Source organism: Pelagimonas varians, from assembly GCF_003208435.1.
Lineage (GTDB): Bacteria > Pseudomonadota > Alphaproteobacteria > Rhodobacterales > Rhodobacteraceae > Pelagimonas > Pelagimonas varians.
Map to the genome: position 1 here is coordinate 1 of NZ_QKMF01000024.1, position 47,874 is coordinate 47,874.

Below are 47,874 nucleotides of genomic sequence, written 5' to 3' on the forward strand. Positions count from 1 at the left end.
CACCGCTTTGGGCATACCAGTCACTGAGCCTGTAGGCTAAATCCGGATGGGGAAAGGGGAAGCTCGCCTTTCATCCGATTTGTGCAACAAAGCCGTTTTTTAGCCGTCAATTCGGGGTGCGTTGACATACTGACGCTCTTCGGTCGCTCCATCATTGGCGCGGGGGTCCGGTAAGCGGGAACAAACGTGAGCTGTATTTCTTCTGTGGTGTGTCGCCTGTGTGCGACTGGAGGCAAAGGAAGCGGAAGGCATGGCTGTTGACGACACGAAATTCATTCTGCCGCAGCTTGGTATAATCGGCTGCAAACGCATTAAACGCACCATTCACACTTGCGCCCAAGCTAACGATGCGTAATCTGGCCGCCGAGCAGCATCATATCGCATTTCTGCCTAACAAGGCCAGTCAAGCAATACCCATTGCTGCGTGAACCAATGATGCCGAGCGTAACATAATGACACCGCAAGAAATTGATAACTTTGAAGTTCAAAGACAAGAGATAATCGAAAAAAGAGGCTCTTCTAAGGGAATAGTTCAGAAAAATTCAAAATTGTGCTTTGATTCCTTCCCAAGAAGCGGAAACAGTTATCTTACGCGCGCCATCTTTCTTAATGTTGATGTTCCCCAAAATTTGATTTCTCACCACACACACAATCGCTTCAACATTTCCTTGGCTCAATCCTCTGGAATCCCATGCATATCTATCATCAGGGATCCAATTGATTGCCTTTCATCTTATGTCGTTTACATGGGAATTCAGGAAAATATAAAACGAATAGAATTTTTCTGCCAACAATACTTGCGATTTTATCAAGTAGTAGAAAAAGAGTCAGTAAAAGTTTTTGACTTTAATACTGTTATCAAGAACCCGTCCAAGTTTACTTCTAGAGTATCCGAGTTCTTGGGCGTGGGTCACAACGGACTTTCGAATGAGCAGCTTGATGTGAAGATAAAGGATAGCGTTCGAGATGCGCCTTCTAAAACGAAGGGAGTGCCATCTTTGGAGCGCGCCAAAGACAATAACCGGGCGAAGGAAACTCTGAAAAAACTGGACCTTACTCAGCAATACGATTTATTCAATACGCTACTATTGAAAGCCGAAACGATATAACTCCTCGCACAAAGTGGAGTTTCACTTTCTTTCACGAATGGCAGCGGTGTCGGTACACCTGATGAGTCTGCTTTGTAGCTTTGCTGCGTGAAGACCAGCAGGCTTCTTGAATATTGCAAACACAGTGCGTAGCGTTCGAAGGTGGCCAGATGTTTCTGTTGGGAGAAACCGCCGATTTCGTCAACCGCCTGCGGCTACACTTGGGTGCGGGCGTCGACTTCGGGCCAAATCCTAACATCTTTATCCTCGCCCCTTCTAAAGATCCGGAAGCTCCGGCCTAGTGTTCTTTTTGCGTTAGCTATCCAGCCTTTGGGCAGCCCTTTGGTCGCATGCCAAAAGGCTCTACCGTCCACAAATAAATGCCGTCGGTGCGGGTCGTAGAAATTTGCCTGCCGCTTATTGAACGGTTCCGCCGTGCATGAAACCCCCGTTATGCGTACTGCAACACAGGGAAACTCATCAAAGTATCTCGTTGGCATTCTCAATCTGCTTCGTAGCAAACATTGACCTTGAGAGACCGAAACTAAATCGCCACATGCGCACACAAGGTATGCCCCTATGTCCCCTCTCGGTCCGCCCAGCCCGCAAAAACCCGCTCCAAAAAGACCACAGCGTAATACAAAACGATGCCCAAAAACGCGAGCGCAATGAGGACTGCGAACATCAAGGGGTAATCGCCGTTGGTTTCGCCCGACTTGAACAAAGCGCCAAGGCCGCGCCCGTGCGGACTGACGATTTCAACCAGATTGGTTCCGATAAAGGCCAGTGTTGCTGAAACTTTCAGGGCCCCAAAAAACTCCGGCAAGGTTTTGGGCAAGGCGATCTTGCGAAAAATCGTGAACCGCGTGGCCCCAAGCGCTCGAAGGATGTCGCGGTATTCGGGCTCCAGTGTGGATAGCCCGATCCCCACAGAGACCGCGATTGGAAAGAACGAAATCATAAAGGCCATCAAAACCGTGTTGAAATCATGCTGCCCGATAAAGATCAGCGAAATCACTGGCACCAACGTGGCCTTTGGGATCGCGTTAAAGCCGATCAAAAGCGGGTAAAGCGCATCGCGGGCGATCTTGGAAAAACCAATGACCATGCCAATCAGGGTGCCAAAGACCACTGCCAACATCAGCCCGGCAACCGTGCGCCACAGGGTCTGCCATCCCATTGTGAAAAACAGCTCTTTGTATTTCCAGAATGCGGGGGGCAAATCGGACGGAGAGGCCATTTTGTAATTCGGCCAGTCATTTACCCAAACCAGCAATTCCCACAAACCAAGGAACACAAGAACAGCAAGGAGCGGTGTGGCGATTTTACCTATCATGAGTGAGCCTCCACATCACGACCCTGAGCGATTTTGATCTGGTCGCGCAACCTGTGCAGCATGTCGGCGGCTTTCGGGGTGAACAGAACGTCCAATGTCCGGTCTTCGGGCAAATCAACATTCATCACATATTGGCTGCGCGCTGGACGTCCGGACAATACAATCACCTGATCGCCCAAGAAGACGCTTTCACGCAGATCATGAGTTATCAAAACAGCGGTAAACGGTTCGGCGCGGCGCAAATCGCGCATGGTTTGCCACAGATCTTCGCGTGTGAATGCATCCAACGCCCCAAAAGGTTCGTCCATGATCAAAACGTCAGGTTTGTGGACCAAAGACCGGCACAAGGACGCACGCTGGCGCATACCACCAGATAGCTCTGACGGACGCTTGTGTTCAAACCCGACGAGCCCGACCATGTCGAGCAGCTCCATGGCGCGGGCGACGCATTTGGCCTTTGACATCTTGGGGGCAACAATCTCAAGCGGCAAGATCACGTTGTCCAAGATCGTGCGCCACTCCAGCAGCACGGGATTCTGAAAGGCCATGCCAACAGTTTTGCGCGGGCCTTTTACTAGTTCCCCATGCAACCATACTTCGCCGGAATCGGGTTTCATCAAGCCCGCGACCAGTTTGGTCAGGGTCGACTTTCCGCATCCAGAGGGGCCAACAACGGCCGCAAATGTCCCTTCTGGAACCGAAACATTCAGCCCGTCCAGCACTGGCAACGGCCCGCTTGCAGTTTTGTAGGCGTGGGTCACACCCTTAATTTCTATGAGGTTTTCGGTCATTTTGCCTCTGAGCGATATAGGCCGCTACGAAACTGAGTAGCGGCCCAATTAAAGTCGTTACTTCAACATCAAGCTGCCGTCTGTCGGCAAATAGCTTGGGTCAAAATACAAGGCCATATCTGGCTCGTTCTGGAACTCGTAGACCGATTTGGTTTGCTCGATCGCGTTCATCATTCGATCGGTGTCGATAGATCCGATCCCGTTGGCAGCCACAAAATCAGTCAGGACATTGGCATCAATCGCCATCTGCAACCGCTCAGTTTCCAGATCGGCATCTGCCGCCGGATTGCGCGCCATCAAAGCCGCAATAGCCGCATCAGGGGTGGCAATCGCATCTTTCCAGCCATGCGCAACCGCACCCAGAAATCCGGTTACAAGTGCAGGATTTTCCGCAGCGAAGTCCGTGTTTACGATAATCGCGTTGCCATATAGATCAACGCCATAGTCGGCCATCAACAAGACCGATATGTCGTCGGCAGGAACACCGAGGCGTTTCAAATTCAAAGTCGACGAGAAAGAAAAACCAGTGATCGCAGCCACGTTCCCTTCGGCTAGCATTGGCTCGCGCGTTGGAAAGCCAACCGGCTCAACCGTCACAGCCGATACATCAATGCCGGTCTCGGCGGCAAAGATCGGGAACTGCGCCCATGCACCGTCAGGGGGCGGGGCGCCAAGGACCTTGCCCTCCAAATCGGCGGGCGCTTCAACCCCAAGCGAACGGCGGCCAACCACTGCAAAAGGCGGTTTGTCATAGACCATCATAACTGCCGTCACAGGCGCGCCCGGGTTTTGATCCAAAAACCGCATGAGCGAGTTAATGTCGGCAAAACCAATCGGAAACGCCCCCGTCGCGACCTTTGGAATAGCGTCGAGCGACCCTGCTCCTTCGCTGATCGTCACCGTCAGTCCTTCATCCGCGAAGTATCCTGCATCCAAAGCATGAAAATACGGAGCCGATGGACCCTCAAATTTCCAATCCAAGGCAAACGGCATGTCTGTCTCGGCAAGAACCGGCGTGGTGATGAGCGCAACAGCGGCAGCCAGTATCGATTTATCAAACATCATGTTTAATCCCCTTCGGCGTCATGTCTTGATATCAGAAGAGACGAGGCCAAAGCTGCGGTCGGATTCCCAGAGCCGCGCATCTTTCTCAAGAAAGATCCGCAACATCCGCACAACAAGAGGGCACTTGCCCGACCTATGCACATTTTTATAGCAGGTCAAAAAACAAGCCGGACGGACAGGCAAAAGCCCTTTGTGTTTTGTGAGCCCCTGACCTGTCACAAACGGCAGTGAAGCATTGAAGGCTGACATCTTGGCACAGCAGTCATCAGCGCGAAAACCCTGATCTTCGCCCCTTGCATCCCGACCCCTGCAAATATGCAAGGCGCATGCCAAAGCCCTAAAAACAAAAGTCGCAGATCAGGCCAATGCGAATGTTGCAGAAGATACCTTTTGCACCTTACCTTTGATCGACGGAATTATTCATTCCTAACGTTTAACTCAAAATTCGCTTTATTCAGGACTTTATCATGAAACGCACAGTCGCCATATTTTCACTGCTATGCCTTAGCGGAACGGCCATAAGCGCAGAAACATTCGCTGCTGATGTTTGGGCCGACAACTGGTTTGAAATGCGGGTCAACGGCACGCTTGTCGCACAAGACAGTGTGCCGATCACCACCGAACGATCCTTCAATGCCGAAAGCTTTGACTTCGAGGCCGAGCGGCCCTTTGTAATCGGGGTTATCGCCAAGGATTTCAAAGAAAACGATACCGGTTTGGAATACATCGGCACCCGTCGGCAGCAAATGGGTGACGGCGGCCTGATCGTCCAGATCCGGGATGCTGCGGGCCGCACGGCGGTTGTCAGCAATGCCGATTGGCAATGCCAAGTCATTCATGCGGCTCCCTTGGACAAATCTTGCGAAAAAGACGCAAACCCCCAGGCCGGCAAAGGAGCCTGTACCTTCGAGGCTATGGCGGAGCCGGAAGGCTGGGATCTGGCCAGCTTTGATGCCTCGGAGTGGCCACAGGCAAACATATTTTCCGAAAGTGAGGTCAGCCCCAAAGACGGGTACGACAAGATCGACTGGGCGAAAGATGCCGAGCTGATCTGGGGACCGGACCTGGAACAAAGCAACACCATTTTATGCCGTTTCACCGTCGAGTAAAATACATGGAAAACACGCCCAACCAACGAATTCGCCCGGCTTTTGTGGCCACAGCCCTTTTGACGGCCTTTTCTGCCACTGCCAGTGCCGCCCATGAAGATCATTGCGCCGCAGTCCAAGCTTCAGTCACCGATGCGGGATTTGATCAGCGCGTCACAGTGACCTGTACCGAGACCCATGCGATCCTCCAATCCGATACCTATCCGGACCATGACAAGATGACAGGGATCGTTGGTACAAACGAACAGGTGCCCGTTCCCGCCGGTTATGCCGCGCCGATCATTTTGACGCCGACACTTGGGACAACGCCGCTGACCCGCGACGCGGCCTTGGGTGTCGCCGTAAATGGCGTACCAATCTACGACTATACGGGCGGCGGCGAAATGACCGAAGCCGATTTGGCCCACCACCAAGCCAGACACGATACGCTTCAAACCCGGCAGCTGGATGTATGCGGCGGCCATGCAGGACGCGGGGACGACTATCACTACCATGTCAAACCCGCCTGCATGATCGACCAGATGGCCAATGCTGGCGATGAGGCGATCCTTGGATGGGCCTTTGACGGTTTTCCCATATACGGCGACAACAATCCCGACGGGTCCGAGATTTCGGAAGGTGTGCTGGATGTATGTAACGGACAGCACGACGAAACCTTTGGCTATCGCTATCACACCTCATCGGGTGCGCCCTACATTGTGCAATGCCTGATGGGCGAAGTCGCCGATTTTGAGCGCCTGCCCCGCGTCCCCCCGCTCACAATAGCCAACGGAGGCGGGGCCGCGCCCGGAAGGCCACCGCAGGGCGGTGTCCAAAATCTGGTCTTCACCGAAGACGAAACTGGCAGCCGCAGTATGGATTACAGTTTTGAGGGTGATGACTACTACATCCGCTACACGCCATCAGATCACCCCGGATGCTATGACTTCACAACTCGAACCGTCACAAATGACGGAGTGGTCAAAACCGGCGAATATTGCCGATAGAGCGCTCTCGCCCCTTGTGGGGGAATTGCTCTTCGCCTTGCAATCCAAAAAGGGGCCGCTTTGACACGCGGCCCCTATTGATCACAGCACGGTTAAAAAGGCGGGCTTCGATCAGACCGAGGCCTCCAAGAGCTGTCTTGAATATGGATGCTTAGCCTGCATTCCCTGCAAAGCTGCCACATCCATAATCTCAACTATCTCGCCATCTTTCATTACCGCCAATCGGTCACACATGTGCCCGACCACGGACAGGTCATGCGACACCATCAGGTAGGTTAATCCGTGCTCTGCCCTCAAATCTGCCAGAAGATTGAGAATTTCAGCCTGCACTGACACGTCTAATGCGGAGGTTGGTTCGTCCAGCAGCAAAAGCGTCGGTTCAGGGGCCAGCGCGCGCGCAATTGCAACCCTTTGACGCTGACCACCCGACAACTGGTGCGGATAGCGAAAACGGAACTTTTGCCCCAACCCGACATCATCAAGCAGTTTAACCACGCGGTTGTCGATGTCCTTGAACCCGTGCAAATGCAGTGTTTCACCTAGAACCTGATCCACCGAATGGCGCGGATGGAGCGAGGCATAGGGATCTTGAAACACCATCTGAACCGTCTTGAAAAAGCTTTTGTGGCGTTTGTGTTCAACCGTTTCACCCGCCACTTTGATGCTGCCAGACCATGTGGGAGCCAGACCGGTAATCGCGCGCAAAATCGTCGATTTTCCGGACCCACTTTCTCCAACCAAGCCAAAGCTTTGCCCCTTGGCCACATCAAATGTCGCCCCCTTTACCGCGTCGACCCGATCGCGCGCGGTGCCAAACCAGACGTTCAAACCGTTGATTTCGAGCATATTCATATTTGGCCACTCACACTTGGGGCTGTTGACCATGCAGGATCACGTTGCAACACCTCAAGGCGGTCACGCGGTGCATCCAAACGTGGCAAAGAATTTAGCAAACCGCGGGTATAGGGATGCTTGGCCTCATGCAGTTTGTCAGCTTCGCAGACTTCAACAATCCGGCCAGCATACATAATCAGAACCCGGTCGCAAAAATCGGCCACAAGGTTCAAGTCATGGCTGATAAAAATCAAACCCATGCCGCGTTCCTTGACCAGCTTATCCATGATATCAAGAACTTGCCTTTGAACAGACACATCCAGCGCTGACGTGGGTTCATCCGCGATCAAGATTTCGGGATTGGGGATCAGCATCATGGCGATCATAATCCGTTGCCCCATCCCACCTGACATTTCATGCGGATAGGCGCGCATCACCCGTTCCGGATCACGGATCGAAACGGCCTCAAGCATTTCTATGGATTTGGCGTATGCATCGGCTTTGGAGGCTTTGTTGTGCAAACGATAGGCTTCGATGATCTGATCCCCAATCGTTGTGACCGGATTCAACGAAAACTTCGGGTCTTGCATGACCATAGAAATTCGCTGACCGCGCACGGCACGCATCTCTTTTTCGGTTTTGGCCAGCAGGTTCACACCGTCCAGTTTGATGTGATCGGCCTCGACAATGCCCGGCGATCTGATCAGCCGCAAAATGGCGCGGCCAGTCATCGATTTACCCGACCCGCTTTCTCCGACGATGCCCAATCGTTCGCGGCCCAGTGAAAACGACACGCCGCGCACCGCATCAAACACCCCTTGGCGGGACGGGAATTTCACCCAAAGGTTCTCAACATCCAGAAGCTTTTCCATTATTCACCCGCCTTCGGATCAAGCACATCGCGCAGCCCGTCTCCGAGCAAGTTAAACGCCAAGGATACGGTAAAGATCGCCAAGCCCGGCACCGTCGCAACCCACCAGTGGTCAAGAATAAAACGCCGTCCTTCGGAAATCATCGCGCCCCATTCTGGGCTGGGTGGCTGTGCGCCAAGGCCCAAAAACCCAAGGCCCGCGGCGGCCAGAATAATGCCCGCCATGTCTAGCGTCACCCGTACAATGAGCGAAGAAATACACAGCGGCCAGATGTGTTTGGTGATGATACGAAGGGCTCCTGCACCCTGCAGTTGAATCGCACTGATGTAATCCGACGACCGGATTGTAAGCGTCTCAGCCCGCGCAATACGTGCGTAGGGTGGCCAAGCCGTCAACGAAATCGCCAATACCGCATTCTCGATACCAGCGCCCAGCGCAGCCACAAAGGCCAAAGCCAGAACCAACCGAGGGAAAGCCAAAAAGATATCGGTAATACGCATCAACACAACATCGACCCAGCCACCAACATAGCCCGACACAGTGCCAACCAGCAGTCCCAAAATCGGCGCGATCAGGGCCACCAATCCAACAATATACAACGTAATCCGTGCGCCATAGATCAGACGTGAAAGGATATCACGCCCCAGACTATCGGTTCCGAATACATGGCTATCGGACCAAAGCGGTGCCAACCGGTTGCCCAAATCCTGTGCAAACGGATCATGCGGTGCCAGTATCGGGGCTGCAGCAGCAACCAGAACCAGCAGAACCAAGATCCCAAGGCCGATCATCGCCATGGTGTTAGACCGAAAAGACAGCCAGCCTTGATAGATCGCTGACAGTTTTGCATGGCGGCGCGACGTGGGCGTATCGGTCAGCAACCACGCGCGCAAAGTTTGTGTCTGAGACATGGATGCCCCCTTATTTCGCACGTGGGTCAAAGACTTTGTACAACAAGTCCGAGAAAATATTGAGCAGGATAAAGATCAGCCCGACCACCACAGTCCCGCCCAAAACGGCGTTCATATCGGCGCTCAACAGCGCTGTGGTGATATAGCTGCCAATACCGGGCCAGCTAAAGATGATCTCGGTCAGGACAGATCCTTCGAGCAAGCCAGCATAGCTCAGCGCGATCACGGTGATCAGCTGTACGCGGATGTTCTTGAAGGCGTGTTTCCACACAACATTCCATTCGGACATGCCTTTGACCCGCGCGGTGGTGATGTATTCAGCGCTGAGTTGTTCCAGCATAAACGAGCGGGTCATGCGGCTGATATAGGCCAGCGAATAGTACCCAAGCAGCGAGGCAGGCAGGATGATGTGGCTAAAGGCGTCTTTGAACACCTCCCAATTGCGATCCAGCGCAGCGTCGATCAGGATCATGCCCGTCACAGGCGGCACGACATCCATATAAAAGATGCCAACGCGGCCCGGACCGCCGACCCAGCCAAGAATGCCATAAAACACGAGCAGCCCCATCAGGCCCATCCAGAAAATCGGCATGGAATAGCCGACAAGGGCCAGAACGCGGGCGAACTGATCGATCCACGATCCTTTGTTCACGGCGGCCAAAACGCCCAAGGGCACGCCCAGAACAACACCAAATATGATGCCCAGCGTTGCCAGTTCCATCGTAGCGGGGAACACACGGGCGATGTCTTCGGACACCGGACGTGCGTTTAGCAAGGAGGTGCCGAAATCGAGGTGCAGCACGTCCCAAAGATAATACAGAAATTGCACCAACAGCGGCTTGTCCAGCCCAAGCTGCAGGTAAACAGCGTCATAGGTTTCTTGCGACGCGCGTTCACCAACGATGGCAAGCACGGGGTCGATCGGCATGACGCGGCCGATGATAAAGGTGACGAAGAGCAGCCCCAGCAAAGTTACGGAAATCGACCCAAGCGTCAGCAAAGTGGTCTTAAGCCATTGCGGAAGAGGCACCCGAGGGTGCCTCTCCTTATTGTCTTCAGCAAGCGCCATTTACTTGGTGACCTGCCAATAAGCGGCGGCGGTGACAGCCTGACCCGTCGAGAAGTTCATGACATTGTCACGCATGGCAGATTGTTCGATCTGCTGGAACATCACCACAAACGGGGATTTTTCGCGGAATTCAGCCTGAATTTCCTGATACATCTTCACCCGCATATCGCGATCGCCTTCGGTGACAGCTGCGGCCACTTTGTCGGTCAGACCTTCCGGATCCCAACCTGTCCGCCATGCCAGCAAGCCGGTCGCATTGGCTGCGTCCGAGTTGTCAGGGTTATAGGCGAATGTACCTGCATTGGTCTGTGGATCAGGATAATCCGGTCCCCACGCGCCAAGATACACGTCAATATCGCGGGCACGGTAGCGCGCGAGGATCTGCTTGGCTGTACCAACGGTGATGTTCACCTTGATCCCGGCCTGCGCCGCTGCGTTTTGGAAGGACTGGCCGATTTCCATACGCTCTTGCGCTTCGCGAACACCGATTTCGATTTCTAGCCCTTCAACACCGGCTGCGGCCAGCAGTTCCTTGGCTTTTTCGATGTCATATGTGAAAGGCGCTTCGTCCGACGCGCCCAAATATGTGGCAGGCAAGAAGTTCTGATGGATCGTATACTGCCCCTTAAGGAAGCTGTCGCGCATACCTTCGTAGTCAATCAGGTATTTAAAGGCCTGACGAACCTCTGGCTTGGACAGCACGGGGTGCTTCTGGTTCAACGCAAGATACATCAGACGGCCCTTCAGCTCGTCCACCACTTTGACACCATCAGCGCCTGTGGCACCGGCGATATCTTCGGGGTTCAGGTTGCGGGCGATGTCAATGTCGCCGCGTTCCAGCAACAGACGTTGCGATGCACTTTCAAGCACGTGCTGCACGATCACCCGTTCCATAGCAGGCGCGCCGCCATAGTAGTCGGGGTTCGAAGTCAGCAGGACGCTTTCGTTTGGCTTCCAGCTCGACAAAACATAGGGGCCGGAACCGGCTGAATTGGTTTTCAGCCAAGTGTTGCCCATGTCGCCATCTACTTCGTTGGCCATCACAACTTCTTTGTCGACAATACCGCCGATGGTCGAGGTCAAGCAGTTGAGAACAAACGACGTTGCATACTTCTGATCGGTGGTGATGATCAGCTTGTTGCCGTCGGCTTTGATCGTTTCCATTGCATTGTCAGCAGTGAAACCGAACTGGGTCAGGATGAACGCTGGCGTCTTGTTCAAGATAACCGCACGTTGCAGCGAGTAAGCCGCATCTTCAGCGCGCACAGGGTTGCCCGAATGGAATTTCACACCTTCGCGCATGGTAAATGTGATGGTTTTGCCGTCCTCGGACACGTCCCAGCTTTCCGCGAGGTCTGGCTGATAGCCTGCCGCCAGATCATTCGGATCAAGGTTGACCAAACGACCATAAACGTTGCGGCTGATGTCAGACCCGGCGAACTCAAAGCTTTCGGCGGGGTCAACGGTTGTCACGTCATCAATACGGTGGGCGATTACCAGCATATTGGCAGGTGTTTCAGCATAGGCAGCCATCGACGTAACACTGAGTGCCAGCCCCATCGCAGCCCCTGAGAGCAGTTTATTAAATGCGTTCATGTTAGAACCTCTCCTATCGTTTTTCTTTATTTTAATCTGGCAGTTGGGGTTATTGTCCCCATGTCTTTTCCAAAACACGCAGCCAGTTTTCATGGCACAGTTTGGCAATTAGCGTTTCGCCATAGCCATGCTGCGCCATCGCGCGCCTCAGTTTGGGAAGACTGGCAACCGAGGTCAAATCCTCGGGCACAATCGCCCCGTCGTAATCAGAGCCAAGACCAACGCGGTCTTCGCCCAGATGTTCAATGAGATAGTCCAGATGCCTCAGCATCTGACTGATAGGAACATCAGCCAACATGCGGCCATCGTCGCGTAAAAATGCAACAGCAAAGTTGAGACCCACCATACCATCACTTTCACGAATCGCGGCCAACTGTTTATCGGTCAGATTGCGTGAGTGCGGACAAATGCCATGGGCGTTGGAATGCGTGGCAACCAGCGGTTTGGTGGAATGGCGCGCCACGTCCCAAAAACCGGCTTCGTTCAGGTGGGACAGATCAAGCATAATTCCCAGTTCGTCACAACGTTTGACCAGACGCAACCCGTAATCGGTTAGCCCGGGGCCAATGTTTCCGTCGCTGGGATAGCGGAACGGGACACCATGGCCAAAGATGGTCGAGCGGCTCCAAACCGGTCCAAGCGACCGCAAGCCCGCCTGATAAAGCACCTCAAGTGTATGGAAATCAGCATCAATTGCCTCGGCACCTTCGATATGAAACACCGCCGCGATCCTGTTGGCCGCCAGTGTTTCCCGAATATCAGAAGCGGTTCGGCAGACCGTCAACGCGCCGCGCTGCTCCAGATCAAACAAGATCGCCGCCTGCGCCATCACAACCGGAAACGCATCTTCCCACTCAATCGGATCAGGCAAGGGCAAGTCATAGCTTGGCTTGGCCATTTCCTCGAATTTGAATTCGAGATCCACGGGTGACGGCACATAGACAGCAAAGAACCCGCCACCAAATCCGCCTTGGGCCGATTTTTGCGCATCAATCGCACCCGTTCTTCCAGAGACAAATTGATCTGACGCTGTCAAACCCCCAGCCCGATAGAGCTGCAAAAGAACATCATTGTGTCCATCGAATATCAAAGGATGCGTTTGTTCAGGCAAAATCGGGCCACTCCGTGAGTCTAATTCCAAAACCATACGGCAGAAAATCTCATAGACCATCGGTATCAGTATGATAAAACATCATTGATACATGACATTTCTGCAAAGGACGCTATGGGAACCCGATCTTGGCACAGTTTGCCTGAATATCAGGCATTGCGCGCATTGATGGAAAGCGGAACCACCTCAAAGGCGGCGGTTCGGCTTGGCCTGTCGCAATCTGCCATCAGCCGGTCAATCGCCAGCCTCGAGTCGCGTACCGGCATGATGTTATTTGAACGTGACGGCGGGCGTTTGAAGCCAACATCCGAAGCCGCGCAGTTGAACCGGCGGCTCGATCCGCTGTTCGAAGCCTTGGACCGCATTGATGGCCCCCCTGCCCCTGCCCAAGAAACCCTTCGGCTGGTTGCCCCACCGACCTATGCGCACCGGTATCTGGTGCGCCATGTCGCCTCTTTCTTGCATGCAAATCCACATTATTTTGTCAGCCTCGAAGTCGCCTCTTCGGAAGAGGTCATTCGCGGCATCCAGGAATTGCGATTTGACCTCGGTCTGACAGGTGTCGAGCTGTCGCGCGAGCGGGTGAAACTGATCCCGTTCCGAATCTCCAAAGCAGTGTGCGCCATGCCCAAATCCCACCCCTTGGCGCAAAAAGACAGCATTGGGCCAGAGGATTTGCACGACCAGCCCATGATCGCCCTGACACATCGCCACGCGCGGCGGGCCCAATTGGACAGGGTGTTCACCAATAGCCGCAGCACTCCGCGCATTGTTGCCGAAGCCTCGACTTCGTTTGCAGCTGTGGATTTGGCCAAAGAGGGGCTGGGACTGACAGTGGTGAACCCTTTTCCCGTTGTTCAATATCGGTCGGACGATTTGATATTCCGCATCTTCACCCCGACGATCGAATACCGCAGTTATTTCGCCACGCAGGAAACCCAACACAGCCCCGCCATCGCCCGTGCCTTTATGCGCCATCTGCGGCTACATACTCTTAAGACACCGTTCACGTCGCTTGCCGACCACAGCAATTGACGCAACCTGCGGTCACAGGGCGGGGCCGCATGGATGACAAAGAGGGATCCGTCTATTCGGATGGATTGGGCGCAGGGCGCCTTGGTTTCTTCAACGCCTCGAACCCAATGATAACATCCAAAAGCTCTGTTGTGATCTCGCTTTGCCGCAGGTTGCGCATTTCGGATTTCAGGGCATCCAACCTGTCGTCAACCGACTGCTCGGCTTGTTGCATCAAAGCGAGCCGGGCGGCGTTTTCAGTGACCAAGGCCTCAGCTGCGGCGCGGAAAAGACTGGCAAACAGGTGTTTGCGGATTAGTGCCATAAACAGTTCACCGGGCGGCATCGAAAACGACGGCACACTGCGTGACGCCCAGGGTTTGGCCTGAAGTTCCGCAACCAAGGCCGGATTAAGCGGCAACAAAGGTGCGATTTTCGGGGCCCAGCCGCCCCCTGAAACCCGCGCGGAATAGGCAAGGGTCACTGCAATTTCATGCTTCGTGTTTTCCGCTCTGATTTGATCCAACCGTTGCGTCAAAAGGTTCGCCAACCGCCCGATTCCGTCAACAGAAGCCGGGGGCAAAAAGCATGCATCAATAGTCAGCCCCTTGTCGGTTAGCGCATCTACCATTTGTGCCCCGATACACAAAAGCGTTCCTTGGCCCGCCAAATCGGATTGGATGAACGGGGCGACATGGGCGGCAATCACCTCATTGTAGTTGCCGCAAAGCCCGTGGTCCGAACCAAAAACGACCACAACCTGCGCCGCTTCTTGAACCAAGCCCGTGTTGACCTTCGCAGACTGCGATAGAAACGCATGCATCCCATTGAGCACAGTCTCGTGGTAGGCTTCGATGGCCCGGGCGGCATGCTCGTATGGGGCCGCATTAATGACCGACAGAGTTTTCATCGTGTGAACGACGCTCCGGATGCCCTGCATGCTGGTAGTGCGGCGGGCCAGCGCCTCAAGCGATTGCGCCATCTTGCCCCCCAAGCGCCTGCCGCGCATCCTTGCCAAGCATAGCCAGACGGGCACGGTCCGCTTCGTCGAAAGGTGCGTTTTGGGCGATTTGTGCCGCCAAATCCATAAGGTCACGCGCTGCGGCGGATCTGATAGACGCCATCAGCGTAAAAACCTGTGCTTCGTCCAGACTGTCAAATTGACCGTCCATCGCGGCGACCAAAACCGCCAGCTGCTCGATTGCGGGAATTGGGTCACGTTCAGATTGACGCAAAGAGGCCCTAACGGCAGCGCCTCGGGTCAGCCGTCCCCGCGTTGCATCATCCAGACGCGTTCCAAAACGGGCAAACTCCTCCAGCTCTTCGAACTGCGATAGGGTGACGCGCAGATTTCCCGCCACCGACCGAAACGCTTTGCTTTGGGCTTTGCCACCTACGCGGCTAACGGATACGCCCAAATCAACCGCTGGAAACTGGTTTTTGCGCACCAAACGCGGCGACAGATAGATCTGGCCATCTGTAATAGAAATCAGGTTCGTCGGGATATAGGCTGACAGGTTTTCGGCCTGCGTTTCAACCACCGGCAGAACGGTAATTGACCCGCCGCCTGCCCCTTCGGTGAATTGTCCGGCCCGTTCCAACAATCGGGCATGGATATAAAAGATATCCCCTGGAAAAGCCTCGCGGCCCGGTGGACGGCGCAGCAAAAGCGACAATTCGCGGTACGATCGAGCATGATGGGTCAGATCGTCCAGAACAACCAAAACATCGCGGCCCTGCGCTGCGAAATGCTCTGCCATGGTCAGCGCCGCATAGGGCGCGATATAAGATAGGCCAGCCGCATCTTCATCGCCGGCCGACAGAACGATTGTGCGTTTGCTCATCCCCCCGTCATGAATCGCGCCAATGGCTTTTGCCACGGCATCCCCCCGCTGCCCAATGGCGCAATAGATGCAAATGAGATCGGTATTCTTTTGGTTCAAAATTGCATCCACAGCCAGTGACGTCTTGCCGGTTTGCCGATCTCCGATCACCAATTGGCGCTGCCCAAGCCCAACCGGCACAGCCGCATCAATCACCTTTATCCCCGTCGCCAAGGGGCGCGAAATTGCGTGTCGATCCAGAATTGGCGGGGCTTCTGCCTCAACCGGATGGGACGCGTCGGCCTCAATCCGGCCACCTCCGTCTTGCGAATCCCCCAGCGCGTCGACCACGCGCCCCAACAAAGCCGCGCCAACCTTGGTGCTCACGACTTTGTGGGTTCGAACAACACTTTCGCCAATGCGCATTTGCTCGGAACGCCCCAAAAGAACCACGCCCAACCGCCCCGGTTCGAGATCCAGAACAATCCCTTGAACCCCACACTCAAACTTCAGCAATTCGTCCGCCAAGGCACGCTCTAACCCCGTCACAATGGCAATCCCGTCGGCAACCTCGGCGACCTGCCCTATCTCGCTGAGCCGGGGACCGGGGGAAGGACATCCGAGCAGAGCGGCAAGCATCCCTTCTGGAGACAGCGCAGTGGACCCAGCGTCATGTGCCATTTGACTGCGCTCTCATTTCGGGGCCTTTGGCAAGTTGGTCCGCAATCATGGCCTCAAGCCCGTCGATATAAGTGTCAACGGTCCAAGCCACTTGGACCCCGTCCAAACGCAGCACCAAACCCGGTGCCTGCAAGGCTTCAGTGTTGAAGCGAACAGAGACCTTGGGGAACTCGGTTTGCAGTTCCGAACGGACAGCGTTTTGTACCGCGTCAGTCAAGGCCGCGTGGCTGGTTACGACCGCCGTTGCCGTTTGCACAGATGCGTTGTTCAGCTTCGGTGCCAAAGGTTTGATTTTCTGGATCAAGTGCCGGATCATTTGCGCCTCTAGCGTCTCATCTGCCAAATCGATCAGCGCCTTGCGCGTCAAAGACAACAGCGCCCCTGCCCCGGCACCGTGCATTTTGGCCGTGTATTTGCGGGTTTCACCGTCAAGATACGCTTGCCAATTTGCCTGTTCAACAGCCATCTGCGCATGTGCATCCGCCAGCAAAACATCGCGCTGTTGTTCGGCTTTTTGGCGGATCGTTTCCGTCATTTCCGCCTGCGCAACATGCAAGGCTTGCACCTTGTCGCGATAGGTCTCCTCAATCGCTTCGGCCTTGTCTCTGGCTGTCACAGCATCTTGCATCCGATTGGAAATTTCGGCTTCGCGGGCGTCAATTCCACCTAGGATTGGACGGTAGAGAAACCGTTTCAGCAGCCAGACAAGCACCAGAAAGTTGGCAATTTGGGCCGTAACAGTAATCCAGTCGATTGACATGTCTTAGCCGCCTGTTGCCTGCGCCGCTGCCACCGCAGCATTCCAAAAGGGGTTCGCAAAGATCAAGATCATCGCAACTACAAAACAATAGATTGCCGTGGATTCAATCATCGCCAGGCTAACAAACAAGGTGCGCGAGATCGCCGGAGACGCATCCGGTTGCTGGGCAATCGCACTCAGCGCCGTTGCCGCCGCGCGCCCTTCGCCCAAAGCAGGGCCAATCGCCCCGAATGACACCGTGAGACCCGCAGTAAAGATCGAGATGGCGGCGATGATGGCAAGATCTGTCATTGTTGGATGTCCTTTTCGGTCGAACTTTGGGGGGAAGGTGCCGTGGCTCCTGCAATGTAGACAGTGGCCAAAATGGCAAAGATATAGGCTTGGATCATACCAGTCAGCAGTCCAAGAACATCCATCACCACCGGAAAGAAAAACGGCGCAACGGTCAACAAGATGGCGGCAATCACCGCACCGCTCATGATGTTACCATAAAGGCGGATCGCCAACGAAATCCCCCGCGAGAATTCTGAGATGATGTTAAAGGGAAGCATGATGAACGTGGGTTCAAGATAGGTCTTGAGATACCCGCCCAGCCCGCGGCTGCTCACACCGAACATCGGCACTGCAATCAGGACGCAAATCGCCAAAGCCGTTGTGGTGGACAGCGAAGACGTCGGGGGCTCAAACCCCGGAACCACCAGCAACAGGTTCGAGACGGCAACAAACAAAAACAGCGTTCCGGCGAAATACAGCAGATGCCGCGACGGGCCATCGGCAATTTCCTCGATCTGCGCCTGAATGCCCTGCACGATGACTTCGAGCATGGTGCGCCACCGGTTTGGCGGCACGTCCGGGCGCAGATTGCGGGTGATCACCATCGATGCGGCCACCAATAATGCCATCACCACCCAAGTGAAAACGAGCGTCGCGTTGATTGGCAGTCCCCAGACTTCAAAAATGATGATCTGATCAGGAGTCAGGTTCATAACGCCCCCTTCGGGACAGCCCCGATCCGCGCAACGGTGGTGGCGACAAGGCGCGAGGCAAAAAACGCAACGGCGTAGCCCAGCGCGGCCCACGGCCCGGCTTGTTCGGCCACAATCCAGCCAACACCGATCAGTGCAAAAATCCGTACGGCTGCGCTAAGCGCCAAAAACCCAACGGGGTTTGTGCTGCGCAACGCAAAGCGCATCCCGACAGCCAATCCGGCAAAAAACAAGACGCTCATTGCCGTGCCAGCCCCGATACCCAGCAGGGCTGATGTCCAATCAAAAGGGATCATTTGTCGCCTCCTTCTTTGTTCATCCATGTTGCAGCAATAAATCCGCCGACCACGACACCCCCAAGAATGAGCGCGATGGTCCAGGAAAACGTTTGCGGTGCATTTCGGTCCAACCAGCGCCCCAGAAACGCGCCACCCACGGTTGGAACAACAATGGACCAGCCAATCATGCCAAAGGTGCCGATGCCGCGCAGCGGACTTGGCCCCGGATGATCACGTGTTGACTTCATCCGCCTCGCTTGGCGTGCGATGTCCTTGGTGGGTTTGTCTTTGGCGGGCTTTTCTGGGCCATCGATCATGGAATTGGCCTTTCCAGTTCCGCAAAGCGCCGCACCATATTTGCCTCAAGCCGGGACAAAGCAGATCTGGCTTGGCGCTCTTCTTCGTCCATTTGGATAAAACTGGCCTCGACCGTTTCTTGCAGGCTGTCCAACGCGTCCCCTTGCACGCCGCGCAGGGCGGCAATGGTTACGTTATGTCCCTTTTTGACCAACATCCCTTCGTCCAGACCAAAGAACGCTTCGGATCCATCCAGTAGGCGCAGGGTGACAACGGACGGCACGATGGCTGTGACAAAATCAATATGGTTCGGCAACATCCCGAAGGCCCCAGTTGGTGCCACAGCCGTCAACCCAGCCGCTTGCCCTTGGTACAAACTGCGGGTTGGCAATTGCAATATGACCGTCATTTCCGCAGCAAGGCTCATGGGGTTGCCTCCAGATCTGCGAGGCCGCCGATCATGTAATAGGCGCTTTCGGGTAAATCGAACTCGGTCTGGTTAAGGATCGTCGCACATCCTGCCAGCGTCTCCTCAATCGGCACCAGCTTGCCCTCCATCCCGCTGAACGATCCGGTGGTCGCGAAGGGTTGCGTCAAAAACCGTTCCAAACGGCGGGCACGGGCCACGGTGGCGCGGTCGGCGGATGACAATTCTTCAAGCCCGAGCATCGCGATTATGTCGCGCAGCTCTTCGTATTCGGCGAGCGTTTTGCGTACCGCGCGCGCGATATCGTAGTGACGTTGCCCAACCACCGACGGCGTCAACATCACCGATACCGATGCCAATGGATCAACCGCCGGATACAGGCCTTCGCTGGCACGTTTGCGCGACAGAACCACGGAGGCGGAGAGATGCGAAAAGATATGCGCCGCAGCCGGGTCGGTGAAATCATCCGCCGGAACATAGACCGCCTGAATAGATGTAATCGCTCCACGTTTGGTCGAGGTGATGCGCTCCTCTAGGCCGGCCAATTCAGTTGCCAATGTCGGCTGGTAACCAACGCGTGACGGCATCCGTCCCATCAATCCGGATACTTCTGACCCCGCTTGTACAAAGCGAAAAATGTTGTCGATCAACAGCAGCACATCTTGGCCTTTATCGTCGCGGAAATACTCAGCCATGGTCAAAGCCGATTTACCTACCAAGAACCGCACGCCCGGGGCTTCGTTCATCTGCCCAAAGAGCATCACGGTTTTTTCGCGCACACCAGCCTCGCCCATCTCGCGGTAGAGTTCTTCGGCTTCGCGGGACCGTTCGCCAATTCCGCAAAACAGGCTGACGCCCTTGTGGTGCTGCACGGTGTTGTTGATCAGTTCGGTGATCAGAACGGTTTTGCCAACGCCTGCCCCGCCAAAAAGTCCGGTTTTTCCGCCCCTCTCGATGGGGGACAACAGATCAATGGCTTTGATTCCAGTCTCAAGGATCTGCGAATGCAAAACGCGGTCGCTTAGTTTCGGCGGCGGACGATGGATTGAACGGCGCTCAGCTGCCTTCGGTTCGGGACGCCCATCAATCGGAGCGCCGAATACATCCAACATCCGGCCCAAGACCCCATCACCCACAGGAACCTTGATCGGACCACCAGTGGCGGTGACCGTCATGCCAAGGCCAAGCCCGCGCACCGGTGCCATAGCCATGGCGCGCACCATGCCCTGCCCAATCAACCCAGACACTTCTAGCGCGACATCCCCCGCAAAAAGCAGATCGTGAATGCGCGGCACAACACCAGCAAAGGCCACATCAACTACGCCGCCTCGGATGGCCACGATGTATCCGTCTGTCTCTGTATCCGTTTGCGGATCAGTCTGAGGGATCATAGCGCTGCCCCGATCATGTTAAGATCCTTTGTCCAATAGATCAGCGCGGCCTGCGCACCCGCCAAGGTTACCCCCACAGGTCACTCATTCGGTTGGATTAAACAAAATGGGGTTGGCGCGATGTGCGCGCTAAATCTGCGAAAACAGATATCACCGGCTCAGTGTGCGCGGATTGACCGAGATCAATCCACAACAATCAAAATTGATTATGTCTACGCGTAAAATTCTTTGATCTGCAAAGGGGCCTGCGATGGCACATGTCACGTCACTTCATTCCCGACAGCCCGATGCCAATCAGACCGCTTACGAGCCGACATACCAATCAAATCGGCCCGCCTACACAATTACCAGTATGGAACAAGCGCTGGACAAAGTGCTAAAGGCTGCCCAAGCTCGGTTTACTGGGGGATTGTCCCCCATTGCGCTGCAAGCGGCCTTTGCTGATTGGGCCTTGCACCTATCCTCGGCGCCGGGAAAACAGCTGGAACTGGTCGAAAAAGCCTTTGACAAAACGAAGCGTTTTGCCAGCTATACGGCCCAGTGTGCGGCCAACCCCAACACCTCCGAAACCTGTATCACGCCCCTCCCGCAGGACCGCCGGTTCACGGATGATGCGTGGAAGAAATATCCGTTCAACGCCATGTCACAAGCCTTTTTGTTGCACCAACAATGGTGGCACAACGCGACAACCGAAGTAGAAGGCATCACGCAACAACATGAGAACGTTGTTGAATTTGCGACCCGCCAGATATTGGATGTGTTTTCACCGTCAAACTACCCGATGACCAACCCACAGATTTTGGCACAGACACTTGGACAAGGCGGCATGAATTTGGTGCGCGGCTGGCAAAACTTTCTCGAGGACGCATCGCGTGCGCAAGCTGGCAAAAACCCTGTCGGGACGGAGGCTTTCGTGGTCGGGCGCAACACGGCCAACACTCCTGGCAAAGTCGTCTATCGCAACGCGTTGATCGAACTGATCCAATATGCGCCCACAACCGATAAAGTACGCCCTGAACCCATACTCATCGTTCCGGCTTGGATCATGAAGTACTATATTCTGGATCTTGGCGACGAAAACTCATTGGTGCGCTACCTGACCAGCCAAGGGTTCACCGTCTTTATGGTGTCATGGAAAAACCCCGACGCCAAAGATCGCGATTTGGGGCTAGAAGATTATCTGTCCCACGGGGTTATGGACGCGATCAACGCTGTGGAAGACATCACCAAAGCAACTGGAATTCACGCGATGGGGTATTGCTTGGGCGGAACGCTGCTGTCGATTGCTGCGGCGGCCATGGCCCGTGATGGCGACACCCGTCTGAAAACCCTGACATTGCTGGCTGCGCAGGTGGATTTTACCGAAGCGGGTGAATTGACGCTTTTTATCAATGAAAGCCAGCTGACGTATCTCGAAGATATGATGTGGGAAAAAGGCTATCTCGATACCAAACAGATGGCGGGTGCATTTCAGCTGTTGCGATCAAACGACCTGATTTGGTCCCGGATTATTCATACCTATCTGATGGGCGAAAGGACACAGATGACCGACCTGTCCGCTTGGAATGCGGATGCGACGCGAATGCCATACAAGATGCATTCAGAATACTTGCGGCAGCTGTTTTTGCACAATGATCTCGCCGAAGGACGCTATACTGTCGGCGGCCGGCCCGTCGCAATTTCGGATATTCGCACTCCGGTGTTTATGGTCGGCACAGAGCGCGATCACGTCGCGCCATGGCAGTCCGTCTATAAGTTCAAACTGCTGTCCGATACCGATGTGACATTCCTCTTGACCAGTGGCGGCCACAATGCCGGAATTGTTTCAGAACCGGGGCATCCGCGCCGTCATTACCGGATACAAACCAAATCCAAAGATGCCCGATATACTGACCCGGACCGCTGGATGGCCGAAGAGACCGAAATAGACGGCTCTTGGTGGCCAGCCTATACCGATTGGTTGGTACAGAAATCTGGCGATCCTATCGCCCCGCCCAAAATGGGCGCAAATGGCCACGAACCGCTGTGTGATGCGCCGGGAACCTATGTGTTTCAAGATTGATCGAAGCATCCTAAACGTCTTGTAGCTTTGCACATAACCAACCCTTGGATCGGGTTTCGGGCGTCTGGAAAATGGTCGCGGGCTGAATTGGCGATAACGTCGATTGCACGCGCCAAAAAGCCGGGCCGTGGTTGAACTTTGGCTGCCCCTTTTCCAGTTTGATGATTCATGCGCCCTGCCCTAGAATTGTGCATGAATTGTTGGCTTTTGTTAAAAAATGCCTGAAATCCCTTTTCCAATGTTGATCCGGCTCAAGTCGGACAGTCGCACGTCCTGTCAAAACCAATCGCGTGAGACCTTGGCCAAGCTTGAAAGAACAGCAATGACATCAGATCCCACCGATAAGACGCCCGGTCTTCCATTGGAGGACAACGGTATTCTTGCGAAAACCGCCGGACCGACATCCGGCCATCACCGTCTGAGGCCGCTGCTGCTCATCCCGTTGTTCATGCTGACACTCTTTACTGGCGGCGTACTCGGGATGTATTTCCAGCCCCCCGGTCTGCGCGCTTTCTTCAACACAACGGGCCTGCAACCAGGCGCTGGAACGCAGACCCCAATTGCGGTGGCCATGCAACAGGTTAGCACACAAGAAGAGATCGCTGTCATCAGCGAGGGCGATGTGGTGGCTTTGGGCCGGATCATCCCGCTTGGCGACATTGTCAGCGTCGCCACACCGTCAGGGGCCGGAGACGCACGGATTGCCGAACTCAAGGTGGCAATCGGGGATGTGGTTGAAAAAGAGGAGGTGCTGGCCGTTCTGGACAACCTACCGCAGCTGCAAAGTGCCGTTCTGTCTGCCAAAGCCAGCCTGCGTGTGCGCGACGCAACACTGGCGCAAACAATTGCTTCTAACCAAGCCAGCCTCGGCGAAGCGCAGGCCTTGTTGGAACGCAGCCAGGCGACCGCAACGGCCGCTCAAGCGGATCTTGTCCGCGTTACATCACTGTTGGAACGGGGCATCACACCTCGGGCGGAGTACGACAGATCGGTCGCCGCAGCGGACGAAGCCCAACGGGACGTGAACCGCGCCATCGCCACGTTGTCACGCTATGCTGCGGGGTCTGAGACCGTACAGGCAGATATTGCGGTGGCAGAAGCCAACCAAGAAGCCTCGCGCGCCGAAGTGGCCCGCGCCACCCAAGACCTTGAACGTGCTTATGTGCGGGCACCCGATGCGGGCACCGTTCTGGATATCCATGTCCGCGCCGGAGAACGCCCGCCAAGCGACGGGATCATCGATCTTGGCGACACATCGCAAATGACCGTCGAGGCTGAGGTCTATCAAACCATGATCGGGCGCGTGACAATTGGCGATCCTGTGACCGTCTCAGCCGAGGCGTTGAAGAAAGACCTGACCGGAACCGTTTCCGCCATCGGGTTGGAAATCGGGCGGCAATCCATCACCTCTGATGATCCAGCCAGCAACACAGATGCCCGCGTGGTTGATGTGATTGTGACGCTCGACGCCCCGTCTTCGGAATTGGCCCGCAACTTCACCAACCTTGAGGCCATCGTTCGCATCGACGCAGGCCGCGTCGAATGAGCAAGCTGCTGACTCTTTTGTTCGGGCGGTTGCCCATAGGTTGGTTGCAGCTGTCGCACAACAAAGGGCGCCTTTTGGCGGCTGTTGCAGGCGTGGCCTTTGCCAATCTGTTGGTCTTTATGCAGTTGGGGATCATGGGAGCATTGAATGGATCCACTCTTGCCCCCTATGATCTGCTGAACGCCGATATTATCCTATCGGCGCAAGAGGGAAATACCCTGACCGATAGCGAACATATCGCACGGATCCGGATGTTTCAGGCGCTTGGCACGCCCGGAGTGGCATCGGCAACATCGCTTTACATCGGCAACCTGCCGTTCACGTTGGACGACGGAACATCGGTGTCTTTGCTGACCTTCGGCGTGGACATCACCAAGCCTGAATTCGTCTCTGATGCCATTGCTAAATCTATGACCCAGCTTGTCATCGAAAACACCGCATTGCTTGACGAGGACACCCGTGGATTGCCCGCCGAGGTGGTTAAAACCCTGTCTGAAGGCGGCAAAATGTCGTTTGAAGCCAATGGTGCAACATTGACCGCCATCGGCACGATGAAAGTTGGCGGCGGTTTTTTGGCCGATGGGATGATGGTCACATCCGATCAAACGTTTTTGCGCTTCTTTGGCGCACGTGACAGCGGTGCGCCCGATCACATCTTGTTGCGGACCGATGATGGCGTTTCTGCTGATACCGTGGCCACCCGGTTGCGGGCCGTCCTGCCCCCCACCAGCGTTCGGGTGCAAACGTCATCCGAGGCGCAAGCAGCCGATCTTGCCTTTATGTCAACAGAGCGCCCGACCGGCATCATTTTTGGCTTTGGGGTGTTCATGGGTATCCTTGTCGGGCTGGTCATTGTCTACCAAGTGTTGTCCACCGATGTAGCCGATCACCTGCGCGAATACGCAACGTTCAAAGCAATGGGATACGGGCAGTCATTCTTTCTGGGGATCATTTTTGAAGAGGCGATCGTTCTTGCCATCTTTGGGTTTATCCCGGGTCTGATTGTTTCGATTGGGTTATATGCCGCTTTGGTCTCCGTCACCGGCCTACCTGTCACCATGGAAACCAGCAGGGCGATCTTTGTATTTATCGGCACCTTAGCGGCCTGCACCGTGTCAGGGGCAATCGCAACACGACGTCTGGCCAACGCGGATCCGGCGGATTTGTTTTGACCGGTGCGGCACCAATCGTAGTACGCGACCTGAACCATCACTTTGGTGAGGGCGAAGCGCGAAAGCAGGCAATCTTCGATGTTAGCTTTACAATAGCACGCGGCAGTCTGACCATTTTGATGGGGCCATCGGGCTCTGGCAAAACCACCCTTTTGACCCTGATCGGCGCACTGCGCGGGGTGCAGGACGGCAGCGTGACCGTTCTGGGACAAGAGCTTTGCCACGCACCCGAACCCAAGCTGGTCATTTTGCGCCGCCGGTTGGGGTTCATTTTTCAAGCGCACAACCTTCATGAAAGCCTGACAGCCACTCAAAACGTGATGATGGGTCTAGCCGTTCATGGCAAAGGCAACGCCGCCAAACAACGGGTTGCCGCCAGACACATGCTGGATCTGCTCGGCCTTGCCGACCGGCGGGATTACTTGCCCGGCAATCTATCCGGGGGCCAGAAACAGCGGGTTGCTGTGGCACGGGCACTTGTATCGAACCCCGACATTATTTTGGCGGACGAACCCACCGCCGCACTAGACAAGGACTCCGGCCACACGGTGGTTCGCATGTTGAAAGCTCTGGGCGAAACGCGAGGAACCACAACCATCATGGTCACCCACGATCCTCGCATTCTGGAAATGGCCGACAGGATCATCACTCTCGAAGACGGGCGCATCGTGAGGGATACAAACCCCTGAAAGGCTGTGCCATGTGACTTTTCCACTGTATACACCTAGTGTTCAATGACGCAAATTTCGACATACCGCAGCAAGACAATCCCGCCGGACGGAACCACATGACTCAGATCGAAACATCTTTCGAAACACTGGTTGAACGGGCACTGGCCGCCCCTCGAACAGGCCGCCGCCGCGTTATCGCAATGGCCGGAGCCCCTGCCAGCGGCAAATCTACCCTATCTGATAAACTGGCCAGTGCCTTGACCGACGCCGGCAGCCCAACGCAAGTCGTTCCAATGGACGGGTTTCATCTGGACAATCCAATTCTTGAGGCGCGCGGCTTGCTGGATCGCAAAGGCTCACCTGCGACTTTTGACGCAAACGGCATGGCCGCCCTTGTACCGCGGATCAAAAATGAAACTGAGGTTTTCTACCCGACTTTCGACCGCGCCCGTGACATCGCCATTGCCGGATCCGGGGTCGTAGACGCCTCGAGCGATACAGTGATTGTTGAGGGCAACTACCTACTCTACGACGCGCCCGTTTGGTGCGATTTGCTGACCCACTGGGATCTTTCTATACGCTTGGATGTACCTGTCTCCTTGATCCATGAGCGATTGATCGCGCGCTGGTTGGACCACGGCCTGTCGCGCGAAACCGCTGAAATCAGGGCCTCTCAAAACGATTTGCCAAACGCGCAACTGCTGTCAAACCACAGCTTACTGGCCGATATCGTTTATCGTTCAGTATGAGTCTTTGAAACCGTCACGACTGACCTAATAAGAGACGGGCGCCTTCTGTTTTTTTGCAGTCCGCGTCGTTTCGCACCAAGAGCACCTGCATCCATGGCGCGAAACCAAAGATCACATCCAAAACGCTGATATAACTGACAAATAAATGCTACAAAAGGGAAAGTCGAAGACCGACAGGCGCAGCACATCCCAGTGCTCCGAAAACACTAATATTTCTATAAAATTGGGGCATTTCAAATTCGCGTAATTCCCCTTCTTTTTGCCAGATTATAATCTACTCCGCGCCACCTAATTTCACGAATGTCTCCGCAAGCCTGTTTGTGGAGATCCCAATGCCAAAATTTGAAATTGAATATTCTTCATCAGAACACACTGGTTCCTTTGTTGTAGATGGGCAATTCGGGGCAAATGCGCTTCATAGCATCAACACAACTGATGCATCCGGAGGCTATAGCCCGACTGAAGGCTTCCAAGACGCAGTGAAATCTCAGTCGATATACAACCTCAGGTATCCCGGCGGGCATGTAGAAAACACAATAGATGTCACTGTCATGCCAAATGGGCAATTGCGTCCCGAGGTGCGGGCATTTCTGGATTGGTGCGTTGAAAACAGCACTTCTGAAGCGGCATACCAAGTCACGTTTACTCTCCCTACAAAATCTGACGTCCCACCGGCGCGAATGGAAGCCTTTGTTTACGAGCTTTTGAAAGAGTACGGCGATATTGTCACGGCCCTGGAGATCGGAAACGAGTATTCGATCGGCACCGAAGTCAAAAACCCGGACCGCTCGACGCATCCGGAGCATATTGAAGACAGCAACTTCATCGCTGCTATGAATGAAATTGAATATAGTTTGGCTGCAAACAGCGTTATCAATGCCGCCCAAAATGCAATTGATCGATTGGGAAACCAGTCTAGCAACGGAAATGGACCGGATCCCGACATCCTGCTTCAAATGGCGGAAACAAACGGATCCGCCAGCACCTATAATGGTGGTGAGCAATCTGGAAACTTTGATGCGGCAAATGAAGCGATCCTATCGCTCCTAAATGATCGCGCCTTGGGTGCAATCGACGGCGCAGTTGTGCACTATTACTATAACGTTGACCGTGAAGAAGGTGCAACTTTTGAAGCTGCGGAAGATTGGCGTGAGATTCGCCGGATTGATCAGAGATACGACAATTTCCAAGAGCACCTTGGGCGGAATGTGGAATTATCCGTAACAGAATGGAACGTCGTCGCAGGCAATATAACCCAACACGGCGCAGCAAGCGCTTCGATCATAATCGAAATGTTCGAATATATGGTGCGCATGGATGTGAATGATGCGTTTGTTTGGCCGCTTCAACACCGGACGCCAAATAACATTTTCGGAAACCGCAGCGTTGACAGTCTGGAAACCAGCATGAGCGGCGCGGCATTCACTTGGATGGCCGATGCCTTGAAGCCATCTGAAAGCGTGACCGGGCTAGTGTCCTCATACGAAAGCATGGAAACCGACTGGTTGGGAACATCCAGTGGAAACATCGAGATCAACCACTATTCCAGCAACTACCAAGACGTCCTGTTTGTCGCGCTAAGGTCTGACCAAAGGTCGACAATCGATTTGAACCTCGGCGATTTGATAGATCAAAATTCGCTTCTGACCATTGAGCAACTTACAATTGATCCGAACAGTTCGGACGGATTGAGTGATTTGGCCGACGACAATGGCCAGAATAGAATTGGCAGACGCACAATCACCGCCGAGGAACTGCGCCTGTTACAAACACTTGCCTTTTTTGACGATACAAACGTCAACCACGTTAGAATTCTTGGGGATGGCAAAATTTTAACCTATATTCCCCCCTATGAAACAATTCTACCAATGTCCGAAAATCCAACCAGCCTATCGGATTACTATTTCAGCTCTGAAACCGATGTGAGCCCATTAATCATATCGCTCCTGTCTTCCGAGAGTTCCGATGGCAAAGTATCGCTGGATCTTATGCCATATGATGTTGTGCGGGTCGTTATAGATCAAGTGAACCAAATTCAAGGTGACAACAACGCCAATGTTTTACGGGGGGGGATTGGGCGAGATTCACTTATCGGACGAAGTGGAAACGACTCTTTGATTGGTGGCGAAGGCGACGATACTCTTAAAGGAGGATGGGGGGACGACACTGCCGTTGCGGGGGCAGGAAATGACAGTTTGGTGTCCGGGTTTGGAGACGACATCCTAAATGGTGGTGCAGGAAATGACACGCTGGTTTCAAACGGCGGTGCGGACCTTTTGATAGGGGGAAGCGGAAACGATGTAATTATTCTGGAAAGCGATGACCAGTTTGATGCCGATTTCTATGCACTTCATGTCCAAACAGAAGGGTCTGCCTATACAGACTGGGCGATCTCTGTCGAAGGGTTCAATCGATATCATTCGGTCGTACTTGGCGGAATTGGAACCGACACTATTCAACTAGGGACCGGAAATGATGCGTTTTTTTTGGACGATATTTATAGCGAATCTCATTCGTCTTTGAACGGCGCGACACAAGCTGCCTTCTCTGAAATTGAGATTATCCGCGCTGGCAGTGGAAATGACATCATTGATTTGTCATCCAGTGTTTTCGAGATATCCAACGGCGTCGAATTGCATGGCCAGAACGGGAATGACACCCTTTGGGGATCAAATGGAAATGACCGTCTTTTTGGAGGATCTGGTAATGACGTTTTGGACGGCGGTTTGGGCGCTGATCAAATGACCGGTGGCGATGGTGCGGATACGTTCCACTTCGTCGGGGCCGGAAATGGGACAAGCCGAATAACCGATTTTTCGGTCGCAGAGGGGGACGGGATTGTCCTTCATTTGCCAACCTCAACCAACCATTCAAACTTTTCGTTTCACGCAAATGGAACCGTTCTACAGGTTCTGGATGCCGTGGGTAACATCGCGCTGTCGGTTGATATTGGGTCACAAGCCGGAACATTGGCCTCCCAAAACCTGACAGATGCTGACTGGTTTGACTTCGTATGACATTGTTAATTTTAACGACCTTCGGATGGGGGATAAGAGTATGCTATTTATAGTTGGACTGCTGGGTGTAGCGGGCGTCGCCATGGCGCTTGCATTGCCGACTGGAGATGAGGATGACACCTCGGATGAAATCGATTCCGGCGCGAATGCAGAAGAACAGCAGGCCGAGGTAGAAAGCAGCGATGATACCTCCCTTCTTGAAATGGCCGCGACAGTACTTGAGGCGGAAGACACCGGCGGCTCGATTGATGAAACACGCGCAGGCTCTGACGGGGACGAAACACTTGTCGGGGGAGACGGAGACGATAGGCTAGAAGGCTTTGAGGGTGACGACGAGTTGCTGGGCGGCGCAGGCGACGACACGATGGATGGCGGCGAAGGCGATGACATCATCGTTAGTGATGCCGGCGACGACGTTGTCTTGGGAGGCCTGGGGAATGACGCCATGCATGCCCGATCAGGAGACGATCTGGTATCCGGAGGTGATGGCGAAGACACCCTGTTCGGCGGAGACGGCAACGACACTCTTTTGGGCAACGATGAAGACGAAGATTATTTGATTGGTGGCGATGGAGATGATGCCATTGTCGTCGGTCAAGGCGATCATGCTTATGGTGGTCATGGGGCAGACACGTTCTTTTTGGACACGGCATTTTCAGATGAGGTCGCTGATCTAGCTGATTTCAACAATGACGAGGATACCATTGTCGTTCTGGTTGATAACCAACAAGAAGACGATGAGGTGAGTATTGTGCCGTCTCTGACGGACCCAAGTCAAAGTGAACTGATTTTAAACGGCGAGGTTCTCGCGAGAATGAGCACCGAAAATGCCCCTAGCCCCTTGGAAATCAAAATACTCGTGGCCGACGCGGCGGGGCTCTAAGCTAGAGTTTGCGGATTACGCCCCTCGTTACAATCTCTTAATCCTCCTCCCTCCCTACAGTAAGTGCTTTCAAAGGAGTGGCATCAAACCGCGACAGGCCAAGATGGCGTCCGTTCTGCTCATGTTATGGATTGCGCAGATTGCGGGATATATGCGAAGTACTTGGGTGAAAACCGAGCGTATAGTACCCTCCGCGTAATCCTGTCTTGCGGTAGCGCACCGTCTCTCACCGGTCTTGGCCACAGCCATTGGTGCGGCCCCACAGAAAGCTCTTGCTGTGCAAACACCCTATTATCTTGTCGATAAATCCCGCATGTTGCCCAACCTTAAAAAAATCGCGTGGTTGCGTGAGACGTCCGGGGTCAAATGCTTGTTGGCCCTCAAATGCTTTGCCACGTGGTCTGTTTTTGATTTCATGTCTGAATATATGGACGGATCAACATCGTCATCTTTGTACGAAGTTCGCTTGGGTCACGAAAAATTCTCTGGCGAAACCCATGCTTATTCAGTGGCTTATGCGGATCATGAGATCGATCAGGTGCTGGAGTGCTCTGACAAAATCATCTTTAACTCCATCGGCCAGTTGACCAAATTTTCCCATGCCTCACGCGGGCATATTCGTGGATTGCGGGTTAATCCCGGTGTTTCCACGTCTGATTTCGATCTTGCAGATCCCGCGCGCCCCTTTAGCCGGCTGGGCGAGCATGACCCCATTGCTATTGATGGCGTTGCGGATCAAATCAGCGGCTTGATGTTCCACAACAATTGCGAAAACGAGAGCTTTGAGCGTTTCGACGAAATGCTGACTTTGATTGAAGATCGTTTTGGCGCGGTGATCCTCAAAATGGATTGGGTCAGCTTGGGCGGCGGCATCCACTTTACAGGTCCGGACTACCCGCTTGACCACCTGGCGACCCGGCTCAAAACGTTTGCGGAAACCTTTGGCATTCAGGTGTATCTTGAGCCGGGGGAAGCTGCGATCACCGGCGCTGCGACCCTAGAGGTCACCGTTTTGGACACGATGTACAACGGAAAAAACCTTGCGATCGTCGACAGTTCGATCGAGGCACATATGCTGGATTTGCTGATCTACAGAGAGCCTGCAAAAATATCGCCAAATACCGGTGAAGAGGAATGGATGATCTGCGGAAAGTCCTGCCTTGCTGGCGATATATTTGGGGAGTTCCGATTTAGCGCACCGCTGAAGGCCGGAGACCGGCTTTCGTTTCAGGATGCTGCCGGTTATACAATGGTCAAGAAAAACTGGTTCAACGGGGTCAAGATGCCCGGCATCGCAATCCGTGAACTCGATGGCAGCACACGCATGGTGCGTGATTTCGATTACACCGATTTTGCTGCGGCATTGTCATAATCTACGATCAAAAGAGGTCTCTTGGATACATGAAACGGAATGTTCTCATCATTGGCGCCGGTGGTGTCGCTCAGGTCGTTGCGCATAAATGCGCCCAAAACAACGATGTTCTGGGCGACCTTCATATAGCCAGTCGTACGGTCGCCAAATGCGAAGCGATCATCGAATCTGTGCATGACAAAAGCGCGATGAAACAGGACGGGGTATTCAAGGCACATGCTGTTGATGGGATGGACACGGCAGCGGTGGCAGATTTGATCACCGCTACCGGCGTGCAGATCGTGATTAACGTTGGCTCGCCTTTTGTGAACATGACGGTACTTGAGGCCTGCATCCAAACAGGTGTGGCTTACATCGACACTGCAATCCATGAAGATCCGACCAAAATTTGCGAAACGCCCCCTTGGTATGGAAATTACGAGTGGAAACGCAAGGATGCCTGTTCAGCCGCTGGCGTCACTGCAATTTTGGGTGCGGGTTTTGATCCTGGTATGGTCAATGCATTTGCCCGCTTTGCGGTGGATGAATTCATGGACGAAGTCACTTCGATTGATATCGTCGACATCAATGCGGGAAGCCACGGCAAATACTTCTCAACCAATTTTGACCCTGAAATCAATTTCCGTGAGTTCACCGGCACCGTCTATAGCTGGCAACAAGGGGCATGGCAGGAAAACAAGATGTTCGAGGTCGGCCGCGAATGGGATCTTCCCGTTGTTGGCAAACAAAAAGCCTATATGTCGGGCCATGACGAAGTGCATTCGCTTGCGGCGAACTATCCTGAGGCCGACATTCGGTTCTGGATGGGTTTTGGCGATCATTACATCAATGTATTTACAGTCCTGCAAAACCTTGGTCTCTTGTCAGAGCAGCCGGTGGTCACTGCGGAGGGGCTGGAAGTTGTGCCGCTCAAACTGGTTAAAGCCGTTTTGCCCGATCCCTCCAGTCTTGCCCCCAACTACACCGGTAAAACCTGTATTGGTGATCTGGTCAAAGGCACCAAGGACGGCGAAGACGTCGAAGTTTTCGTCTATAATGTGGCCGATCACAAAGACGCCTACAACGAGGTTGGCAGCCAGGGCATTTCCTATACAGCGGGCGTTCCGCCTGTGGCTATGGCTATGCTGGTCGCCGACGGCACCTATGACAAGGGTGTCATGTTAAACGTGGAGGAGTTGGACCCTAAGCCATTGTTCACACTACTCGATACCATCGGGCTACCCACGCGGGTCAAAGACGCGAATGGTGACCGTGAATGGAATCGCGCCTAAGAGGGGCTCTTAGGCGGTTTTCGACTGCGTTCCCGGCCAGCAGACCCACCGGCCTGCTGGCACCAAGACAGTTCCTTTTTTGATCAGGGCGGTTTCGAGCGCGGGCAATCTGCGCAGAGCCGCAGCTTGGGCCCTTTTATTGACTCCTTGGTGTTTTTGACCGCCCCCGCAATAGCATTAGGGCTATGGCAAGAATGGCTCCGCAAATCAGAAGAAGCGACACGGGGCGTTGGATAAATATCAGTAAATCCCCGTGCGACATGATCAAAGACCGCCTAAGGTTTTGTTCGGAAAGTGTGCCCAGAACGACGCCCAAAAGCATGGGGGACAAGGGAATGCGCGTTTTCTCAAAGAGAAACCCGATGCACCCGAACAACAACGCCACAAACATGTCGAACACGCTGTATCGAACCGAATAGGACCCGATCATGCACAAAAACATGATGACGGGGATCATCACCCGCTGGTCGATGCGGATCAGTCGCGCAAATACTCCCGTCAGGCTTAGCCCTACGATCAACAACGCCAATTGGGCCAAAATCACGCCGGCAAAAAGCGCGTAGATCAAATCCAGATTGGTTGTAAAAAACACCGGCCCGGGTTCGAACCCGTGGATGGTCAGGGCCCCTAAAAGAACGGCCGTCACCGCATCTCCCGGCACACCAAGCGATAACATCGGAATGAGCGCGCCAGAGGTTGCTGCGTTGTTTGCCGCCTCAGGTGCGACGATCCCCTTTGGGTTTCCTTGCCCAAGATCGGACTCCGGTCCTTCGCTGCGTTTCAGTTCCGAATAAGCGGCGAAGGCCGCGATATCGCAGCCTGCGCCGGGTACAGATCCGACAAACACCCCGATCAACGCAGATTTCACTGCCGTCCACTTGGTCAAAACCAGATCCGCCCATGTTGGCAGATAGGTTTCACCGCGCGCGCTTTTGGGAAAAACGAGGAGCTTTTCAGACCGCAAGAATACCTGCGTAACACCAAAAAGCCCAACGAGGATCGGGATAAGCTCCACACCGCCCAGCAGATTTCGCACCCCGAAGGTATAGCGAGACGATCCTGCAATCGGGTCGAACCCAATCGTTGTGATCCACATGCCAATGGCCGCTGCAAGGACGCCAAGCATCAAACTATCAGCGGACACCGCCACAATCATCGCAAGACCAAAAAGCGTTAACGCAAAAAATTCAGGCGGGCCAAAGGCCAATCCGATAGCCGCCAGTTTGGGTGCCAGCAGTGTCATCACAAAGGCCCCGATGATGCCGCCGGCAAAGGAGGCTACAGTCGCCAACCCAATGGCGCGCCCCGCCTCCCCCCGTTCCGACATCGGAAAGCCATCAATCATCGTGGCAGCTGCCGCCGGCGTTCCGGGGGTCCGCAGCAGTATCGCCGACAATGAACCGCCATAAATCCCGCCGCAAAACACACCGACCAGCATCAAGATGCCTTGCAAAGGCTCATGCCCGAAGGTGAACGGTAAAAGCAAAGCGCAGCCCGTCGTTGCCGTTAGCCCCGGCAGCGCCCCGACAAAAACACCTGCAAAGACCCCAAGAAAGATGAAGACAATGGTTATCGGGTCACTCAGAACCGTGGCCATTCCGTGAACGATATTTAGTGCTTCCATGATAGGTTCCTAAAGAAAGCGTTCAAACAGACCCGCAGGCGGCGGGGCATAAGCGAGGCGTGACAGTAAAATCCATGCCAAAGCGCTAAGACCGACCGAGACGAGGCCCAACACCCATGGTGACCGCATGCCAAAAATCCACATGATCGCGCATAGCCATACAGGGGCCAAAAGCGGGTAACCGATGATTGGAAGAAATGCCAAGAAGCTGAATGTTAACAATGCGATAATCAGAGGTTTCGGGGACATCTTTTCGCGTCGTTGGTCCGTACTGTCGGCGCGCGATACCGCACGGCTGCGCAAGGCCAAAGACAGGCTTGCGGTCAAGAAAACGACCCCCGACACCAACTGAGGAAACACATTGCCACCGCTGGGCGTGCCGTCGCCGTAATCCGCCGCCATGTAGAACGCCGCAGCGGCAAGAAGGATCAAACTTCCCAACGTTGATATATCGAGCAGGCCCACCCGTTGGGTGGACCCTTTTTTGTGGTCGGGCAGGCTCACTTGCCGATGCCCAGATCAGCGATTGCGGCCCCGAGGCTTGTTTCCATATCGGCTAGGAAAGTTTCGAATTCAGCAGGATCTTTGTAAACAAGGGGAAGACCTTTTTCCTTGGCCAAAGCCTGAAAGTTCTCGGATTCAAAACACGCCTTGAACCCTGCCGTGATTTTCGCCTTTACCGCGTCATCAATGCCTTTGGGCGCAGCAAGGCCGCGCCAGTCATAGACGGGTGCCTCAATCGCGTAGCCCGCTTCGGATACCGTTGGGACATCGGGAAATGCGTCGGCCCGCTCCAATGCGTTGACGGCAAGAATGCGCACTTCCCCCGCTTCGAGAAGCTGCTTCATCTCGTCGATACCCGTTGTCGCAACGGCAACGTGATTACCAAGCAATGCAGTCCGGACATTCGCGGACCCATCGAAGGGCACATAATTAAAGGAGGCATCATATTTTTTGGCCAATGTCGCCGCTGAAAGATGCCACGCACCGCCTGTACCCGCATGCCCAACGGTGACAACGCCGGGGTTTTCTTGGGTGTATTTCATCAGGTCATCCAGCGTTTCCCATTCGGAATTCGCAGCAACCGTGATCGCACCCGGACTTTGGTTGATCAATTGGATCAGGTCGAAATCGCCGTAGCTCAGATCCGCCTGCCCCAAAAGGCCATAGGTGGACAAATTGAAGGTGACCAAGCCAACGGTATAGCCGTCACTGCGCGCCGTTGAAGTTGCCCCCATGCCGATCGCCCCGACAGCGCCTGTTTTGTTAACAACATTGATATTTGCCCCGAAACAGGTCTCGGCCTGCGATACCAGACTGCGTGCAATTGTGTCGGTTCCGCCGCCAGCGGACCACGGCACAATCATTGTAACGTCTTTTGCCGGATAATCCTGAGCCGCAGCAGCACCTGCTACCAAACCAAGCGAAATGCCGATCATCAGGCTTTTGCAAATCTCCATAACTTCCTCCATAAGCTGTTGACTTTATTTACTTTATTAGAACTCATTACCTTACCGTAATTCAAAAAGGACGATCCCAATGCTTGTAAGAATGGCCATCTTTCGAGGCGAACTACCGCCTGAAAACACAGCGGATTTCACAGCTCACCTTGAAACACGGATGCTTCCGCTCATTCGGGATTTTCCGCAGATCACCTCTGTTGACGCGCTCCTCCCGCGCGGCAGTGATCCTTCGCTGGCCGACGTTCAGTTGATCCTCGATATGCGGTACCTGGACGAGGATGCTATGAACGCGGCCCTAGCGTCGCCGCAGCGTGCCCAAAACGGGGAAGAAACCAAAACGCTTCTGGCGTTGATGCAAAACCCCACTGTTGAGCACATTGTGCTGCGCCGCTGATGTGATCTGCTATTCGGGCTGCGTTGGCGGCTCGAAGAACGAGGCCGGAACCAGAATTTTGTTCACCTGAGACACAAGGTTTCCGGCCTCGGCGGACTTTTTAAGAAAGACCTGCCAGTCCGGATCTGCGGCCATCGCTGCACGTTTCGCCGCCCGGTCAGTGGCATCTTTGTAGATCCAGATATGGACATACGAATTGACGTCGCCTGTTTCGGTCGCGCCATAAACGACCGGCTGTCCCAAATGTCGGCTTTGCGGCTCCCAGCCAAAGTCCTCGTACAGCTTCATGTGCTTTTTTATCGTGCCGGGCTTACAGGTATAAGTGCGATGGTCATAAATCATTTCGAAGGGTCTCCTATTAAGAACGTATTTTTGGTGTCGCCGATAAAACTACCGATCGTGTGCAGCAGCATCACAGCGCCCGATATCGGGATTGCGGCGTAGAACCCTCGTTCGGGGATTTGCAAAATGGGTGTCAGTGCGTTGGCTTTGCTAAACAAAACCCAACCGTACCAAGTCATCACAGCCAAAAATCCAACGGACAAAAGTGCGATGACACTGCGCAATGCCCAGCGGGCCCTGCCCTCTGGGAGCGTCTGCTCCAGCCAGTCGACCTGAAAGTGTTCGCGCCTGATCCACAAGGCGGCGGCACCAAAGAAAACCATATAGGCAAAGCTGCCACGCACGATTTCATCGAACCATGCAAACCCGCCAAGGTCGAAGCTTCGGGCGATAACGTTGATTAGGATAAGGCCAAACAATACGACCAGAGAAAGGGACGCAATGTGGCGCAGCGTGGCTTCTGTCAACTCTTCGAGGCGTTTCATCAGTTGCCCCCCAGAACGAGGTTTGGCAGCCACACGGAAATAGCCGGAATTGTCACAACGCCCAACAAAACAAGGCAAAGGCCAAAGAGATAGGGCATCAACGCGCGCGACAATCGCGCGACAGAAATCTCTGCAATCGAACTCACTGCGAACAGGACCATTCCAACGGGCGGCGTCAAAAGACCAACCATCGAACACATGATCATGATAACACCGAACTGAACCGGATCGATGCCAATCTGTTTCACGACCGGCAAAAAGAGCGGCACAGTCAGGACAATCACCGCAATGCCTTCGAGAAACATGCCAAGGACAAGAAGGATCAGAACGATAATCGACAAGATCAAAGCGGGGCTTTCAGAGAACCCCAGCATCGCCTCAACCAGTTGATTGGGAATGCGTTGCTGGATCAAAAGCCAGCCAAAGAACCCGGCGGCGGCGATCACAAACATCACGCGGATCGTATGAATGAGGCTGTCCCAAACGATCGCTGGCAGATCCCGCGGCGTCACTTCACGATAGACCAGCATCGACAGCACCAGCGCATAGGCAGTGGCGACGGCACCTGCTTCGGTCGGCGTGAAAATGCCACCAAAAATGCCCGCAATAATGATAACCGGAGTGAAGAGAGAAAGGATGCTATCGAGCCCACTGACGAAGATCTCTTTCCAGTCGATTTTTTCATTGCGGGGCATCTTGTGAATGCGGGCAACGAAATAGACGGCGATCATCAGAGCCAGCGCCATGAGCACGCCCGGCACAACCCCCGCGAGGAAGAGTTTTGCCACAGATACGCCGGTGATAGATGAATACAAAACAAAGGGAATCGAAGGCGGAAAAACCGGTCCGATGGTCGAGGACGCCGCCGTGATCGCGGCGGAAAAGTCCCGATCATATCCCCGTTCGTTCATCGCCTGAAGTTCGACCTGCCCCAAGCCCGCGGCATCCGCAACGGCTGCTCCGGACATGCCGGAAAAGAACAACGAGGCGAGCACGTTGACCTGCCCCAGCCCGCCTCGGATATGGCCAACACAGGCATCAGCGAAACGGAATATCCGTTTGGTGATGCCGCCCGTGTTCATCAAATTACCCGCAAGAATGAAAAACGGGATGGCCAGCAAGGTAAAGCTGGTCGTCGCCGAAAACATGCGCTGCGGGACCATCGTCAAGATAAAGAAATCGCCCTGCAATACATAAAACCCGACGGCCGTGACGCCAAGTGCGAGGGCAATAGGCAGGCCAAGAACGATGAGTGTGATCAACGCTCCAAGGATAAAAAAAGTTGTCATGAGACATCCGTGGAAGATGGAAACCATCAGGCGCGATTTGCCCGCAAGAGTTCCGTGTTCGAGATCCCGAGATGTGTCCTTGCACGGCACATAGGCGGCGCAAGGACATCCCGGAGTGGGAAGCAGTCGGGATTACTCGAGAAGTTCTAGGAACTTATCCATATTTTCCTGACCGCTGTATTCGGCGACACGGCCGCGTGCATCCCCCATCAGCGCTGCGAATGGTGCAAGGTCCGGGGTGGTCACTTTCATCCCCCGTTCGATCAGACCGGCGACTTCTTCTTCTTCCTGCGCTTGCACAGCGGAGCGCATCAAAGCACCGGCGGCGGCGCTTTCCTCACGGATAATACGCTGCTGGTTCGGCGTCAGGGCATCCCACTTGTCTTTGTTCACAACGTGGATCATCGCGTTATAGACGTGGCGGGTCAGTGCCAAATGCTCTTGGAAGTCATTGAGGTTGTAATGGTAAATCACCCCAACCGGGTTTTCCTGTCCTTGAACAACACCTTGGTTCAAGGCATTGGGCAATTCTGGGAATGCGATCTGGGTCGTGGAGGCACCAAGCCCTTCCATCGCCGCAACAATCTGCAATTCAGGCGGGGTGCGCAATTTCAGCCCAACCACATCTTCCGGCGCGTTGATCGGTTTGATCGAGTTGGTGATATTGCGGAACCCATATTCCCAATGGGAGAGCATAACGAGGCCTTGCGCCTCCAGTTTCGGCGCAACCCAGTCCGAGAATTCTCCGTCGAGAACCGCATGGGCGTGCTCGTAGCTGTTGAACGCAAACGGCGTCATCGCCGTGCCGAGCGCACGGTCATATTTATCAAGCCCGCCATGGGTGGGCAGGTTCATATCGACCGCGCCTAGAATGGTCTGTTCGAGCTGTTCTGGCGGCGAGCCCAACTGGTTTGCCGGATAAAGTTCAATCGCAACGGCTCCTCCCGTGCGGGTACCAACGTTTTCGGCAAATTGAATGGCAGCGACATGACCCGGGTGGGTTTCCGCTGCGAAATGCGCCAAGCGAAGCGTCACGTCTTGCGCTTGGGCCGCGCCCATTCCGGCAACAAGGGCCAGCCCTGTCAGAATTGTTTTCTTCAGCATGTTATCCTCCATAGATGCTGTATTTTTGAGATCAGTCCTCTAGCTGAGCCACGACCCCCGTCAGTTCTTCGTAAGCTTTGATGATTGCCGTGCAGCCTTCTTCGCTGTGGCCCATGATTGAGGCCAGCGCGTAGGTCTGATGCACGGAACCGGCCATAAAGCCGGGCAGACCCGCGTCTGAGAGCCATTCGGCATAATACCGGACATCTTTTTGGGCATTCGCGAGGGACATATGCGGGGTGAAATCCCGCTGAAGGGTCTTTTCACCATATAGATCCATCATTCCGGATTTGCCGCCGGCGGCAGAAATGATGCCAATCACCTTTGACATATCCAGCCCTTCGCGTGCGGCCAATGCAAACCCTTCGCAGAAGGCCGCCACATTTGCGAAAGCGATAAAGTTGTGGATCAATTTCAGCCGGATAGCGTGACCGGCTGGTCCAACATGGAAAATATTCTCGGCATAGCACTCAAAGATTGGGCGCAGCTCCTCGAGCAGCTCCTCTTCACCACCGAATAGAATATTCACCTGTCCTTTGTCGGCATGTATCGGCGTGCGGGTCATCGGGCCTTCGCAATACCGCAATCCGCGCGCGCCGCATTCGGCGCGCATTTTCTCAACATGGGCAACGGACACTGTCGTGTGATCGAGAAAGATCGCGCCCCTCTTCATTCGGTCAAGAACGCCGTCTGCGCCAAGCGCCATCGACTGGACGGCTTCGGCGGTTGTGATGCACACAGCAAACACGTCGCAGTCAGCCGCCATTTCACCCAGCGTCGTTCCGCGTTTTGCGCCAAAGCCCTCGGCCTCGGTCATTTTTTCACGGTCAAGATCCAGCGCGGTAACGTCGCCCCCCTTGAGCGCGATATTCTTGACAACGCCGCGTCCCATTCCGCCCAAACCGACAAATGCAATTTTCTTAGCCATGCGTTTCTTTCTTTGTCTTGCGAATCTCAATTTCTAAAACAGAATACAGATTAGCAGTTGTCTGACAACCTACATTGTGATTTACAGAATTGCACATAGCAGGCCCAGATCGTAAACTTCGATCATGTAATCTTGAAATCATCAGGAACAGTTATGCCAAAACCGACCCTTTTCGGCGCGATCGAACGCCCCCGCAGCCTGCCGGACGAGGTGGCGCAATCGGTCATGTCTGCTATTGCGACCGGAGCGCTTAAGCCGGGCGACAAACTGCCCAGCGAAGCCGAGCTTTCGGCAAACTTCAATGTCGCACGTACGGTGGTTCGCGAAGCCATTTCGCTTTTGAAATTTGACGGTGTGGTCGATTCCCGCCGTGGTGTCGGTGCATTTGTTGCCAACCGCGAGGAGCGAACATCGTTTCGCATCAGCCCCGCATGTTTTGAAAAACGCCGTGAGATTATCAAGCTGCTGCAACTGCGCACCTCCGTTCAATCGGGCGCAGCGGCGCTGGCTGCGGAATTGCGCAGCGATACACAGATGGAGGTCATAGAGGCCGTTCTGCAAGAGCTTCTCGTGGCAAATGCAAAGGGGCCCGAAGACGCGTTGGAAGAAAGGGTCGAGGCCGAATTGCGTCTCTACCGGCTTATCACCGCAGCCTCCGAGAATGAGTATTTTTGCGACGTGGTGAACATGATCGAAGCAAATATTCAAAACTATTTGCGCTCGGCATTCATGAAGAACGCAGCGGCATCCGAGTTCGAACCCGGCGCGATTATGGAACACAAGGCCGTGGTGGCTGCAATCAAGAACAAGGCGCCGGAAGCTGCGCGGGCTGCAACCCGCACGCGGTTTACCAACGCGTCCAACAGTTTGGCTGCAAGGCAAGACTTCGCCTAGGCCAGTTATAAGCATCAATTCAAGGAGAGGGCGTCGTGGAACCATTCAAACACGGGGGGAAGGTGCTTGTCGAAGCGCTGGAAAAACAGGGTGTTAAGCGCGTTTTTAGTGTTCCCGGAGAAAGCTTTCTAGCGGCCTTGGACGGTCTTCATGATGCGGGTATAGACAATGTCGTTACGCGCCACGAGGGCGGCGCTGCGATGATGGCCGAAGCCTGCGGCAAGCTGAACGGGACACCCGGCGTGGCCTTTGTGACCCGCGGACCGGGGGCGACCAATGCCTCAGCGGGCGTGCACATTGCGTTTCAGGATTCGACGCCAATGGTTTTGTTCATCGGACAAGTTGCCAGCGACCAGAGGGATCGAGAAGCGTTTCAGGAAGTTGATTACCGTGCCATGTTCGGCCCGCTCGCCAAATGGGTCGCCGAGATCGATCGGGTGGACAGAATCCCTGAGTATGTGAACCGCGCATTTCAAACCGCCCAGTCGGGTCGCCCCGGCCCCGTTGTTTTGGCGCTGCCAGAGGACATGCTGTCTTCTCCTTGCATCAGTGAGGCCACACCGCCTGCAACACTGCCGTCGGCGCAGGCCTCCGAAGCGGATCTGGAAGCCGTTTTGACGGCAATGCAAGAGGCGAAGCGCCCCCTTGTTTTGCTCGGTGGACGCAATTGGTCGCCTGAAGCAGCGCAGGCTATAGCCCATGTAGCCGAAGTGTTTGACCTGCCTGTCGCCGCCTCTTTCCGCTGCCAAGACTATCTAGACAATCGTCACCCCAACTACGTCGGGGACGTCGGTATCGGGATCAATCCGAAGCTGGCACAACAAGTGCGAGATGCAGACGTTATTTTCAGCCTTGGCGCGCGACTTGGTGAGATGACGACCAGCGGATACACGCTGCTTGAGTGTCCTGTTCCCAATCAAAACCTCGTCCATATTCATCTTGATCCTAACGAGCTGGGGCGCGTGTATCACCCAACGCTTGCGGTGACGGCAGACGCCGGAGAAATGGCCTTGCAGCTGTCCGCGAAACTGCAGAAGACCCCAAAAGCAGCACGCCGCGATTGGACAAGCAGCGCACGCAGCAACTTTGAAACATGGCAACTGCCTGTCGAAACGCCGGGCGCGTTGAAAATGGAAAACGTCATTTGCCACCTAAACGACGTCTTGCCCGATGATGCCATTCTCACCAACGGGGCCGGGAACTACTCAGCCTGGTTGCACCGCTACTATCGCTACCGCGATCATGGCACCCAATTGGCACCAACCAGCGGATCTATGGGATACGGGCTACCGGCTGCGGTCGCTGCCAAGATCGAAAGACCAAATCAAGAAGTCATTTGTCTGGCTGGTGATGGATGCTTTCAGATGAGCATGCAAGAATTCGGGGTCGCATGTGAAAACAATGCCAACCTGATTGTCCTGATTTCCAACAATGGCATGTATGGAACAATTCGTTTGCACCAGCAGAAAAAGTTCCCCAAGCGCCCAAGCGGCACATCCATCCGAAACCCCAATTTTGCAGCCTTTGCCGAATGTTACGGCGGGTTCGGAGCCGTGGTCGAGACAGATGCCGAATTTGTCGAAGCATTTGCAGCAGCCCGGGCATCCGGCAAACCGGCCATCATCGAAATGCGCATCGACCCCAACGCCTTGGGGCCCATGGCCAAGCTCGAAAAACTGGATACCTGACACGGTGCCCCTCCCCCAATAATTGAGAATACTGGAAACGAACATGTTGAATGGTACGCACCTCGTTGCGGGCGAATGGCTTGGATCAGACGAGACTTTTGAAAACACGCCGATCGACGGCAAGCCTGACAGATTTGCTGCAGGCACAGTTGAACTGGTAGACTTGGCAGCCCGCGGGGCGGCAGCAAGTTTCCCGTCATACTCAGCAACAACCGGCAAAGAGCGTGCAACGTTTTTGCGCAAGATTTCCGCAGAACTGGAAGCACGGCGTGAAGAGATCACGCAAATGGGGGTCCGTGAAACGGGCTTACCGCTTGGTCGGTTGAACGGAGAGCTTAGTCGCACCACCGGCCAGCTTGAGTTGTTTGCCGCCCATATCGAGGCCGGAGCACATCTGGACCTGCGCCACGACCCTGCCCTGCCGGATCGCCAGCCATTGCCAAGGCCGGATCTAAAGCTGGTACAGCGCGCTATTGGCCCGGTGGCTGTCTTTGGCGCATCGAATTTCCCACTGGCCTTTTCTACGGCGGGCGGGGACACGGCGGCCGCGCTCGCTGCGGGCTGCCCTGTAGTGGTCAAGGGGCATTCGGCCCATCCCGGCACGGCCGATCTGGTCGCGCAAGCGGTCGCGGCTGCGGTCACTGCGCAGGGGCTGCACCCGGGAGTGTTTAGTCAAGTCCAAGGCGGGAGCCGCGCAGTCGGGCAAGCCATTGTTCAACACCCGCTGATCAAAGCAGTCGGCTTCACAGGATCGCTCGTTGGTGGTCGGGCACTCTTCGACCTGTGCGCTTCACGGCCAGAGCCAATCCCTTTTTTCGGAGAACTGGGATCTGTCAATCCAATGTTTATCTTGCCCGAAGCGTTGGAAAATCGCGGCGCGGAAATCGCAGCGGGATGGGGGGCCTCACTGGTCATGGGCGCGGGGCAATTTTGCACCAACCCGGGGCTTGCTATCCTTGTCGGCGGCCCTCAGGCGGAGACTTTCGTACAAGACACTGTCGGGGCACTTGCGCAAACCGCCTCTCAGACGATGTTGACAGATGGCATCGCCGAGGCATTTCGAAAAGGCACTGCGGATTTAGCAAACACGGTTGGTGTTGATACAGCTGTCTCAGAACCGGTCGTGGGCCGCGAGGCAGCGCCGTCGTTGTTCCGGACAAGCGGCAAAAACTGGTTGGCAAACGAGATTTTAGGCGAAGAGGTTTTTGGGCCAACGGGCGTTGTCGTCATTGTCGAGGACATGGTCGAGATGCACAAAGTAGCAAATGCGCTCCGCGGGCAGTTGACCTGCACTTTGCAAATAGATGCGCAAGATTATGAACTGACAAAACCGCTCATACCAATTTTGGAGCAAAAGGCGGGGCGCATATTGGTCAATGGATTTCCCACCGGCGTAGAGGTCTGCGACAGCATGGTTCATGGGGGACCTTATCCCGCATCTACGAATTTCGGTGCAACGTCGGTGGGCACAATGTCAATTCGTCGCTTTGTGAGACCTGTTTGCTACCAAAATATGCCCGAGGAACTCCTTCCTGCGGTTTGAGATTCGTTGTCCGAAATCAGTACGCTCAACCACAACATAACAACTCCTGCGGCAGCACAGACTGAGAGGAGCATGTATGGGCAGCTGCCTCAGAGCCTGTGGCGACACCTCCCATCTTTTTACGGGCTGCTGGACCGGTCGCAATTTTCTGCCGCTCCTTTGATGGCATTTACTACACCAAAGGAAGTCAATTAAGGGACTGAAACAGAAAGGGCGAAGTTCAACACGACGCGATGTAGATCGTGCTGACCAGCGGGCGAACGCATAAACAGATGCTGATGATTTGGGGTTATCGAAGAACACAAGGCCAGCTTTGAGGTCAATCGTATGCGTTAGGTTGTTGGCACCAACACGCGTGGATATAAGGCATTGCCGCATTGGCGGGCTGACGCGTCGCAACGGCACATCCCTTGTGCGAAGCCGCAAACACAAGGTACGCCTGCCAGCGATCACGAGGTCAACATTGCGCCAAGCCAGAAGTGGGCTGTCTATATCCGGGGCGGCCAGACGCGTGAGGGTTGTCTGTATCCATTGCGCGGCAACACGTGTTTTTGCATGTGAGAAGGCGGGGTCTGCTAAACGGACATTGAAGATGGCCGTCTTTGATTGCGTCAACGGCTACGATACCCCGCGTCAGCAACACTCCGCCTTGGGCTGGAAAGCCCCGTCGCGGCCAAACGGAATGTGGCCTACCCGAGCACCACAGGCGGTCCGGAAGCGGGACAAAACCACGCCTTCGGTCCACGGATGGCAAGCCACTTCTTTCTAACGCAACAAGAAAACAGGTCGATATCACGTAGAGGTTGGCGACAAAATCACAGGGCTGCTCGATCAGTGACCTGCATGAAACGATTATGTTGTGCCTTAATCAAAAGAAAATTTGGACCACCAGTCGTCGCAATGCCCCCGCCAGCATTAGGCCCATCAAAACGCTCAGGCTCGGCGACACCTCAGTTAATCTGCGGCATGCCTTTGACTCGGCATGGCTGGACGGAGATTAACGTGCTGCGGATATCTTGAAGCAAGAGTCAAAGAAGGCGCCCGACCCTGGCCTGAAGGCTTGGCTCCTCCTACGTGAGGCTTCCCATAGGCAGAGCATTGCCCCAACTGCTGCGCAGGCCCGTCTCATGAAAGCGAGAAGGCCAAACACGCAGGTCCTCAGGCTTCTTGTAGGTGTTGACTACAATTCGTTGCGCCGCCGAGAGATCCGGCAAGCCGAGGTATCACAAGTCTATCTTCGGAAAATATTGGATGCCTATGACCGCGTTCGTTTCGCCGACCTGCTTGACGAAGACCTTCAGTTTCACCCAGAAACATCAGAACCATTCGAGCAAGCCAAAGACGATGCCAGCCGTCTAATAGTTTTATCATGCCAAAGACCTGAGAAACGCTTTGGCGAAGGCCCGGACAACCTGTGGCACCACCACGGAGACACGTTTGCTGCCATTGAGTGCAAAAAACGGCGTGACATCTAAGGATGTCATTTCCAAGAAGGTTCTGGGCCATCTCCAACAGTCGATGACTTGGATCGATGGTCAGTACGGCGCAGTCGAAGCAGTACCCGTGATTATTCATCCTCACTCCAAGGCGGGTCCGACGGCATCTGCGCCCAGAGGGTACACGCATCATGACACCAAAGGACCTCAAGGCACTAAAAAGGTATTGGCAGCATTTGTTCATGCCCTAGCGAGCGACGAGAGCGCCAAACGCAACCTAGAACGTATCGCGGCGCTTTTGTCGGATAACAACCTCAATGGAGAGATGGTTCTGGAGCATTTCGCCCGTGAATGTCGCTAATAAAAGTCATGGTGCTGGCAGTTTTTTGTGCGGCCTCCGCCGCGATTACTCTTCGCCGACGACATGGTCGGGATACAAGAGCACAAACCATGAACCGATCCAATGCTGCTCCTTTGTTCGCTTGGGAGAGCCCGCGCTGCAGCGTCCGATATCCCGGTGAAGTCGGGATTGGGCCGTTCGCTCTACAATTGGAAATCCTGAAGTCCATGTCTCAGTTACGCCGGAATCGGCCTGCAGAATCGACTCACAAGGCACGGCTTAACGGCGACGCACCCGGTGCGGTCTCAATCAATTAGGTAATCGAAGCAGTATGGGTGAATGTGTGTATTCAAAGGCGGGTCACATCGCCACCATATTGATCTTAAAGAGCTCAATGTGAAAATATGGTGCACCTGAAGGGAGAAAGGTCGAACTCCATTTTCATAAAGTTGGAACGTTGGGAAAGGCATCTCAGCCCAAGCTGCAGGCAACTCCTACCCCCGCATGAGATACCAAGCAAATAGATACCGATCACCTGTGGCTTCTGTCACCTTCAACATCTAGGTGGCAAAACGTAGACCCCGCCCAATCCAATTGGGCGGGTTGCAGGCATTAGCAACACCTGCATGCGTGCTGCCTCAGGTTGAGGAAAGCAGCCGTTGACAGGGCAAAGGCCCCGAATACCCTTGCTGCGCCAGCAATAAAGGTCATCACTGCGCAGTTAGTGTACTTTGCAAAGTCAGGTACAATTCCGAAAGCGGACATTGAATTGTCATTCGAGAGGGTAGAGCGTGAAGCACAATAATGAAATTGAATTTAGGCAGCAATTTTTAGCGGCGATCCATAAACGGGATAATCGGCCTTATGATCGTCCCACTGACCTTGGAAATACGTTTCCAACTGCTCAGCGGTAAGCTGTATGGTTTCTTAGTCCTGCGGTCCTCCGCTGGTAACAGAAGTTATATGCACCATGGACCTGTCCCGCTTTTGTGACGCTCCTAGTGCTCGTTCAGGCCGCTTTCCTTTCGAAAGCGACAGGGCTTTTCCAGCCCGGTGCTGAGCGGCGGCGACGTGGGTTATAGAAGCCGTTGATGTATTCGAAGATTGCCATTTCAGCTTTGCGCCTTGTCTCCCGAGGATGCCGCCATGTCAGCTCAGCCTTGATGGTTTTGAAGA

The 47,874-nt window shown here is 54.4% G+C and carries 45 protein-coding genes; 18 read left to right on the forward strand and 27 right to left on the reverse strand.

Annotated elements, in window-relative coordinates; translation table 11 throughout:
* Positions 1-452: 452 nt before the first annotated feature.
* A complete protein-coding gene (locus tag C8N36_RS21565) occupies positions 453-1,109 on the forward strand; it encodes a hypothetical protein (RefSeq protein ID WP_110767976.1) in 657 nt (218 codons plus the stop codon).
* Positions 1,110-1,665: 556 nt separating this feature from the next.
* Here C8N36_RS21565 and C8N36_RS21570 read toward each other — a convergent pair.
* Genes C8N36_RS21570 through C8N36_RS21580 form a run of 3 tightly spaced genes read right to left on the reverse strand, consistent with a single transcriptional unit; the run spans position 1,666 to position 4,280 of the window.
* Positions 1,666-2,424 carry an ABC transporter permease gene (locus tag C8N36_RS21570; protein WP_097806728.1) on the reverse strand — a complete coding sequence of 253 codons (759 nt, stop codon included), beginning with the start codon at positions 2,422-2,424 and terminating at the stop codon, positions 1,666-1,668.
* The gene (locus C8N36_RS21575) at positions 2,421-3,215 is read right to left on the reverse strand and encodes an ABC transporter ATP-binding protein (RefSeq protein WP_097806729.1); all 795 of its coding nucleotides are present in this window, start codon (positions 3,213-3,215) and stop codon (positions 2,421-2,423) included. The genes C8N36_RS21570 and C8N36_RS21575 overlap by 4 nt, the downstream gene beginning before the upstream one ends.
* 57 nt (positions 3,216-3,272) lie before the next feature.
* Positions 3,273-4,280 carry an ABC transporter substrate-binding protein gene (locus C8N36_RS21580; protein WP_370739171.1) on the reverse strand — a complete coding sequence of 336 codons (1,008 nt, stop codon included), beginning with the start codon at positions 4,278-4,280 and terminating at the stop codon, positions 3,273-3,275.
* 467 nt (positions 4,281-4,747) lie between these two features.
* On the opposite strand from C8N36_RS21580, the gene C8N36_RS21590 reads away from it, so the two are divergent.
* Together C8N36_RS21590 and C8N36_RS21595 are read left to right on the forward strand one after the other, a co-directional pair.
* On the forward strand, positions 4,748-5,389 hold the full coding sequence (locus C8N36_RS21590) for a PEBP family protein (RefSeq protein WP_097806731.1): 642 nt from the start codon (positions 4,748-4,750) through the stop codon (positions 5,387-5,389).
* 5 nt (positions 5,390-5,394) lie between these two features.
* A complete protein-coding gene (locus C8N36_RS21595) occupies positions 5,395-6,375 on the forward strand; it encodes a YHYH protein (RefSeq protein WP_097806732.1) in 981 nt (326 codons plus the stop codon).
* Between the two features lie 111 nt (positions 6,376-6,486).
* Here C8N36_RS21595 and C8N36_RS21600 read toward each other — a convergent pair whose 3' ends face one another.
* Genes C8N36_RS21600 through C8N36_RS21625 form a run of 6 tightly spaced genes read right to left on the reverse strand, consistent with a single transcriptional unit; the run spans position 6,487 to position 12,804 of the window.
* Positions 6,487-7,227 (reverse strand): ABC transporter ATP-binding protein, encoded by a 741-nt coding sequence (locus C8N36_RS21600; protein ID WP_097806733.1) that lies wholly within the window; start codon positions 7,225-7,227, stop codon positions 6,487-6,489.
* Positions 7,224-8,081, reverse strand: coding sequence for an ABC transporter ATP-binding protein (locus C8N36_RS21605; protein WP_097806734.1), 858 nt, complete (start codon positions 8,079-8,081; stop codon positions 7,224-7,226). The genes C8N36_RS21600 and C8N36_RS21605 overlap by 4 nt, the downstream gene beginning before the upstream one ends.
* Positions 8,081-8,992 carry an ABC transporter permease gene (locus tag C8N36_RS21610; RefSeq protein WP_097806735.1) on the reverse strand — a complete coding sequence of 304 codons (912 nt, stop codon included), beginning with the start codon at positions 8,990-8,992 and terminating at the stop codon, positions 8,081-8,083. Before C8N36_RS21610 ends, C8N36_RS21605 begins: the two co-directional genes overlap by 1 nt.
* A 10-nt stretch (positions 8,993-9,002) precedes the next feature.
* Positions 9,003-10,061: an ABC transporter permease gene (locus C8N36_RS21615; protein ID WP_097806736.1), complete on the reverse strand. Its 1,059-nt coding sequence runs from the start codon at positions 10,059-10,061 to the stop codon at positions 9,003-9,005.
* Positions 10,062-11,657 (reverse strand): ABC transporter substrate-binding protein, encoded by a 1,596-nt coding sequence (locus C8N36_RS21620; RefSeq protein ID WP_097806737.1) that lies wholly within the window; start codon positions 11,655-11,657, stop codon positions 10,062-10,064.
* A gap of 49 nt (positions 11,658-11,706) precedes the next feature.
* The gene (locus C8N36_RS21625; protein WP_097806771.1) at positions 11,707-12,804 is read right to left on the reverse strand and encodes a dipeptidase; all 1,098 of its coding nucleotides are present in this window, start codon (positions 12,802-12,804) and stop codon (positions 11,707-11,709) included.
* A gap of 78 nt (positions 12,805-12,882) precedes the next feature.
* Here C8N36_RS21625 and C8N36_RS21630 point away from each other — a divergent pair, with 78 nt between their 5' ends.
* The gene (locus C8N36_RS21630; RefSeq protein ID WP_097806738.1) at positions 12,883-13,803 is read left to right on the forward strand and encodes a LysR family transcriptional regulator; all 921 of its coding nucleotides are present in this window, start codon (positions 12,883-12,885) and stop codon (positions 13,801-13,803) included.
* Between the two features lie 52 nt (positions 13,804-13,855).
* On the opposite strand, the gene C8N36_RS21635 is transcribed toward C8N36_RS21630, so the two are convergent.
* From C8N36_RS21635 to atpD, 9 genes are read right to left on the reverse strand one after another with little or no spacing between them, the layout of a single operon-like run.
* Positions 13,856-14,764 carry a F0F1 ATP synthase subunit gamma gene (locus C8N36_RS21635; RefSeq protein ID WP_097806739.1) on the reverse strand — a complete coding sequence of 303 codons (909 nt, stop codon included), beginning with the start codon at positions 14,762-14,764 and terminating at the stop codon, positions 13,856-13,858.
* Positions 14,748-16,286: a F0F1 ATP synthase subunit alpha gene (locus tag C8N36_RS21640; RefSeq protein ID WP_097806740.1), complete on the reverse strand. Its 1,539-nt coding sequence runs from the start codon at positions 16,284-16,286 to the stop codon at positions 14,748-14,750. Before C8N36_RS21640 ends, C8N36_RS21635 begins: the two co-directional genes overlap by 17 nt.
* Positions 16,276-17,046 (reverse strand): F0F1 ATP synthase subunit B family protein, encoded by a 771-nt coding sequence (locus tag C8N36_RS21645; RefSeq protein ID WP_097806741.1) that lies wholly within the window; start codon positions 17,044-17,046, stop codon positions 16,276-16,278. Before C8N36_RS21645 ends, C8N36_RS21640 begins: the two co-directional genes overlap by 11 nt.
* 3 nt (positions 17,047-17,049) lie before the next feature.
* Positions 17,050-17,337 carry a F0F1 ATP synthase subunit C gene (locus tag C8N36_RS21650; RefSeq protein WP_097806742.1) on the reverse strand — a complete coding sequence of 96 codons (288 nt, stop codon included), beginning with the start codon at positions 17,335-17,337 and terminating at the stop codon, positions 17,050-17,052.
* Positions 17,334-18,032 carry a F0F1 ATP synthase subunit A gene (locus C8N36_RS21655; protein WP_097806743.1) on the reverse strand — a complete coding sequence of 233 codons (699 nt, stop codon included), beginning with the start codon at positions 18,030-18,032 and terminating at the stop codon, positions 17,334-17,336. Before C8N36_RS21655 ends, C8N36_RS21650 begins: the two co-directional genes overlap by 4 nt.
* A complete protein-coding gene (locus tag C8N36_RS21660; protein WP_211318273.1) occupies positions 18,029-18,328 on the reverse strand; it encodes an ATP synthase subunit AtpR in 300 nt (99 codons plus the stop codon). Before C8N36_RS21660 ends, C8N36_RS21655 begins: the two co-directional genes overlap by 4 nt.
* On the reverse strand, positions 18,325-18,627 hold the full coding sequence (locus C8N36_RS21665) for an AtpZ/AtpI family protein (protein ID WP_097806744.1): 303 nt from the start codon (positions 18,625-18,627) through the stop codon (positions 18,325-18,327). Before C8N36_RS21665 ends, C8N36_RS21660 begins: the two co-directional genes overlap by 4 nt.
* Positions 18,624-19,034 (reverse strand): ATPase, encoded by a 411-nt coding sequence (locus C8N36_RS21670; RefSeq protein WP_097806745.1) that lies wholly within the window; start codon positions 19,032-19,034, stop codon positions 18,624-18,626. Before C8N36_RS21670 ends, C8N36_RS21665 begins: the two co-directional genes overlap by 4 nt.
* The gene (gene atpD, locus C8N36_RS21675) at positions 19,031-20,425 is read right to left on the reverse strand and encodes a F0F1 ATP synthase subunit beta (RefSeq protein ID WP_097806746.1); all 1,395 of its coding nucleotides are present in this window, start codon (positions 20,423-20,425) and stop codon (positions 19,031-19,033) included. The genes C8N36_RS21670 and atpD overlap by 4 nt, the downstream gene beginning before the upstream one ends.
* A 250-nt stretch (positions 20,426-20,675) precedes the next feature.
* Here atpD and C8N36_RS21680 point away from each other — a divergent pair, with 250 nt between their 5' ends.
* From C8N36_RS21680 to C8N36_RS21725, 9 genes are all read left to right on the forward strand, one after another.
* Complete coding sequence (locus C8N36_RS21680; RefSeq protein WP_097806747.1) at positions 20,676-22,487, forward strand: PHA/PHB synthase family protein; 1,812 nt, start codon at positions 20,676-20,678, stop codon at positions 22,485-22,487.
* A 322-nt stretch (positions 22,488-22,809) separates the two neighbouring features.
* Complete coding sequence (locus C8N36_RS21690; RefSeq protein ID WP_170125945.1) at positions 22,810-24,033, forward strand: efflux RND transporter periplasmic adaptor subunit; 1,224 nt, start codon at positions 22,810-22,812, stop codon at positions 24,031-24,033.
* Positions 24,030-25,205, forward strand: coding sequence for an ABC transporter permease DevC (gene devC / locus C8N36_RS21695; RefSeq protein ID WP_097806750.1), 1,176 nt, complete (start codon positions 24,030-24,032; stop codon positions 25,203-25,205). Before C8N36_RS21690 ends, devC begins: the two co-directional genes overlap by 4 nt.
* Positions 25,202-25,894 (forward strand): ATP-binding cassette domain-containing protein, encoded by a 693-nt coding sequence (locus C8N36_RS21700; RefSeq protein WP_097806751.1) that lies wholly within the window; start codon positions 25,202-25,204, stop codon positions 25,892-25,894. Before devC ends, C8N36_RS21700 begins: the two co-directional genes overlap by 4 nt.
* 98 nt (positions 25,895-25,992) lie before the next feature.
* Positions 25,993-26,625, forward strand: coding sequence for a nucleoside/nucleotide kinase family protein (locus tag C8N36_RS21705; RefSeq protein WP_097806773.1), 633 nt, complete (start codon positions 25,993-25,995; stop codon positions 26,623-26,625).
* Positions 26,626-26,957: 332 nt separating this feature from the next.
* The gene (locus C8N36_RS21710) at positions 26,958-29,642 is read left to right on the forward strand and encodes a calcium-binding protein (protein WP_097806752.1); all 2,685 of its coding nucleotides are present in this window, start codon (positions 26,958-26,960) and stop codon (positions 29,640-29,642) included.
* A gap of 40 nt (positions 29,643-29,682) precedes the next feature.
* Complete coding sequence (locus C8N36_RS21715; RefSeq protein WP_170125946.1) at positions 29,683-30,525, forward strand: calcium-binding protein; 843 nt, start codon at positions 29,683-29,685, stop codon at positions 30,523-30,525.
* 277 nt (positions 30,526-30,802) lie between these two features.
* Positions 30,803-31,897: a carboxynorspermidine decarboxylase gene (locus tag C8N36_RS21720; protein ID WP_097806774.1), complete on the forward strand. Its 1,095-nt coding sequence runs from the start codon at positions 30,803-30,805 to the stop codon at positions 31,895-31,897.
* Positions 31,898-31,926: 29 nt separating this feature from the next.
* Complete coding sequence (locus C8N36_RS21725; protein WP_097806754.1) at positions 31,927-33,168, forward strand: saccharopine dehydrogenase family protein; 1,242 nt, start codon at positions 31,927-31,929, stop codon at positions 33,166-33,168.
* Positions 33,169-33,304: 136 nt separating this feature from the next.
* Here the strand turns inward: C8N36_RS21725 and C8N36_RS21730 are convergent, their stop codons facing one another.
* The 3 genes from C8N36_RS21730 to C8N36_RS21740 are packed head-to-tail and all read right to left on the reverse strand — an operon-like array spanning position 33,305 to position 36,252.
* Entirely contained in the window at positions 33,305-34,792 is a 1,488-nt protein-coding gene (locus C8N36_RS21730) for a tripartite tricarboxylate transporter permease (RefSeq protein WP_097806755.1), read from the reverse strand.
* Between the two features lie 9 nt (positions 34,793-34,801).
* A complete protein-coding gene (locus tag C8N36_RS21735; protein ID WP_097806756.1) occupies positions 34,802-35,296 on the reverse strand; it encodes a tripartite tricarboxylate transporter TctB family protein in 495 nt (164 codons plus the stop codon).
* Entirely contained in the window at positions 35,293-36,252 is a 960-nt protein-coding gene (locus C8N36_RS21740; protein ID WP_170125947.1) for a tripartite tricarboxylate transporter substrate binding protein, read from the reverse strand. Before C8N36_RS21740 ends, C8N36_RS21735 begins: the two co-directional genes overlap by 4 nt.
* Before the next feature lie 79 nt (positions 36,253-36,331).
* Here C8N36_RS21740 and C8N36_RS21745 point away from each other — a divergent pair, with 79 nt between their 5' ends.
* Complete coding sequence (locus C8N36_RS21745; protein WP_141468232.1) at positions 36,332-36,649, forward strand: EthD domain-containing protein; 318 nt, start codon at positions 36,332-36,334, stop codon at positions 36,647-36,649.
* Positions 36,650-36,658: 9 nt separating this feature from the next.
* Here C8N36_RS21745 and C8N36_RS21750 read toward each other — a convergent pair whose 3' ends face one another.
* The 5 genes from C8N36_RS21750 to C8N36_RS21770 form a co-directional block, all read right to left on the reverse strand.
* Complete coding sequence (locus tag C8N36_RS21750; protein ID WP_097806759.1) at positions 36,659-36,991, reverse strand: NIPSNAP family protein; 333 nt, start codon at positions 36,989-36,991, stop codon at positions 36,659-36,661.
* Complete coding sequence (locus C8N36_RS21755; protein ID WP_097806760.1) at positions 36,988-37,476, reverse strand: TRAP transporter small permease; 489 nt, start codon at positions 37,474-37,476, stop codon at positions 36,988-36,990. Before C8N36_RS21755 ends, C8N36_RS21750 begins: the two co-directional genes overlap by 4 nt.
* Complete coding sequence (locus C8N36_RS21760) at positions 37,476-38,765, reverse strand: TRAP transporter large permease (protein ID WP_170125948.1); 1,290 nt, start codon at positions 38,763-38,765, stop codon at positions 37,476-37,478. The genes C8N36_RS21755 and C8N36_RS21760 overlap by 1 nt, the downstream gene beginning before the upstream one ends.
* A 132-nt stretch (positions 38,766-38,897) precedes the next feature.
* A complete protein-coding gene (locus C8N36_RS21765; protein ID WP_170125949.1) occupies positions 38,898-39,869 on the reverse strand; it encodes a TRAP transporter substrate-binding protein in 972 nt (323 codons plus the stop codon).
* Positions 39,870-39,900: 31 nt separating this feature from the next.
* The gene (locus C8N36_RS21770) at positions 39,901-40,797 is read right to left on the reverse strand and encodes an NAD(P)-dependent oxidoreductase (RefSeq protein WP_097806763.1); all 897 of its coding nucleotides are present in this window, start codon (positions 40,795-40,797) and stop codon (positions 39,901-39,903) included.
* 153 nt (positions 40,798-40,950) lie between these two features.
* On the opposite strand from C8N36_RS21770, the gene C8N36_RS21775 reads away from it, so the two are divergent.
* The 4 genes from C8N36_RS21775 (at position 40,951) to C8N36_RS21795 (ending at position 46,719) form a co-directional block, all read left to right on the forward strand.
* Positions 40,951-41,691: a FadR/GntR family transcriptional regulator gene (locus tag C8N36_RS21775; protein WP_097806764.1), complete on the forward strand. Its 741-nt coding sequence runs from the start codon at positions 40,951-40,953 to the stop codon at positions 41,689-41,691.
* 35 nt (positions 41,692-41,726) lie between these two features.
* Complete coding sequence (locus C8N36_RS21780) at positions 41,727-43,379, forward strand: thiamine pyrophosphate-binding protein (protein ID WP_097806765.1); 1,653 nt, start codon at positions 41,727-41,729, stop codon at positions 43,377-43,379.
* A gap of 43 nt (positions 43,380-43,422) precedes the next feature.
* On the forward strand, positions 43,423-44,922 hold the full coding sequence (locus C8N36_RS21785; protein ID WP_097806766.1) for an aldehyde dehydrogenase (NADP(+)): 1,500 nt from the start codon (positions 43,423-43,425) through the stop codon (positions 44,920-44,922).
* A gap of 1,464 nt (positions 44,923-46,386) precedes the next feature.
* Entirely contained in the window at positions 46,387-46,719 is a 333-nt protein-coding gene (locus tag C8N36_RS21795; RefSeq protein ID WP_097806768.1) for a hypothetical protein, read from the forward strand.
* Between the two features lie 988 nt (positions 46,720-47,707).
* Here C8N36_RS21795 and C8N36_RS21800 read toward each other — a convergent pair.
* The coding region (locus C8N36_RS21800; protein WP_146227683.1) for an IS3 family transposase at positions 47,708-47,874 on the reverse strand (167 nt) is incomplete at its 5' end.

What these genes read in the sequence shown, in the direction of transcription:
- C8N36_RS21565 (WP_110767976.1), top strand. Translation starts at nt 453, where the DNA reads ATGACACCGCAAGAAATTGATAACTTTGAAGTTCAAAGACAAGAGATA.
- C8N36_RS21570 (WP_097806728.1), bottom strand. Translation starts at nt 2,424, where the DNA reads ATGATAGGTAAAATCGCCACACCGCTCCTTGCTGTTCTTGTGTTCCTT.
- C8N36_RS21575 (WP_097806729.1), bottom strand. Translation starts at nt 3,215, where the DNA reads ATGACCGAAAACCTCATAGAAATTAAGGGTGTGACCCACGCCTACAAA.
- C8N36_RS21580 (WP_370739171.1), bottom strand. Translation starts at nt 4,280, where the DNA reads ATGATGTTTGATAAATCGATACTGGCTGCCGCTGTTGCGCTCATCACC.
- C8N36_RS21590 (WP_097806731.1), top strand. Translation starts at nt 4,748, where the DNA reads ATGAAACGCACAGTCGCCATATTTTCACTGCTATGCCTTAGCGGAACG.
- C8N36_RS21595 (WP_097806732.1), top strand. Translation starts at nt 5,395, where the DNA reads ATGGAAAACACGCCCAACCAACGAATTCGCCCGGCTTTTGTGGCCACA.
- C8N36_RS21600 (WP_097806733.1), bottom strand. Translation starts at nt 7,227, where the DNA reads ATGAATATGCTCGAAATCAACGGTTTGAACGTCTGGTTTGGCACCGCG.
- C8N36_RS21605 (WP_097806734.1), bottom strand. Translation starts at nt 8,081, where the DNA reads ATGGAAAAGCTTCTGGATGTTGAGAACCTTTGGGTGAAATTCCCGTCC.
- C8N36_RS21610 (WP_097806735.1), bottom strand. Translation starts at nt 8,992, where the DNA reads ATGTCTCAGACACAAACTTTGCGCGCGTGGTTGCTGACCGATACGCCC.
- C8N36_RS21615 (WP_097806736.1), bottom strand. Translation starts at nt 10,061, where the DNA reads ATGGCGCTTGCTGAAGACAATAAGGAGAGGCACCCTCGGGTGCCTCTT.
- C8N36_RS21620 (WP_097806737.1), bottom strand. Translation starts at nt 11,657, where the DNA reads ATGAACGCATTTAATAAACTGCTCTCAGGGGCTGCGATGGGGCTGGCA.
- C8N36_RS21625 (WP_097806771.1), bottom strand. Translation starts at nt 12,804, where the DNA reads ATGGTTTTGGAATTAGACTCACGGAGTGGCCCGATTTTGCCTGAACAA.
- C8N36_RS21630 (WP_097806738.1), top strand. Translation starts at nt 12,883, where the DNA reads ATGGGAACCCGATCTTGGCACAGTTTGCCTGAATATCAGGCATTGCGC.
- C8N36_RS21635 (WP_097806739.1), bottom strand. Translation starts at nt 14,764, where the DNA reads ATGGCGCAATCGCTTGAGGCGCTGGCCCGCCGCACTACCAGCATGCAG.
- C8N36_RS21640 (WP_097806740.1), bottom strand. Translation starts at nt 16,286, where the DNA reads ATGGCACATGACGCTGGGTCCACTGCGCTGTCTCCAGAAGGGATGCTT.
- C8N36_RS21645 (WP_097806741.1), bottom strand. Translation starts at nt 17,046, where the DNA reads ATGTCAATCGACTGGATTACTGTTACGGCCCAAATTGCCAACTTTCTG.
- C8N36_RS21650 (WP_097806742.1), bottom strand. Translation starts at nt 17,337, where the DNA reads ATGACAGATCTTGCCATCATCGCCGCCATCTCGATCTTTACTGCGGGT.
- C8N36_RS21655 (WP_097806743.1), bottom strand. Translation starts at nt 18,032, where the DNA reads ATGAACCTGACTCCTGATCAGATCATCATTTTTGAAGTCTGGGGACTG.
- C8N36_RS21660 (WP_211318273.1), bottom strand. Translation starts at nt 18,328, where the DNA reads ATGATCCCTTTTGATTGGACATCAGCCCTGCTGGGTATCGGGGCTGGC.
- C8N36_RS21665 (WP_097806744.1), bottom strand. Translation starts at nt 18,627, where the DNA reads ATGATCGATGGCCCAGAAAAGCCCGCCAAAGACAAACCCACCAAGGAC.
- C8N36_RS21670 (WP_097806745.1), bottom strand. Translation starts at nt 19,034, where the DNA reads ATGAGCCTTGCTGCGGAAATGACGGTCATATTGCAATTGCCAACCCGC.
- atpD (WP_097806746.1), bottom strand. Translation starts at nt 20,425, where the DNA reads ATGATCCCTCAGACTGATCCGCAAACGGATACAGAGACAGACGGATAC.
- C8N36_RS21680 (WP_097806747.1), top strand. Translation starts at nt 20,676, where the DNA reads ATGGCACATGTCACGTCACTTCATTCCCGACAGCCCGATGCCAATCAG.
- C8N36_RS21690 (WP_170125945.1), top strand. Translation starts at nt 22,810, where the DNA reads ATGACATCAGATCCCACCGATAAGACGCCCGGTCTTCCATTGGAGGAC.
- devC (WP_097806750.1), top strand. Translation starts at nt 24,030, where the DNA reads ATGAGCAAGCTGCTGACTCTTTTGTTCGGGCGGTTGCCCATAGGTTGG.
- C8N36_RS21705 (WP_097806773.1), top strand. Translation starts at nt 25,993, where the DNA reads ATGACTCAGATCGAAACATCTTTCGAAACACTGGTTGAACGGGCACTG.
- C8N36_RS21710 (WP_097806752.1), top strand. Translation starts at nt 26,958, where the DNA reads ATGCCAAAATTTGAAATTGAATATTCTTCATCAGAACACACTGGTTCC.
- C8N36_RS21715 (WP_170125946.1), top strand. Translation starts at nt 29,683, where the DNA reads ATGCTATTTATAGTTGGACTGCTGGGTGTAGCGGGCGTCGCCATGGCG.
- C8N36_RS21725 (WP_097806754.1), top strand. Translation starts at nt 31,927, where the DNA reads ATGAAACGGAATGTTCTCATCATTGGCGCCGGTGGTGTCGCTCAGGTC.
- C8N36_RS21730 (WP_097806755.1), bottom strand. Translation starts at nt 34,792, where the DNA reads ATGGAAGCACTAAATATCGTTCACGGAATGGCCACGGTTCTGAGTGAC.
- C8N36_RS21740 (WP_170125947.1), bottom strand. Translation starts at nt 36,252, where the DNA reads ATGGAGATTTGCAAAAGCCTGATGATCGGCATTTCGCTTGGTTTGGTA.
- C8N36_RS21745 (WP_141468232.1), top strand. Translation starts at nt 36,332, where the DNA reads ATGCTTGTAAGAATGGCCATCTTTCGAGGCGAACTACCGCCTGAAAAC.
- C8N36_RS21750 (WP_097806759.1), bottom strand. Translation starts at nt 36,991, where the DNA reads ATGATTTATGACCATCGCACTTATACCTGTAAGCCCGGCACGATAAAA.
- C8N36_RS21755 (WP_097806760.1), bottom strand. Translation starts at nt 37,476, where the DNA reads ATGAAACGCCTCGAAGAGTTGACAGAAGCCACGCTGCGCCACATTGCG.
- C8N36_RS21760 (WP_170125948.1), bottom strand. Translation starts at nt 38,765, where the DNA reads ATGACAACTTTTTTTATCCTTGGAGCGTTGATCACACTCATCGTTCTT.
- C8N36_RS21765 (WP_170125949.1), bottom strand. Translation starts at nt 39,869, where the DNA reads ATGCTGAAGAAAACAATTCTGACAGGGCTGGCCCTTGTTGCCGGAATG.
- C8N36_RS21770 (WP_097806763.1), bottom strand. Translation starts at nt 40,797, where the DNA reads ATGGCTAAGAAAATTGCATTTGTCGGTTTGGGCGGAATGGGACGCGGC.
- C8N36_RS21775 (WP_097806764.1), top strand. Translation starts at nt 40,951, where the DNA reads ATGCCAAAACCGACCCTTTTCGGCGCGATCGAACGCCCCCGCAGCCTG.
- C8N36_RS21785 (WP_097806766.1), top strand. Translation starts at nt 43,423, where the DNA reads ATGTTGAATGGTACGCACCTCGTTGCGGGCGAATGGCTTGGATCAGAC.